The organism is Microbulbifer aggregans, assembly GCF_020524005.1.
Taxonomy (GTDB): domain Bacteria; phylum Pseudomonadota; class Gammaproteobacteria; order Pseudomonadales; family Cellvibrionaceae; genus Microbulbifer; species Microbulbifer aggregans_A.
Genome location: NZ_JAIVKK010000005.1, coordinates 288,358 through 345,165, shown reverse-complemented (window position 1 = coordinate 345,165; position 56,808 = coordinate 288,358). Strand labels below are relative to the sequence as shown.

Annotated in this window: 53 protein-coding genes (2 of these 53 cut by a window edge); 28 read left to right on the top strand and 25 right to left on the bottom strand. The window is 55.9% G+C overall.

Features of this window, described 5'->3' with window-relative positions; translation table 11 throughout:
- A protein-coding gene (locus LC093_RS12140; RefSeq protein ID WP_226665061.1) for a hypothetical protein crosses the window boundary here: on the bottom strand, positions 1-466 show its 5' portion. The gene continues 227 nt to the left of window position 1, outside the view; only the first 466 of its 693 coding nucleotides appear in the window; the start codon lies at positions 464-466; the stop codon falls past the left edge of the window.
- Between the two features lie 219 nt (positions 467-685).
- Complete coding sequence (locus LC093_RS12135; RefSeq protein WP_226665060.1) at positions 686-1,045, bottom strand: hypothetical protein; 360 nt, start codon at positions 1,043-1,045, stop codon at positions 686-688.
- A gap of 280 nt (positions 1,046-1,325) precedes the next feature.
- Here LC093_RS12135 and LC093_RS12130 point away from each other — a divergent pair, with 280 nt between their 5' ends.
- Positions 1,326-2,510, top strand: coding sequence for a PilT/PilU family type 4a pilus ATPase (locus LC093_RS12130; protein WP_226665059.1), 1,185 nt, complete (start codon positions 1,326-1,328; stop codon positions 2,508-2,510).
- On the opposite strand, the gene LC093_RS12125 is transcribed toward LC093_RS12130, so the two are convergent.
- The 3 genes from LC093_RS12125 to LC093_RS12115 all read right to left on the bottom strand — a co-directional run bounded on the left by LC093_RS12125 (position 2,504) and on the right by LC093_RS12115 (position 4,688).
- The gene (locus LC093_RS12125; RefSeq protein WP_226665058.1) at positions 2,504-3,070 is read right to left on the bottom strand and encodes an SOUL family heme-binding protein; all 567 of its coding nucleotides are present in this window, start codon (positions 3,068-3,070) and stop codon (positions 2,504-2,506) included. The genes LC093_RS12130 and LC093_RS12125 overlap by 7 nt on opposite strands.
- Before the next feature lie 103 nt (positions 3,071-3,173).
- Entirely contained in the window at positions 3,174-4,133 is a 960-nt protein-coding gene (locus tag LC093_RS12120; protein WP_226665057.1) for a glutathione S-transferase family protein, read from the bottom strand.
- A 63-nt stretch (positions 4,134-4,196) separates the two neighbouring features.
- Entirely contained in the window at positions 4,197-4,688 is a 492-nt protein-coding gene (locus LC093_RS12115) for a DoxX family protein (protein ID WP_226665056.1), read from the bottom strand.
- Positions 4,689-4,834: 146 nt separating this feature from the next.
- Between LC093_RS12115 and LC093_RS12110 the strand changes: the two genes are divergently transcribed.
- Positions 4,835-5,746: a LysR family transcriptional regulator gene (locus tag LC093_RS12110; protein WP_226665055.1), complete on the top strand. Its 912-nt coding sequence runs from the start codon at positions 4,835-4,837 to the stop codon at positions 5,744-5,746.
- 6 nt (positions 5,747-5,752) lie between these two features.
- Here the strand turns inward: LC093_RS12110 and LC093_RS12105 are convergent, their stop codons facing one another.
- Positions 5,753-6,433: a zinc metallopeptidase gene (locus LC093_RS12105; RefSeq protein WP_226665054.1), complete on the bottom strand. Its 681-nt coding sequence runs from the start codon at positions 6,431-6,433 to the stop codon at positions 5,753-5,755.
- 203 nt (positions 6,434-6,636) lie between these two features.
- On the opposite strand from LC093_RS12105, the gene LC093_RS12100 reads away from it, so the two are divergent.
- The 3 genes from LC093_RS12100 (at position 6,637) to LC093_RS12090 (ending at position 7,804) form a co-directional block, all read left to right on the top strand.
- Positions 6,637-7,077 (top strand): SRPBCC domain-containing protein, encoded by a 441-nt coding sequence (locus LC093_RS12100; protein ID WP_226665053.1) that lies wholly within the window; start codon positions 6,637-6,639, stop codon positions 7,075-7,077.
- Entirely contained in the window at positions 7,078-7,398 is a 321-nt protein-coding gene (locus LC093_RS12095) for an ArsR/SmtB family transcription factor (protein WP_226665052.1), read from the top strand.
- A gap of 259 nt (positions 7,399-7,657) precedes the next feature.
- Complete coding sequence (locus LC093_RS12090; protein WP_226665051.1) at positions 7,658-7,804, top strand: hypothetical protein; 147 nt, start codon at positions 7,658-7,660, stop codon at positions 7,802-7,804.
- A 255-nt stretch (positions 7,805-8,059) separates the two neighbouring features.
- On the opposite strand, the gene LC093_RS12085 is transcribed toward LC093_RS12090, so the two are convergent.
- From LC093_RS12085 to LC093_RS12030, 12 genes are all read right to left on the bottom strand, one after another.
- Positions 8,060-8,599, bottom strand: coding sequence for a YcxB family protein (locus LC093_RS12085; protein ID WP_226665050.1), 540 nt, complete (start codon positions 8,597-8,599; stop codon positions 8,060-8,062).
- Positions 8,600-8,805: 206 nt separating this feature from the next.
- Entirely contained in the window at positions 8,806-9,294 is a 489-nt protein-coding gene (locus tag LC093_RS12080) for an erythromycin esterase family protein (RefSeq protein WP_226665049.1), read from the bottom strand.
- A gap of 134 nt (positions 9,295-9,428) precedes the next feature.
- The gene (locus tag LC093_RS12075) at positions 9,429-10,490 is read right to left on the bottom strand and encodes an oxidoreductase (protein ID WP_226665048.1); all 1,062 of its coding nucleotides are present in this window, start codon (positions 10,488-10,490) and stop codon (positions 9,429-9,431) included.
- 266 nt (positions 10,491-10,756) lie between these two features.
- Positions 10,757-11,320 carry an NlpC/P60 family protein gene (locus LC093_RS12070; protein WP_226665047.1) on the bottom strand — a complete coding sequence of 188 codons (564 nt, stop codon included), beginning with the start codon at positions 11,318-11,320 and terminating at the stop codon, positions 10,757-10,759.
- Positions 11,321-11,557: 237 nt separating this feature from the next.
- A complete protein-coding gene (locus LC093_RS12065; RefSeq protein WP_226665046.1) occupies positions 11,558-12,016 on the bottom strand; it encodes a hypothetical protein in 459 nt (152 codons plus the stop codon).
- Between the two features lie 136 nt (positions 12,017-12,152).
- Complete coding sequence (locus LC093_RS12060) at positions 12,153-12,518, bottom strand: hypothetical protein (RefSeq protein ID WP_226665045.1); 366 nt, start codon at positions 12,516-12,518, stop codon at positions 12,153-12,155.
- The gene (locus LC093_RS12055) at positions 12,511-13,326 is read right to left on the bottom strand and encodes an NYN domain-containing protein (protein ID WP_226665044.1); all 816 of its coding nucleotides are present in this window, start codon (positions 13,324-13,326) and stop codon (positions 12,511-12,513) included. Before LC093_RS12055 ends, LC093_RS12060 begins: the two co-directional genes overlap by 8 nt.
- A gap of 382 nt (positions 13,327-13,708) precedes the next feature.
- The gene (locus LC093_RS12050) at positions 13,709-16,765 is read right to left on the bottom strand and encodes a metallophosphoesterase family protein (RefSeq protein ID WP_226665043.1); all 3,057 of its coding nucleotides are present in this window, start codon (positions 16,763-16,765) and stop codon (positions 13,709-13,711) included.
- Positions 16,766-16,927: 162 nt separating this feature from the next.
- Positions 16,928-18,193 (bottom strand): ribonucleotide-diphosphate reductase subunit beta, encoded by a 1,266-nt coding sequence (locus tag LC093_RS12045; RefSeq protein WP_226665042.1) that lies wholly within the window; start codon positions 18,191-18,193, stop codon positions 16,928-16,930.
- 302 nt (positions 18,194-18,495) lie between these two features.
- Complete coding sequence (locus LC093_RS12040; protein ID WP_226665041.1) at positions 18,496-21,426, bottom strand: ribonucleoside-diphosphate reductase subunit alpha; 2,931 nt, start codon at positions 21,424-21,426, stop codon at positions 18,496-18,498.
- A gap of 777 nt (positions 21,427-22,203) precedes the next feature.
- Positions 22,204-23,118, bottom strand: a complete 915-nt coding sequence (gene argF / locus LC093_RS12035) for an ornithine carbamoyltransferase (protein ID WP_226665040.1) — start codon at positions 23,116-23,118, stop codon at positions 22,204-22,206.
- An 18-nt stretch (positions 23,119-23,136) separates the two neighbouring features.
- Complete coding sequence (locus LC093_RS12030) at positions 23,137-24,324, bottom strand: aspartate aminotransferase family protein (RefSeq protein WP_226665039.1); 1,188 nt, start codon at positions 24,322-24,324, stop codon at positions 23,137-23,139.
- A 286-nt stretch (positions 24,325-24,610) separates the two neighbouring features.
- On the opposite strand from LC093_RS12030, the gene LC093_RS12025 reads away from it, so the two are divergent.
- Together LC093_RS12025 and grxD are read left to right on the top strand one after the other, a co-directional pair.
- Complete coding sequence (locus tag LC093_RS12025; protein ID WP_226665038.1) at positions 24,611-25,618, top strand: alpha/beta hydrolase; 1,008 nt, start codon at positions 24,611-24,613, stop codon at positions 25,616-25,618.
- Positions 25,619-25,928: 310 nt separating this feature from the next.
- The gene (gene grxD, locus LC093_RS12020; protein ID WP_226665037.1) at positions 25,929-26,261 is read left to right on the top strand and encodes a Grx4 family monothiol glutaredoxin; all 333 of its coding nucleotides are present in this window, start codon (positions 25,929-25,931) and stop codon (positions 26,259-26,261) included.
- A gap of 160 nt (positions 26,262-26,421) precedes the next feature.
- Here grxD and bfr read toward each other — a convergent pair whose 3' ends face one another.
- From bfr to LC093_RS12005, 3 genes are all read right to left on the bottom strand, one after another.
- Positions 26,422-26,904, bottom strand: a complete 483-nt coding sequence (bfr, locus tag LC093_RS12015) for a bacterioferritin (protein WP_226665036.1) — start codon at positions 26,902-26,904, stop codon at positions 26,422-26,424.
- Positions 26,905-27,205: 301 nt separating this feature from the next.
- The gene (locus tag LC093_RS12010; protein ID WP_226665035.1) at positions 27,206-28,525 is read right to left on the bottom strand and encodes a DUF2254 domain-containing protein; all 1,320 of its coding nucleotides are present in this window, start codon (positions 28,523-28,525) and stop codon (positions 27,206-27,208) included.
- Between the two features lie 175 nt (positions 28,526-28,700).
- Complete coding sequence (locus tag LC093_RS12005) at positions 28,701-28,913, bottom strand: bacterioferritin-associated ferredoxin (protein WP_226665034.1); 213 nt, start codon at positions 28,911-28,913, stop codon at positions 28,701-28,703.
- Between the two features lie 347 nt (positions 28,914-29,260).
- Here LC093_RS12005 and LC093_RS12000 point away from each other — a divergent pair, with 347 nt between their 5' ends.
- The 8 genes from LC093_RS12000 to LC093_RS11965 all read left to right on the top strand — a co-directional run bounded on the left by LC093_RS12000 (position 29,261) and on the right by LC093_RS11965 (position 37,522).
- Positions 29,261-29,863 carry a peroxiredoxin gene (locus LC093_RS12000; protein ID WP_226665033.1) on the top strand — a complete coding sequence of 201 codons (603 nt, stop codon included), beginning with the start codon at positions 29,261-29,263 and terminating at the stop codon, positions 29,861-29,863.
- A 337-nt stretch (positions 29,864-30,200) separates the two neighbouring features.
- Positions 30,201-31,424 carry a serine hydrolase domain-containing protein gene (locus LC093_RS11995; RefSeq protein ID WP_226665032.1) on the top strand — a complete coding sequence of 408 codons (1,224 nt, stop codon included), beginning with the start codon at positions 30,201-30,203 and terminating at the stop codon, positions 31,422-31,424.
- A gap of 217 nt (positions 31,425-31,641) precedes the next feature.
- Entirely contained in the window at positions 31,642-33,558 is a 1,917-nt protein-coding gene (gene htpG / locus LC093_RS11990; protein WP_226665031.1) for a molecular chaperone HtpG, read from the top strand.
- Positions 33,559-33,874: 316 nt separating this feature from the next.
- Complete coding sequence (locus LC093_RS11985) at positions 33,875-34,924, top strand: NAD(P)H-dependent glycerol-3-phosphate dehydrogenase (RefSeq protein ID WP_226665030.1); 1,050 nt, start codon at positions 33,875-33,877, stop codon at positions 34,922-34,924.
- Between the two features lie 48 nt (positions 34,925-34,972).
- The gene (locus LC093_RS11980; protein ID WP_226665029.1) at positions 34,973-35,251 is read left to right on the top strand and encodes a DUF4389 domain-containing protein; all 279 of its coding nucleotides are present in this window, start codon (positions 34,973-34,975) and stop codon (positions 35,249-35,251) included.
- Positions 35,252-35,342: 91 nt separating this feature from the next.
- Positions 35,343-36,008, top strand: a complete 666-nt coding sequence (locus LC093_RS11975) for a DUF4389 domain-containing protein (protein ID WP_226665028.1) — start codon at positions 35,343-35,345, stop codon at positions 36,006-36,008.
- 45 nt (positions 36,009-36,053) lie between these two features.
- The gene (sixA, locus tag LC093_RS11970) at positions 36,054-36,524 is read left to right on the top strand and encodes a phosphohistidine phosphatase SixA (RefSeq protein ID WP_226665027.1); all 471 of its coding nucleotides are present in this window, start codon (positions 36,054-36,056) and stop codon (positions 36,522-36,524) included.
- A gap of 128 nt (positions 36,525-36,652) precedes the next feature.
- Entirely contained in the window at positions 36,653-37,522 is an 870-nt protein-coding gene (locus tag LC093_RS11965; protein ID WP_226665026.1) for an alpha/beta fold hydrolase, read from the top strand.
- 28 nt (positions 37,523-37,550) lie between these two features.
- Here LC093_RS11965 and LC093_RS11960 read toward each other — a convergent pair whose 3' ends face one another.
- Positions 37,551-37,907, bottom strand: a complete 357-nt coding sequence (locus tag LC093_RS11960; RefSeq protein ID WP_226665025.1) for a 5-carboxymethyl-2-hydroxymuconate Delta-isomerase — start codon at positions 37,905-37,907, stop codon at positions 37,551-37,553.
- Between the two features lie 35 nt (positions 37,908-37,942).
- Positions 37,943-38,482 carry a GTP cyclohydrolase I FolE gene (gene folE, locus LC093_RS11955; RefSeq protein WP_226665024.1) on the bottom strand — a complete coding sequence of 180 codons (540 nt, stop codon included), beginning with the start codon at positions 38,480-38,482 and terminating at the stop codon, positions 37,943-37,945.
- 210 nt (positions 38,483-38,692) lie between these two features.
- Between folE and prmB the strand changes: the two genes are divergently transcribed.
- Positions 38,693-39,625 carry a 50S ribosomal protein L3 N(5)-glutamine methyltransferase gene (gene prmB, locus LC093_RS11950; protein ID WP_226665023.1) on the top strand — a complete coding sequence of 311 codons (933 nt, stop codon included), beginning with the start codon at positions 38,693-38,695 and terminating at the stop codon, positions 39,623-39,625.
- A gap of 274 nt (positions 39,626-39,899) precedes the next feature.
- On the top strand, positions 39,900-41,000 hold the full coding sequence (gene aroC / locus LC093_RS11945; RefSeq protein ID WP_226665022.1) for a chorismate synthase: 1,101 nt from the start codon (positions 39,900-39,902) through the stop codon (positions 40,998-41,000).
- A gap of 89 nt (positions 41,001-41,089) precedes the next feature.
- Here the strand turns inward: aroC and LC093_RS11940 are convergent, their stop codons facing one another.
- A complete protein-coding gene (locus tag LC093_RS11940; RefSeq protein ID WP_226665021.1) occupies positions 41,090-41,767 on the bottom strand; it encodes a TIGR04219 family outer membrane beta-barrel protein in 678 nt (225 codons plus the stop codon).
- A gap of 124 nt (positions 41,768-41,891) precedes the next feature.
- A complete protein-coding gene (locus tag LC093_RS11935; protein ID WP_226665020.1) occupies positions 41,892-42,770 on the bottom strand; it encodes a LysR family transcriptional regulator in 879 nt (292 codons plus the stop codon).
- Between the two features lie 167 nt (positions 42,771-42,937).
- Here LC093_RS11935 and leuC point away from each other — a divergent pair, with 167 nt between their 5' ends.
- From leuC to accD, 11 genes are all read left to right on the top strand, one after another.
- A complete protein-coding gene (leuC, locus tag LC093_RS11930; RefSeq protein ID WP_226665019.1) occupies positions 42,938-44,386 on the top strand; it encodes a 3-isopropylmalate dehydratase large subunit in 1,449 nt (482 codons plus the stop codon).
- Positions 44,386-45,033, top strand: a complete 648-nt coding sequence (gene leuD, locus LC093_RS11925; protein WP_226665018.1) for a 3-isopropylmalate dehydratase small subunit — start codon at positions 44,386-44,388, stop codon at positions 45,031-45,033. The genes leuC and leuD overlap by 1 nt, the downstream gene beginning before the upstream one ends.
- 445 nt (positions 45,034-45,478) lie before the next feature.
- Complete coding sequence (leuB, locus tag LC093_RS11920) at positions 45,479-46,552, top strand: 3-isopropylmalate dehydrogenase (RefSeq protein ID WP_226665017.1); 1,074 nt, start codon at positions 45,479-45,481, stop codon at positions 46,550-46,552.
- A 77-nt stretch (positions 46,553-46,629) separates the two neighbouring features.
- Positions 46,630-47,745 (top strand): aspartate-semialdehyde dehydrogenase, encoded by a 1,116-nt coding sequence (asd, locus tag LC093_RS11915; RefSeq protein WP_226665016.1) that lies wholly within the window; start codon positions 46,630-46,632, stop codon positions 47,743-47,745.
- 154 nt (positions 47,746-47,899) lie between these two features.
- The gene (locus LC093_RS11910) at positions 47,900-48,895 is read left to right on the top strand and encodes an Asd/ArgC dimerization domain-containing protein (protein ID WP_226665015.1); all 996 of its coding nucleotides are present in this window, start codon (positions 47,900-47,902) and stop codon (positions 48,893-48,895) included.
- A gap of 264 nt (positions 48,896-49,159) precedes the next feature.
- A complete protein-coding gene (locus tag LC093_RS11905) occupies positions 49,160-52,165 on the top strand; it encodes a FimV/HubP family polar landmark protein (RefSeq protein WP_226665014.1) in 3,006 nt (1,001 codons plus the stop codon).
- A 126-nt stretch (positions 52,166-52,291) separates the two neighbouring features.
- Positions 52,292-53,173, top strand: coding sequence for a tRNA pseudouridine(38-40) synthase TruA (gene truA, locus LC093_RS11900; RefSeq protein WP_226665013.1), 882 nt, complete (start codon positions 52,292-52,294; stop codon positions 53,171-53,173).
- A gap of 164 nt (positions 53,174-53,337) precedes the next feature.
- Complete coding sequence (locus tag LC093_RS11895) at positions 53,338-53,994, top strand: phosphoribosylanthranilate isomerase (RefSeq protein WP_226665012.1); 657 nt, start codon at positions 53,338-53,340, stop codon at positions 53,992-53,994.
- Positions 53,991-55,211 (top strand): tryptophan synthase subunit beta, encoded by a 1,221-nt coding sequence (trpB, locus tag LC093_RS11890; protein WP_226665011.1) that lies wholly within the window; start codon positions 53,991-53,993, stop codon positions 55,209-55,211. The genes LC093_RS11895 and trpB overlap by 4 nt, the downstream gene beginning before the upstream one ends.
- Positions 55,212-55,221: 10 nt before the next feature.
- The gene (gene trpA / locus LC093_RS11885) at positions 55,222-56,043 is read left to right on the top strand and encodes a tryptophan synthase subunit alpha (RefSeq protein WP_226665010.1); all 822 of its coding nucleotides are present in this window, start codon (positions 55,222-55,224) and stop codon (positions 56,041-56,043) included.
- A 202-nt stretch (positions 56,044-56,245) separates the two neighbouring features.
- On the top strand, positions 56,246-56,808 hold the 5' portion of the coding sequence (gene accD, locus LC093_RS11880) for an acetyl-CoA carboxylase, carboxyltransferase subunit beta (protein ID WP_226665009.1). 292 nt of this gene lie beyond the right edge of the window; 563 of the gene's 855 nt are visible here — the first part of the coding sequence; it begins with the start codon at positions 56,246-56,248; its stop codon lies beyond the right edge, outside the window.

The window sequence follows — 56,808 nt, the reverse complement described above, 5'->3', positions numbered from 1 at the left end:
TCACGATGGAGTTGGCGTAATGGATCTGCTCATAGGACTGGTTGATGCTGGCGAGCATCGCCGCGTGCTGATCCTGTATAGGTTTCAATTTCAGCTTCCTGTAGCTTTCAACTTCTTCCTGGGTAATCTGGAGGAAAGCCTCGATTTTTGCCAGCGAATCCCTCTGCGTTACGCCGCTTGTGTCGGGTTTGCTTGCTGAATCAATAGCCGTAAGCAACTCGGATTTCCAAAAGTCATCCGCCAGAGTCTGCTGGATTTGATATGGCAGGTAAACCGTATCAATGAATTTGTTAATGTCGCTGATGAGTTCCGAATAATAAAGGTCTACCAGTGCAACGTGAGACTTCTTCATTTCCGCAATATCTCTGCCAACGGTAGCAGAGAGCTCTACAGCTTCTTTAGGTACCTGGGCGCAGCCCCCAAGTATGGCAGCCAGGAAAAGTGGCGCTATGACTCTAAAACCCATTGGGATCCCCTTATTAAATTTTTATGTAGATCTATTCACATCATAAGTGATTTGAAATGGCTGGACCTGTACTTATTATATTGTTCACTCAGAACGCGGCTACAAATCCACCCGGGAGCGAGGTGAGGGCAATGGTCAGCAGGTCGAGCTCTTCAGTGATTCCGGGAGTCCTTCCGCCGAAGCTGACGCTGCGGAATTTGCGGATGAAACCGCCAGAGTTTAGGTAAATGAGCGGACCGCCAGCACCGGATACCACACAATCGCTGCGTAGAAAACGGGGGCTCCAATAGCGATCACGGCGAGGGAGAGGCTGGCATGTGAAAGGTAGTGTCCTTCCCTGAAGGCAAAGTGCTCACTCAGAATTTCTGCGACTTCACCACAGAATCGCAGAAACCCAGCGACTTTTTCTCTAACGATGATGATTGACTGCTTCAAGTAGAGCAGCAAGAACCCGACGGCAAACTCTGCACCGGCCAGCTCCGCGAGCATTAGCGTCTCAAGTGCGAACGGCGCAATCGCTATGAGAATGGCCCAGAAAATGATCAGTTTTATCTGGGTTTTGGTGAGCGTTATTTTCATAATCTTCCAATGACTACTTATTTACTGTCCGTACACAAGAAGGCTGAGGCTCAGTGTAACAGGCGGATTGCAGGCATCGTTAGCGCCAGAATGACCAATAAGCTGAGAGTCGGCATTGCCGTCATGTCATTAGTGTCATTACTGCAGCGTCAACTCCCCTTGTGTAAGTGATCGTTTTTTGAACTTTCAAATAGCCGGTGAACCCCTTTTCTTTGCTGCCCGTCACAGTTTTCGATAAGCTCTCAGCTCGATGAATTTTGCGCCAACAGGAACTGTATCGATGGACTTCACCGGCTATCTCCGAGTACTCGCCAAGAATGATGGCTCAGACCTCTACCTGAGTACCGGTGCGCCTCCCTGCGCCAAATTCCAGGGTGTGTTGAAGCCCCTGAGTAAGGAACCTTTGGCCCCTGGCGAGATTGAGAAAATCGCCACGGAGATCATGGATGAGGAGCAGCAGGAGGAATTCAAGCGCGAGCTGGAGATGAACCTGGCGATGACCATCCCCAATGTGGGCCGCTTCCGTATCAATATCTTCTGGCAGCGCAATCAGGTTTCCATCGTTGCACGAAATATCGTCACCGAGATCCCCAAGTTTGACGACCTGAAGTTGCCGCCGATCCTCAAGGATGTGGTCATGGCCAAGCGCGGCCTGGTCCTGTTTGTGGGGGGTACTGGTTCCGGTAAATCCACTTCGCTGGCGGCACTGATAGACCATCGCAACACCAACAGTGGTGGCCATATCATCACCATCGAGGACCCGGTGGAGTATGTGCATCGCCACAAGAAAAGCGTAATCAACCAGCGTGAGGTGGGGGTGGATACCCGCAGCTTCCACGCCGCACTGAAAAACACTCTGCGCCAGGCGCCGGATGTAATTCTGATCGGCGAGATCCGTGATCGCGAGACCATGGAGCACGCCATCGCCTTTGCTGAAACCGGTCACCTGGCAATCTCCACCCTGCATGCCAACAACGCCAACCAGGCCCTCGACCGTATCGTGAACTTCTTCCCTGAAGAGCGCCGCCCTCAGCTGTTGATGTCACTGTCGCAGAATATCCGCGCGTTCGTTTCGCAGCGTCTGGTGCCCACGGTGGATGGCAAGCGTTGTGCGGCAGTGGAGATCCTGCTGGGTACCCAGACCATCAACGAGCTGATCCTCAAGGGGGAATTCCACTCCATCAAGGAAATGATGGAGAAGTCGGAAAATATCGGCATGCAGACGTTTGACGGGGCGCTGTTCAAGCTCTACGTGGAAGGCCGTATCAGCCACGACGAAGCGATCAAGAATGCAGACTCTGCCAACAACCTGCGCCTGCGTATCAAACTGTATGAAGAGGGCAACAAGCCCAAGGTGGTAGCGGCGGAGACCGATAATAAGGACAGCAGTGTTGCGAAAGCAGCGGCTGGTTTTGAATTGTCCCTGGAGTCCATCGAGGACGAAGAGGAAGAGTTGATTTACTGATACTCCAGCATGATCTCGTTCCTGCGCAGAAAGGGCAGGGTCCAGGGTGGGTTGTAGCGCGCCAGCTCCGGCGCGCCGATGGCCTTCAGGCCTTTTTCCCCGAGCCATGCCTGTAGCGCCGCGGTCTTTTGTGCGACCTTATTGGCGCCCGCAAGCCCGGAAAATCGGATGACCGCATAGCGGGTTACTGGGATCTGGTGAAGAGTCACCGCGGCGTTATTGGGGCGGGGTAGGGTTTCCATGGTGTAGCTACTGGGCATAGCGAAAGTAACACGCCAGTGACCGTCGCTCTCCTGCATACTGACCGGGGCCGTCATGCGGATTGTTTCCGAGTGGGGCGCCATGCCCACCGGCGCGGTCATCTGGATCTTCTGGCTGCCGCCGGTGCCCGTGGTGTTGTTGCCGAAGATGTAATTAGCCAGCAGGCGAAAGCCCCTGCTCGAGGCTTCGTCCATGGAACCGCTCACCACCACTTCCGCGACAATCCTGGGCTGATAGATACGCAGCTCAAAGGGGGCTTCCTGTTCCGTCACGATGTACGCAGGTTCTTCAATTGCCATCGCATATCCCGCCATTATTACCAGAAAAAGTGCCAGAAAAAGTGCCAGAAAACATCTCAGAATACATCTCAGAATACATCGAGCCATTCGGTCATTTAACCTGTTAGATACTGCGCGGTCCCTCCGGGACAATACCCGTGGGATTGAGCGCTTTAATCGAATAGTAGCCCGCTTTGATATGGTCCAGCTCTACCGTTTCTCTCACGCCTTTAAGACCGAGGATTCGCTGTAAATAACGGTGCAGGTTCGGCATTTCCCTCAGAGTATTGCGATTGCATTTGAACAGGCTGTAATAAGCCGCATCAAACCGCACCAGGGTGACGAACAGGCGAATGTCTGATTCGGTCAGCGTATCCCCGAACAGAAATGCTCGGCCATCACCGAACCGGGATTCCATCTCGTCCAGTGCTGCAAATACACGGGCATAGGCCTCGGCGTAGGCGAATTGTGAGGTGGCGAAGCCGGCCTGGTACACCCCATTGTTCAGGTTGTCGTACAGGTAGCTGTTTAGTGCATCGATGTCCGCTGCCAGTTCTGCTGGATACAGGTCGGGTCTGTCGATGTCCTGACCAGCGACAAGGTGCGTGAAGGCGCTGTTGAACATCCGCACAATATCGGCAGACTCGTTGTTGACGATGGTTGCTGTCTGCTTGTCCCAAAGCACCGGAACCGTTGCGCGGCCGGTGAAATCAGGGGCCGCCCGAGTGTAGAGTTCGTGCATATAACGTGCGCCGTTTACTGCATCGTCGTCACTGCCGCTAAAACCGCCGAATGCCCAGCCCTGCTCGGTGAGCACCGGATTTACTACCGAGACACTGACTACATCCGTCAGCCCCTTCAGTTGACGCGCCATCAATGCACGGCTGGCCCAGGGACAGATATACGCGACGTACAGATGGTAGCGGCCGGCTTCCGCCCTGAATCCACCCCGCCCGCTCACACCGGCTGATCCGTCCACGGTCACCCAGTTGCGGAAGGAGGACGTCTGCCGGATAAAACGGCCGTCGTCATCCGCCTGCTGTACCGGTTGCCAGTGTTCTTTCCAGATGCCATTTACCAACATGCGTTCACCACTTCTCGATGTGAATTCGCCCCCAACAAGGGGGCGAAAGACGAATTGCTGTCGTTAGACCGCCCGGCCCGTAGAGAGCAGGGCATTGCGGTCATTACCATCTGCGACCATGCCGCTCAGGGCATTGTCAGCGGCGAAGGTTCCGCCACCCTGGATGGTCAGCGCCAGTGTCGCGCCGAACAGCGCCAGCGCGTATTCATAACCGTTGTTGGTGAGGAAGAACCCATTGCTGATATGGGCGCTGAAGATGGCCACCAGCATGGTAGTGGCGCTCACCGCGGCGGCGGGGCGAGTCAGCAAGCCCAGCACCAGCGCGAGCCCACTAAAGAACTCCGCGCTTCCCGCCAGCAGGGCCATCTGGTATCCGGGGGTAAGGCCAATGCTCGCCATCCACTGACCGGTACCTTCCAGCCCGTAGCCGCCAAACCAGCCAAACAGCTTCTGGGCGCCGTGGGCCGCGAGGATGATGCCCACCGGCACACGCAGTGCCAGTGCGCCCAGGCCAGCGTTAGAGTTCAAAACCTTGTTGATCAATTGTGTATTCATAACCGTTCTCCGAGTTGTTGGGGGGGGCGTGGTGTAACAACCTCACCAGCTTGGGATGCAGTCTAATAACAACGTTAACACCTATAAATGGCCATATTGTTGGTCTACTATCAACAAAATATTGGGAATAGAGGTGGGAGCAACCCATGGATCGGATAACCGCTTTGAACGCCTTTGTGACGGTCGCCGACGAAGGCGGCTTTAAGAAGGCTGCAGACAAGCTGGAGTTATCGAACCAGCTGGTGAGCAAATACGTGGCGCAACTGGAGGAGCACCTCAAGGTGCGCCTGTTCAATCGCACCACGCGGCGTGTGCACCTGACGCAAGAGGGCGAACAGTGCTACCAGTTTGCCCGTCAGATTCTGGAGAGCCTGACGGACATGGAGAGCCAGCTGGGACAGATGCAGAGCGAAGCCCAGGGGCTGCTGCGCATCACCGCTCCGGTCACTTTTGCCACGCGGCACCTGGCACCGCTGATCAGCGACTTTAAAAAAAACCACCCGGCAGTGGGCATTGAACTGCAACTCAATGACCGCAAAGTGGATGTGGTGGAAGAAGGCTTTGATGTGGCGCTGCGTATCGGCAATCTGAAAAGCTCCTCACTAATTGCCAGACGGTTGGCACCGATACGGCTGGTCGTGTGTGCATCGCCGGAGTACCTGAAGCGGGAGGGTGTACCCGGAACACCGGAGGATCTGAAACCCGAACACTACCTGCGCTACAGCTATATGGAGTCAAACCCGGGCGAGTCCCGTCTGATGCGCGCGCTGAAAAGAAGCAAGCCGGCAGGTGCGGCAGGCATCGCATGTAATAACGGCGAAATCCTGATGCAGGCTGCCATTAACGGGCAGGGGTATGTATTGCAGCCGACCTTCATTGCCGGCGAAGCCATCAAGGCGGGCAAGCTGAAAGTCATTCTGTCCGAGTTTGAGCCAGAACAGCTGGCGCTCTACGCCGTGTACCCGCACAGAAAGTTATTGGCCACCAAGCTCAGGGTGTTTATTGATTTTATCGGCAGCTATTTTGGTGATCCGCCTTACTGGGATGCGTTTGACTGATCGTGTTTATCGCAAAAATCTTATCCAACGCCACAACCTGAGCACATCCAGTAACGCGCCGGCGACATAGGTCAATGCGCACGCCTTTAACACGCTGTGTGCTGAACCCAAAAGATGTTCCGGAAGGTAGCCCTCCCGGAGGATCGGCAGGGCCTTATTGAAGCTGGCGTCATACTCTTCCGGCAGTATCGCCACGTACATCAGCGTGGAAGCGAGCATGGTAACGACCGCGATTACGCCTACCCACAACAGAATCACCGGTGTCTTTACCGCTAGGGTGAGAATGGAGGCGAACGCGAGTATCCCCGCGCCAATGCGCCTGATCCGATGGGCCCGTGTCAGGTACTTGTCTCTCAGCCTGGAGATAGGTTCCTCCCTGCAGAACTGTATCGCATGGCCGACTTCGTGCGCGGCCACGGCCACCGCCGTTACCGACTTGCCGTGGTAGATCTCCGGGCTCAGGGCCACGATTTTCTCGGACGGTGAGTAGTAGTTTTCCCCCCGGTTTGCCTTGATGACCTTAACCCCCTCAAGTTTGTGCCTGTCGATCAGGTGCTCGGCGAGTTCCGCGCCAGAGCCGGGCATGTCGTCGATTTCGGTGGAGTGTCGCCAGAGTACAAACCGTACCCACAATTGGGGGCCAATAACGAGTGCGGCTACCGCCAGTGTGATTAGTAAATAAGGCATTTTGCGGTGTCGAGGTTGGCGATTGGATGGTCGGTTTAGTCTAACGGCTATCGGGGAATGGGGCGACTTTCCCCGGATTCCAGGCGGCATTTTGCGTGTTGGAGAACGGAGTTCTGGATAAACGTGCAACTTTTTGGTTGCATGTTTGGTTGCAGAGTGATTCACTGGAATCGTCCTCAATTCAATAAGACAGGGAGAGCACAATGCAGGATGTCATAAGGCGCGAGATCACGATCAGTGCGCCAATAGAGCGGGTCTATGAAGCGATCGCCAATCCGGAGTTGGTGGTCAAATGGTTTCCGGAAACCCTCGAAGGCCTCTATGAGGTGGGGCAGCAGCCGGTGTTCGGGTTTGGCGAGGACTGCACCAGTCAGGTGTATATCGTCGCGGCACAGCCCCACACTTACTTTGCGTATCGCTGGGTGCCCGGCAGCAAACACTTTATGGGCGACGTGCTGAGCGTAGCCAATACCCTGGTGGAGTTTACCCTCGAAGAGGCTGGCGACGGGCGTTGCAAGGTCACGCTGACCGAATCCGGATTTGCCGCATTGCCGGTAGACGTGATGGAAACCTCCTTTCAGGAAAACGGCCTAGGCTGGGATTTTATGCTGGGCCGATTCGGCAACTATTTTGAAGGGCAGTAAATGGTCGAAGCAGAAATCTACCGCGCACTGGGCGACCCCACACGCCTGACCATTGTCAGGAGACTGGCTGCGGGTGCGCCCGCCACTATCGGTGAGCTGTCGAAAAACCTGGGTATTTCACGGCAGGGGGCGCGCAAGCAATTGCAGGTACTGGTATCCGCCAATGTGGTGCACCTGGTGCCGAAGGGGCGGGAAACACAAGTGGTGCTGGACCCGGCCACGCTACAGCAGGCGCGGGAGTTTATTTCCGGTCTGGAATTCCAGTGGGATCAGCGCCTGGAGGCGTTGAAGGCGTTTGTCGAGGGTGACAGTGAGGCTTGACTCCCAATCTATACCGGGACGAATGGAATAATTGCCGTATCTTAAATTGGTTGTGCAGCCTGACCTTGATTGTATCTCTCTAAAAAGCCACATTCCGAACGAACTCAATTGATAATATCTTTCGCGGAATCAGAAACGATTCTCACCGCTTCATTTTCCTCAAGCCCGAACCCGCACAGTATGAGAGCAAATGCTCGGGTTGCCAGGTCGATAGCCTCGTTCGCGGATAGTTTTTTTCGATGATTCTGATGATGGTGCAATGAGTCAGGAGGAGGCAGATCGTGCGATGTCGCTACTGCAAAACGGCACTTATGTGAAAGTAGCCGCAGATCATGTGGTGAATCTGGATGATCCCGAGGAGTTTCTTCGGATTTTGTTGGGCTTTTTCCTGCCCGCCGAAGGGTGATTTCCTGATATCTGGATATTGGCTGAAGCGGGATAAGCCGGGCCTTGGATGTTGAGCAAGGCCTCGGTGAACACTCGTCGATCAGCTACTTCAGGGACTGGCGCTGTTGCCGCTGGCCCCATTAATCCGATTACTTATTGCTGGCCTGGATGATCAGCAATTCAATATAACCGGAGCGCATGCAGCAGGGCACCGGTAACGTAGGTCAGGGCGCAGGCGTTGGTGCGTTTCTTTCCTGCTCTGCCTGGAGAATATTCAGGCTTCCCCATTCGCTTTAACAATAATTTCGCTCACCAGATCCGCAGTAAACAGCGATTTGGACAAGTACTGCCGGCTGCCGGATTTGGCCACCAGAATCAGCCCCAAATCGGTTTCAATCACGCGCTCGATATCCGACCACAACAACGTTGTTTGCGTATCGGCGTTCTGGGTCTGGATACCATCTTCATCAATGGTTAATGTCACTTCGGTACCGGCACCTTTCCCCCACAACTGCCGGGTTAACCACCAGGCGCGCCGGAATCGGATATGCAGCAGTTCCAGAATCGCCAGAGCGATCAACGTGAAACTGGCGAGTTTAGGTTGCGCGGTGAACAGCAGTAACCCTGTACCCGAGGCAAAAAGTACAATCGGGAACAGATAATTAGGCTTGGCACTTTTCCCATAAGGTAAGGACTGGTCGAAACACTCGGAAAGATATTCTCGGGATAATGTAAATTGGGTAGTAAACGGTTGCACGGGAGCCACTTGCTGTTTTTGATTGTTTGTCGGGCCTGAGGTTATACCTTCTCCCATTGATTATCGATAGAGCCTATTGGGACCGCTCAAACTCTGACGGGCTGCCCGTCCGGGTTCGGCCGCTCAAATGCCGAACGGCCAGGTTTCCGGCGGCTCCTGCTTGTCCCAGCCTTCAGTGCGATCGAGGGGTTCCAGTGCGGTGGTCTCATCGAGGTGAAGTGCCACATCGAATTGGTCGCGGATATCTACGTAAAAGTAGTGACTCAGGCGGGGTCGACCTTGTCGAGATAGGTCACCACGGCATCGGCGGAGCGGTACATGCTGTACAGATCCATGCCGTAGATACCGGTCTGCTGCGCTCTGGCCCTTTGGGTATTCCAGTTCTGTAACCATTTGATAAATGATTCCATCACCGTGTTGCGCCACATCCACAGTGGAAAGCGCTCGAAATCCCCGAGTGCTTCGCGCGCGCTGGCGTCTCCATCGAGCCCGCGCACAAAGCGGTTGATGCGATAGACATCGGGCCAGTCGCCTTCGATGATTACGGCATCGATCCCCTGTTCCTGAATCAGGCGCCGGGTAATCTCGGCGCGGGCCGCATAAAAGTCATGGGTGCCGTGGCTCGCCTCACCCAGCAGGATGAACTGGCGATTGGCGGCCTTGGCCAGCAGCGCATCGTAGTCGCCGGAATGCCCGTTCAACGGCAGGGCGTGGCGCTGCACAGAGGCCAGCGATGAGCGGGCGTCGGCCATAAGCGTTCCCCTTTCCTGTCGGGCAAAACCGTCTTGGTCGCACTTTGCGCGCAACCGCCTGAGCCGAAGTGTAGGGTGGCCGCCGCCTCATGATGAGGGGAAGGGTGAGTGGAGGAGGGAGAGTGGGGCAGCCGTTACCTGGCAGGCCAACCGCTACTGTCTACCGCGACCGTTTGCCCGCTCGCACTGCTCTGCAGCGCGAGTTGGATCAGCCGGATATTGCAGAGGGCCTGCTCCGCACTCACCGGGATTTCGCCGCCCGCGAGAATGGCCTGTGCCAGCTGCTGGAAGTAGTGCTGATAGCCACCGGTTTCGGTTTTGATGGGCATAGCACCGTCGGCCGTGTACAGCTGGCCATATTGCTCCGGATTCTCCTGTGCCCAGTCTGCGGCTACCGTTAGCGCTCCTGCTTTGAGGCGATCTTCCTGCGGATCCAGGCCGTGCTTCATATAGCTGCCGGCCTCGCCCTGAACCTCGAAGCGCAGGGTTGGTGCCGCGCAGAAGGGGCTGCTGCGCAGTACTGCCTGGTGCTCGGGGTAGTGCAGTGTGATGTGGAAGAAGTCATCCACTTTCGCCTGTGGTCGCAGTGCCTTTACCTGTGCGGTGATCGCCGTCGGTGGGCCAAATAGCTGTAGTGCCTGGTCGAGCATATGCGGCCCCAGATCGAACAGGATGCCGCCGCCCTCCACATCGGATTCGCGCCAGCGCTTGCGTACCTCGGGGCGGAAGCGGTCGAAATGGCTTTCAAAATAGCGCACCGCACCCAGTCGGCCATCGGCAATAAGTTTCTTTACAGTGAGGAAGTCACCGTCCCAGCGGCGGTTTTGGTACACGCTCAGCACCCGCTGCTGTTGCTTGGCCAGTGCGATCAGTTCCTCGCCCTGTTCGACGCGGGTCACGAACGGCTTTTCCAGCACTACATGTTTACCCTGCTGCAGGGCGCGTTTGGCCAGTGCATAGTGCGCTTCGTTGGGGGCGGTGATGATCACCAGATCGGCGTCGGAATCCGTGAGCAGGGTATCCGCATCGGCATACACGGCCACCTCGGGGTGCTGCTGCCGTACCTGTTCGCCCTGCGAAGTGCTTACTGCCATGAAGCGGAAGGGCGGCAGGTTCAGGATAAACGGCAGGTGGAAGGTGGTGGCGGAAAAGCCATAGCCGATGATGGCGGTTTTGATTTCGGACGTTGTCGTCATGGCAAAAAGGGCTCCGCTGTCCTTGAGCTTCCTGTCATTTCTGTTGGTTGTGCTGAATCTTATCGATTATTGCGCGGATCAAACAGACTCCGCAAAGCGGCGCCGGTAAGCCGCGGGCGAGGTTTTCAGCTGCTCGCGAAAATGATGGCGTAATAGGACCCGTCCGGTTGCACGCAGATGTCGGGATGGGGCTCGGCCAACGCTGCGGTTAGCACCGATGGGTGATGGCGCCGCGTTCGCTCAAAAGGCACTGGCGCACTGGAGAGTCAGGACTCACTACTGGATTCGAGTTCGAGTCTGCGCGCCCGCCAGTAGCGGCTTTTCCAGTAGTCGTCTGTCATGTGTGAGATGGTGACGCCTCTGGACACGGAGGCGTGCAGAAACTTGCCATCCTCGATGTAGATCCCCACGTGCCGGCCCCGGCGGCCGGTCCTGAAAAACACCAGGTCGCCCGGGCGCAACTGGCCCTGTTTGATCGCCTTGCCGGCCACGGCCTGGTAGCGGGTAGTGCGGGGCAGCTGAACCCCCATATGGTCGCGGTAGATGAGGTAGACCAGTGCCGAGCAATCGATACCGCGCCTGCTCATGCCCCCCAGCCGATACGGGATACCCTTCCACTCCTGATGCCGCTGGTACAGGCTTGCCTTGAGCAATTCAGAGGGGGAGCGGGTCGGCTCGGGTTTGGCTGGTTTCGCCGCCTGCGGGCGTTCTTTGGCGGGGCTGTCTGCGGCTTTGGTCGTGTCTTCCGGCGAATGCTGATACGGGGCCATGCTGCAACCGGCCGTGGTGAGCATCGCTAAGCAATAGGGCAGCAGCAGTCGTCTTTTCATGGGGGTACATCGGTGCCATCACAGCAAACCGCGTCCGCGAGGCGACGGCCGGGTTTGGTTTTGAGGATGGAACTATCGTACCTTCTCTAACTGAATATGCGCTGAACCGAATAGAGTGATGAAAATCTGTGCGTGTGCCGTTCCGTGCGGATTACCTGTATTTTTGTTCTTATTTCATCTGTCGAATGGCTGGATGGCGGACACGGTTGCACATCGGTACATTAGTGCTATCAATCCTTAATCCGATTCTTGCTGTAAGAAACTGTTAAGGCCGCTCTCTGGGTTCATAACCTTGTTCACTGCGCCTAGCAGGACTATGTCACTAAACTGGCTTGAAACGCTCAGCCACCTTTGCCCAAGCTCTGTGCCGTAAAACCTGAACAATTCTGTTTCTTTCTCGCTGTCTGATAGTGCCGACGAAATAGTCTTGAGTTCCGCGTTATTGAAGTTTTCGTTTAGCAGGCTAACTAATTCGTGCTTGAAATTAGAAATGGCAACGTTTTCGGAAAAGAAGCGATCTACAGTATCGCTTCTCATCAATAAATCCGGATAGATTTTGTAGGTGTCCTGAATAAAATTTTGATTAGCTTCATTTAATACTTTTTCTATCCCAGAGTGCTTGATGATGGTGTCCAGGTCATCAGCCAATACGGACAAGGGGGCGAGAAGAAGGGTTATCAGCAGCAGTGCTTTCATGAGGTTATCTATAAACTCTGGGGTGGTGGTAGGGAAGCCTTACTTGGTGGCCAAATTTACTAGTTGATTGGAATCTGTGCTATTGACAGGGTATTGATTTTTTACCAGATTGCCTCTTTTTGGAAAATTAGTAGCTCTAGGCGTTCTTGCAGTGGGTAAAGTAAAAGGCTGTGATGCTTCCAATCAGTGTGCCAGAAAAGGCTAAAAACTCGGGGAAGTGTACGTTGCCGGTAAGGGCGAGCGCGAAGATAAATGTCAATAGGAGAAATACTGTCCCGATGGCCAGAATCGGCTTGATTCTCTTGTTGATACGCTCTGTTTTTGGTTCAGCCTGTCCTATGCCGTTGCACGCGGCGCATGAAAGGCCAAAGTATTCCTGATTCTTACCAAGTTCATGGATTTTGGCGCAGGCATGGCAGCTGGATCCGTCCTTCCCGGTGGTGCAGGTTCCCGTTTCATTGCAGTGCTTACACGGGTAAAGATTGGCCTTGATCTCATGCATGTTCTTCAACTCTCTGAGAAGCAGACTGGTTTTGGCTCTGGAGTTTGTTTTTCACCTTGGCTTTTTTTGGCTTTACCCGGTATGAAATCTGGTTGCCTTCTTTCTTATCAATATCCAGCTTCCCTTTCAGGCTTTCCAGTAGCTGCGAAAACTTGGAGGCTCCATAGGAACGGGGGTCGAAGTCGGGCATGGATCGCTTCAGGAAGCTGCCGGCGGCTGATGCGTTGGCCCAGCCGTCTTCATCCTGATATTGGTCCCATGCTTTAGTCAGGAGGGGGATCAATTCCGCAGGGTCACTCAGGGTTTTCTTTGTTTCCGGCTCTTTCGGTTTCCCTGCATCCTTGTTTGGGGTGGGTTCATCGTCAATGCCCAGATTCTCGGTGAAGATGAAGTCATCGCAGGAATTACGGAAGGAAATGGGCGTTTTTCGCTCGCCTACACCGAACACAAACAGCTCGTCTTCGCGCAGGCGGGAGGCCAGCTTGGTGAAGTCACTGTCACTGGAGACTAGGGCGAAGGCGTCAAAGCGCTTGGTGTAGAGCAGGTCCATGGCATCAATAATCATTGCGGCATCGGTGGCGTTCTTGCCCGTGGTATAGGCAATCTGATGCACCGGCTGGATCGCGAGCTCGTTCAGAGACTTCTTCCAGTTCTTAAGGTTGTCACTGGACCAGTCGCCGTAGGCGCGTTTAATCACAATATGACCATGTGCTGAGATCTCGTCGAGGATAGCCTTCACCTTGGAATACTGGGCGTTGTCCGCATCGATCAGAACAGCGATTTTCTTATGATTGTCGAGATCTTTCATTGAGTTCCTTGCTCTTGTTGTTTCCTGTGCTCAATTAGCATCGTGCCGTGAAGGATATTTCATATGTCAAAATTTTACTCTGACCCCAATATTACGAGAATATTTTAGGGTTGTAAGCCATGCTAAATCCATTCCCAAGCAACAAGTGGAATTGTCGCTTCCCTGAATTTTTCTCTATGGATTTTAAAACATCATCGAAAGTTTCCAACCTTTCAGTCCTTCCATTGGCTTATATGATTTGGGGGCAGAGTAAAATTTTTACGGATAATAATTTGGTGCCTTTATGCGCAAAAATTTTACTCTGACCCCGATATTTGGAGTTGGGGGGGCTTTGTACGTCGAAATTTTGATGTGACCCTATTTTTTTATTTTCTAATTTTTGCTAGCTAATTCGGGTTAGTTTGTTGGCCTTGGTATACCCGATTGAATGCTGTTGGTTTATGTCATATTTGAGTTCACTCTGTAGCCACTGCATATCTCTCTCAGAAGTCTTAAACATGTAAAGCCTGTGCATAATAATAATGTCTAGTATTTTTTTTGCCACGATATTGCTTTTGGATTTTTTGTAAACCGCGCTAATTTTTCCTCTGTTAAGTTGCTTGTGGTTGTCCAAAGATATCGCCAGGTCTATTAGTTCAAATGCGATATTTTCATTGTTTTTGATTGCATCTGGTATGTCCGGCATTAATGATTCTGAATTGATCGTTTGCGCGATTTTGATTATGAAAGAGCTTGATACACCCTGAATTATGTTGGCGACAGCTAGTCTCGAAACTTTATTGATGGTTTCCTCTGGCAGGTTTTCTGATCTGCTAGATAGCTCTCTATTTATCGCATTCAGTAATGTTTTTGGGTGGGACTCTAAGAAATCATAAAAGCTTTGCAGTGCACGAAGAGGTGCTGAAAAAATTGATTTTATTATCTCAACCTTTTTAAGACGCTCAAATTTAGTGGGGTTTGATTTTACTATTTGGCTGAGAATTTCTACTGTTTTAAAAAGAATTGTGAGTTTGTCTGAAAGATCAATGTGCTGAGGTTCTTTTTCCTCATGTATTTCCATGTTTTGGCTTGGGTTGTTTTCTTCGGCTATGTCTCGTCTCTCACTTATATTTAATTGTGTTTCTTGGGGTGATGTTTTTCTGTACTTGAGTTCAGGTGCGTGCTTGATAAGCTCGTGAGCTGCGCTGCAGCTTTCGCTAAAGTCCGCCACAGAGCTTTCATTGAAGACTTTATCTGTGGCACTTTTCATCATGAAAAGTATGTTGTCTGAGGAAGAGTGGTGCGCCAGAAAAAGAATAGTGTTCGCATTTTTTCTCACATATAGGTGTTCTATGCAGTTTTTGATTATTTTTTTAACTTCATCGTCAAGAATATTTTCGCTTAAATATTTGCCGAGAAGGTAGTAGTAATTATGTGAGTATCTAAATTCGTATTCGTCATTTTGTTTTTTTAGAACTTTAGATTTTATAAAGATTTGTTCCTTCTTTTCGAAGTTTGATTTTTGCCACTTTCTTGAAAATTCATCATTGAAATTTTCGAATTCTTCTCGGTTTATTACAAAGCTAGATTTTGTATAAAAGAAAAATGCCAAGTGCATGGCATAATCTTCTTCTTGACTGAGTTTCTCTGGCCCTATTCCTGCATCGAGAAAGCTTTGCGTTAGTAGGTATTTGTAATAGTGCCCGAGGGCGCTATCGATGAGTTGGTTTGAGTTCCCGGTCTCGATGCTTTGCAGAAAAGTTAGCAGGAATATAGGGTTTGGGGAAATGAGGCTTTTATCCATCACAGTGTCCATAAGTTTTTCTGCGATGTTGCACTTTCCTATGACTTCAGCATCGGATTCATGATCCATTTGTCCCGCTGAATACCATTTCTGTATTAGTTCTGTTCTTTTTCTATAGCCGAACTGCTCAATCTTAAAATGATCAAGTTCTTCAGTTGTGTCATTTGTTTCTATCGAAGTGAGTTGGTTAACTTCAAAAATGTCGTCAACGGTAATTATTATCTTTTTGAATCGAGTGAGGAAAAATGATAATGACTCGTTTATGGCTCGGTCGGATTTAAGCTTCGATTCGTTAAAGTTGTCAATAAGAAGTATTTTCTTTTCTCTGGACTTTTGGTCGAAGATTGATACCGCATTGTCATTTTTATATTGTCGAAATATTGCACGTTCTAGTTGGGCTTTTAGATTGGACTCCGAGTTTTTCTTTATATCTTTTCCGTAAATAATAATTGGCAAGTAGCCTTGGTCATAGTATTCATTTGTGAGAGTGTTTAATAGGCTGGTTCTTCCGGAGTTGTCCTCGCCACTAATTACGATGCCCTGAGAAAATTTTTCAATATCCAATAGGTCTTTTGATGGGATGGTTTTTGGCTTTGAACTTTGATCACTTTGGTCTTTTAGGTTTGGGTATACGTATATGTCGCTAAGTTTAAGATTTGCAATGTTGTGATGCCTGAACTGGGCGCCACAATCTTGTATTTTTTCTATGTGAGATTCCGAAAATGTTAGTTCTTTTGGATGCAATGTAGGCGATATAAAATTTTTTATAGTTTTTGGGAGGTAAGATTCTTGGTTTTTGCAATATTCGTATTGTTGATATGAGCTTTTTTTACTGTTTAAGCATATGGTCATCACTCCAAATGTAGAGTTTTTCAGTGTTTTTTCCTGGAGTGCGCCCCCTTCAATCAGAATGGTGTGACCCGATTCAATGTCGTCGTAGTTTGCGGCATTTCCGTTATGTTCGTGGCCGGTAAATATAAAACTGGATGTAGATCTTAAATGCGATCTGAGTTGTCTATAGGATGGTTGATCCAGCCAGTTAAGGGGGTGGTGCATTAATGCTATACGGTAATCCGCGGCTCGTTGCGCTTTTGCTTCGTAGGATGCGAATGGGAATGAAAGCTTCCCTTGTTGCTCTCTGAGTCGTGATGACCAAGACAAATTTATTGACTCAAAGATGATTTTTTCGTTGCCAATCTCTATTTCTTGCGTCCACCAAAGCCTGTCTTCTTCAATTATCTTTTGATCTGTATGGTCTTTAAACGAAAAATACGAGGCTTGATGCGATGTGCAATTTTCGAATACCGAAGAATCTATTGTTGATAAGTCTTCGTTTCCTAAACTCTTAAGGATGATATCTCTAGTTGGGTTGGGCGTGAAATCGCAATCGTGATTTCCTGGGCAGGTTACAAAGTCTACTTTGATATCTCGCTCATCCGTGACTTCTTTTTTAATTTTTTCAAGAAATAGTATTGCTTCTGCATACTGCTGACTTTGGCCGGAATGTGCGATATCTCCTGTAATGACAATGACCAAGTGCGAGGAGTCATTAATATGTTGGTATAGAGTGCGAGAAATTTCGTTGTGCTTGTTTAAGATGGGGTCGGCTGCAGATTTAATATGAATGTCGCTTAAGTGGAGGATTACTAACTTCATTTTTCTTAATTCCTGATCAAAAGCCGATTCTTTATTAGCTTTTCAATATATTATTTTTTTTGAGACAAAAAAAGCGGGCTTTCGCCCGCTTCAATACCTCTCTTCCTGTGAGCGACTCTTTCTTGTAGTAAATCCTTTCCTACAGTCGATGTGTCTAGTGGTTTACCACTGCAGTGCACCACCGGTCTGGTATTCGATTACCCGTGTTTCGAAGAAGTTCTTCTCCTTGCGCAGGTCCATGATTTCGGACATCCACGGGAAGGGGTTCTGGGCGCCCGGGAACTGTTCTTTCAGGCCCAGCTGGCTCAGGCGGCGGTTGGCGATGAAGTGGAGGTATTCTTCCATCATCGCTGCGTTCATGCCGAGTACGCCGCGGGGCATGGTGTCGCGGGCATAGGCCACTTCCAGTTCCATACCTTCCAGGATCATCTGGGTTACTTCCTGCTTGAACTCTTCGGTCCACAGGTGCGGGTTTTCCAGTTTGATCTGGTTGATCACGTCGATGCCGAAGTTCAGGTGCATGGACTCGTCGCGCAGGATGTACTGGAACTGCTCGGCAACGCCGGTCATCTTGTTGCGGCGGCCCATGGACAGGATCTGGGTGAAGCCACAGTAGAAGAAGATGCCTTCGGTTACCGCGTAGAACGCGATCAGGTTGCGCAGCAGTTCCTGGTCGGATTCGGTGGTGCCGGTCTTGAAGCCGGAATCACCGATGGACTGGGTGTGCGACAGGCTCCACGCGGCTTTCTTGGCGACGGCCGGTACTTCGCGGTACATGTTGAAGACTTCGCCTTCGTCCATGCCCAGGGACTCTACACAGTACTGGTAGGCGTGGGTGTGGATGGCTTCTTCAAATGCCTGGCGCAGCAGGTACTGGCGGCACTCCGGGTTGGTGATGTGCTTGTAGATGGCCAGCACCAGGTTGTTGGCTACCAGGGAGTCGGCGGTGGAGAAGTAACCCAGGGAGTATTCCACGATGCGACGCTCGTCCTCGGTCAGACCGTTGGGGTCTTTCCACATGGACACGTCTTTGTTCATGTTTACTTCCTGCGGCATCCAGTGGTTGGCACAGCCGTCGAGGTATTTCTGCCAGGCCCAGTCGTACTTGAACGGTACCAGCTGGTTGAGGTCGGCGCGGCAGTTGATGATGCGCTTTTCGTCTACCTGGATACGGGCGGCGCCCATTTCCAGTTCTTCGAGGCCCGGTGCTACGTCCAGGTCGGCAATGGCTGCGCGAGCGGCTTCTACTGCCGAGGAGGATTGGGCCGCGGTCGGTGCCGAGGCACTGCTGGCGCTACCTGCTTCATAGGTCGCGCTGGGTTCAGTGACTGCCTGCTGCTCGGTTTGCAGCGCACCCGGCACCGGTTGCGGTTCCTGCTTTTTGGGTTCTGGCTTGGCTTTTGTTTCGAAATCGTCCCAGCTGAGCATGAGTTCCCCTTGTCTTCTTAGGTGCGATTCCCCGTGCCGGTAAGGCGGGCAGGGCAATCAAAAATGTGTGTTGTGCAGCCTGCACCCGGCCCGGGCTTTTTCTCCTGTTACGGAGCCAGCGTTGTGTGCTGGTGCCCGGTGCCGGGGCGGCGCTTATGGTCTTGGTTGCGCTGACCGTGCCGGGCACGGTGTTGCGCGGTTGCTCTCCCCCGAGAGACTTTTAATCGATCCAATCAATCGATTCAGTCCAAGAGCTTCGTTTTACGAAGCTCTTGGTTCGCCTGCGAGCAGGCTCCTACCTTTTACTGGCAGGCTTCGCAGTCCGGGTCGTCCAGGGAGCAGGCTTTGGGCACTGCGGCTGGGGCGGGCTCGGCTTGCGGCGCTGCGGCAGCAGGTGCGCTGCCACCGGCGCTTACGGCGTTCAGGGTGCCGGTGGTCACGGTGGATTTTTCCGTGGAGGTGGCAGCCAGTGCGCGCAAGTAGTAGGTGGTCTTCAGACCGCGGTACCACGCCATGCGGTAGGTCAGGTCCAGCTTCTTGCCGTCGGCGCCGGCGATGTACAGGTTCAGGGACTGGGCCTGGTCGATCCACTTCTGGCGACGGCTGGCCGCGTCCACGATCCAGCGCGGCTCCACTTCAAACGCGGTGGCGTACTTGGCTTTCAGGTCTTCCGGAATACGGTCGATCTTCTGCACAGAACCTTCGTAGTACTTGAGGTCGTTGACCATCACCTTGTCCCACAGGCCGCGGGCTTTCAGGTCGTGTACCAGGTACGGGTTCACCACGGTGAATTCGCCAGACAGGTTCGATTTCACGTACAGGTTCTGGTACGTGGGCTCGATGGACTGGGAAACGCCGGTAATGTTGGCGATGGTCGCGGTCGGGGCGATCGCCATTACGTTGGAGTTGCGCATGCCGTGGCTGGCCACTTTCTCGCGTACCACGCTCCAGTCCATGCTGGTGCTGGTGTCCTGGTCGATGAACTGCTCGCCGCGGTTTTTGCTCAGGATCTCGATGGAGTCGATCGGCAGGATGCCCTGGCTCCACAGTGAACCTTCGTAGCTGGAGTAGCTGCCGCGCTCGGCCGCCAGGTCGCTGGAGGCGGAGATGGCGTAGTAGCTGATCGCTTCCATGGTGGTGTCGGCGAAGGCTACGGCTTCATCGCTGGAGTAGGAGATGCCGGCTTTGTACAGCGCGTCCTGGAAGCCCATCAGGCCCAGGCCCACCGGACGGTGGCGCATGTTGGACTGACGCGCGGATTCCACTGCGTAGTAATTGATGTCGATGACGTTATCGAGCATGCGCACGGCGGTGTTCACGGTGCGGGCCAGTTTTTCCTGGTCCAGCTTGCCGTCTTCGCCGATGTGCTGGGACAGGTTTACGGAGCCCAGGTTACATACCGCGATTTCGTCGTTCGCCTTGGTGTTCAGGGTGATCTCGGTGCACAGGTTGGAGCTGTGTACCACACCGGCGTGCTGCTGCGGGCTGCGCAGGTTACAGGCGTCCTTGAAGGTGATCCAGGGGTGGCCGGTTTCAAACAGCATGCCCAGCATCTTGCGCCACAGGTCCAGCGCGCGCACTTTTTTGTGCAGGCGCAGCTTGCCTTCGGCGGCCAGTTTTTCGTAGTGGGTGAAACGCTCTTCAAACGCATCGCCGAACAGGTCGTGCAGGTCCGGGCAGTCTGCCGGGGAGAAGAGGGTCCACTCCTTGTCTTCGAATACACGCTTCATGAACAGGTCCGGCACCCAGTTGGCGGTGTTCATGTCGTGGGTACGGCGACGGTCGTCACCGGTGTTCTTGCGCAGCTCGAGGAATTCTTCGATGTCCAGGTGCCAGGTTTCCAGGTACGCACATACGGCGCCCTTGCGCTTGCCGCCCTGGTTCACCGCTACAGCAGTGTCGTTGGCCACTTTCAGGAAAGGAACCACACCCTGGGATTTGCCGTTGGTGCCCTTGATGTAAGAACCCAGGCTACGTACCGGTGTCCAGTCGTTACCCAGGCCGCCAGCCCACTTGGAGAGCATGGCGTTGTCCTGGATAGCGCCGTAGATGCCGTGCAGGTCGTCCGGCACAGTGGTCAGGTAGCAGGAAGACAGCTGCGGACGCAGGGTACCGGCGTTGAACAGGGTCGGGGTGGAGCTCATGTAGTCGAAGGAGCTCAACAGGCTGTAGAACTCGACCGCGCGCTCATTCGGGTTTTCTTCATTGATGGCGAGGCCCATGGCAACGCGCATGAAGAACAGCTGCGGCAGTTCAAAACGGATTTCGTCGGAGTGCAGGAAGTAGCGATCGTACAGGGTCTGCAGGCCGAGGTAGGTGAACTGGTGATCGCACTCGGGCTTGATCGCGTCGCCCAGCATGTCCAGGTCGAAGTTGGCCAGGGCCGGGTCCAGCAGTTCCAGCTCGATACCTTTGGCCACGTACGCGGACAGTGCCGGCTTGTACAGGGTTTTCATTTCCTGCTGGGTGGCGGACTCGGCAACGTCCAGGAAGCGCAGGGCTTCGGCGCGCAGTTTGTCCAGCAGCAGGAAAGCGGTGGCGTAGGTGTAGTTGGGCTCCTGCTCAACCAGGGTACGCGCGGTGATCACCAGTGCGGTGTTGATGTCGGTCTCGGAAACGCCGTCGTACAGGTTCTTCAGCGCTTCAGCCAGGATCAGTTCGCCGTCTACGTCGGTCAGGCCTTCGCAGGCTTCGCGAACGATGGTGCGCAGGCGCTCCATGTCCAGCGGTACCAGGGTGCCGTCTTCCAGTTTTACGCGGATGCTGGGGTGCTCGTCGGCGCTCTGTGCGGCGGCGGCTTTCTCTTTGTCTTTCTCGGCGCGCAGGCGGGCGTGCTCTTCGCGGTAGAGAACGTAGTCGCGGGCAATCTTGTGTTCGCCGGCGCGCATCAGTTCCAGTTCTACCTGGTCCTGGATTTCTTCAATATGAATGGTGCCGCCGGAAGGCATACGGCGCTTGAAGGTGGCGCTGATGTGAGACACCAGGTCGGCCACGCGCTCGTGGATACGGCTGGAAGCCGCTGCAGTACCGCCTTCAACGGCGAGGAATGCTTTGGTAACGGCCACGGAGATTTTGCTGTCGTCGTAAGGAACCACAGTACCGTTACGCTTGATCACGCGGATCTGACCGGGGGCAGTGGCAGCCAGGGTGGTATTGCTGCTGGCCTGGTCTGCCGCCGAATCCTTGGTGGTGCCGTTAGGCACAGACTGGGAGCGCCCTGTCTCTGTGTGCATGAAAATCTCCGTAGTTTTTGTCTGGTCGAGATCGACTTGTCTTTGGTTGTTTAATTCGGCTTGTGGCCTGAAATCTGTTTTTTCTTCGGCAGCCATACAGCAGCAGGCACAAGGAACGGTGGCGGAGCCGTGGCTTCGCTTGAGTAACGCTTGCGGGGTACTTCTGTTTGGTGCTTCGCTTGAGTCTGCGAGCGGCTCCGTGCCTGCCGGTGAACCTTGTCCCTGTGCTGTGCACAAGTGCGAGTCGGTGCGCTGGGGGCCGGCGACCACAATATGTTGTGGTCAGCTGCTCGGGTGTCGCCGCGGGTTTTCTAGGCTAACGCAGTCCTGAAACCCAATATGTTGGGGTGCGGCTCCGGATGACCAACAAGATAATGCGATTGGGGGGGTAATTCAAGGCGGATAAGTATGGGGTTAGCTGTGGATAAATTGTGGGTAGGCGTTGCGCCAAAGCTATTTCCCCGCCGCTAAAGCCCGTCGTTACTGGTGGGGTATAAAAAGTAACCAGTGGATAGCGTTGTGAGCAGATTTTAAGAATATTTTTTAATAGTAATCAGGTCTCAAATTAAGCTCAGCAATAACCCCGCCGGGTCGCTCAATGACTGATCAACCTGGTACTTTCGGCATGGCCATTAAGGGCTAAAAGGTGCCGGTTGTTCGTAAAATAACCTGTGAATGAATCGTCGCCATACTGCTGATCAGGCGGTCGTCAGTTTGTCTGAAAATTGTCCCGTCAAACCAAAAAAAGGCGCCGGGTGACCCGGCGCCTTTGCGACATCAGCTGCCGCTTTCCAGCAGGAACTCCATCAATGCCTTCTGGGCGTGCAGGCGGTTTTCCGCTTCATCCCAGACCACAGAGATTTTGTCGTCTTCCAGCAGTTCGCCGCTGACTTCCTCACCGCGGTGTGCCGGCAGGCAGTGCATGAAGATGGCATCGTTGTTAGCGTGGCTCATCAGCTCGTGATCCACCAGGAAGCCGTCAAACGCTTTCATGCGGATCTGTTGCTCGGTCTCCTGGCCCATGGAGGCCCACACATCGGTGGCCACCCAGTCGGCACCGCGCACGGCATCCTGCGGCTTGCGCACAACCTGCACGCGGTCTTTGGCGGTGGCGAGGATGCTCTCGTCCGGGTCGTAGCCTTCAGGGCAGGCGATGCGCAGTTCAAAGTCGTACTGCAGGGCGGCGTTGATGTAGGAGTGGCACATGTTGTTGCCATCGCCTACCCAGGCCACCACTTTGCCTTCGGGGCTGCCGCGGTGTTCTACATAGGTTTGCAGGTCGGCCAGCAGCTGGCAGGGGTGGTAGCTGTCGGACAGGGCGTTGATCACCGGTACCTGGCTGTACTCGGCAAAGCGCTCGAGCACGTTGTGGCCGAAGGTGCGGATCATCACCATATCGACCATGCGCGAGATGACGCGCGCGCTGTCTTCAATCGGTTCGCCGCGGCCCAGCTGGGTGTCGCGCGGGGACAGGAACAGGGCGCTGCCGCCCATCTGTGCCATGCCCGCCTCAAAGGAAACCCGGGTGCGGGTAGAGGACTTCTCGAAAATCATCCCCAGCACTTTGTTGCGGAACGGCTCGCTGGCGATGCCCTGCTTGCGCAGGGCCTTGAGTTCGATGGCGCGTTCGATGATGCCGCGCAGCTCGTCCTTGCTCAGGTCGAGGAGGGTGAGAAAGTGTCTGACTGCCATGGGTAATTCCTCCGTAAATCAGGCGGCCTGTTGGGCAAAGTCGCGTACCAGTGCGGCCACGGTAAGCGCGAGATGGCTGCACTCCGAATCGCTCAGGGTCAGCGGCGGCAGCAAACGCACTACATTGCCTGCAGTGACATTAATCAGCAAGCCCTGGGTGCGGGCCTGGTCGACGAGTTCGGCACAGGGGCGATCCAGTTCGATGCCGATCAGCAGGCCGAGGCCGCGGATATCGGTCACGTGGGCGCAGTGCGCCAGCTCGCTTTTGAGCTGATCCAGTAGCTGGATGCCGAGCTGCTCGGCGCGCTCGACCAGTGCTTCACGTTCCAGGGTGTCCAGTACCGCGGAACCGGCACGACACGCCAGCGGGTTGCCGCCAAAGGTGGAGCCGTGGCTGCCAGCAGTGAACAGTTCCGCGGCTTTACCGCGGGCCAGGCAGGCGCCGATGGGTACACCATTACCCAGGCCCTTGGCGGTGGTTACGACGTCGGGCAGCAGGCCGTCGGTGTGCTGATAGGCGAACATCTTGCCGCTGCGGCCGTTGGCGGTCTGGATTTCGTCCAGCATCAGCAGCCAGTCCTGCTGGTCACACAGTGCGCGCAGGCGCGCCAGGTAGTCGGCGTCGGGGACGCGGATACCGCCTTCGCCCTGTACCGGCTCCAGCATGATAGCGACGATTTCATCGTGTTCGGCGGCGAGCTTTTCGATGGCGGCCACGTCGTTGTAAGGCACCCGCAGGAAGCCTTCCGGCAGCGGCGCAAAGCCCTGCTGGACTTTCGCATTGCCGGTGGCGGTTAGGGTGGCCAGGGTGCGACCGTGGAATGCACCTTCGGTCACGATAATTTTCGGGCAGGCGTAACCGCGCTCGTTGCCGAGCTTGCGCGCCAGCTTGATCGCCGCCTCGTTGGCTTCGGCGCCGGAGTTGGAAAAGAACACATTGTCCATGCCCGACAGGCCAACCAGTTTTTCCGCCAGTTGCTCCTGGGGGGGAATGTTATAGAGGTTGGACACGTGCAGCAGGGTCTGCGCCTGATCCTGGATGGCTTCGGTGACGGCCGGATGGCAGTGGCCGAGGCCGCACACGGCGATACCGGAGATAGCGTCGAGGTATCGTCGGCCAGCGTCGTCCCACACATAGTTACCTTCGCCCCGGACCAGGGTCAGGGTTCTGTTGCCATAATTCTGCATCAGTGCGGGTGTGGCCACTTGCTATCTCCTCTATAGGTGGGCCAAAGAAAGGGAAAACCGCAGAAAATACGCCTGAAGTGACGCTTGACCGCAATTTCCCCGGGAAGCCGGCAATATTAGCACAGAGACGATGACGCGCCACAGACTGGGGATCGCCAAATAGTAACTGGCGCGTATTGCCTGTAACGGTATGAAATCGACTGCTTGTTCCATTCGGTCTTAAGATAGGTACGCCCGTGCATATCGTGGTGCAAGGATGCGCTGTCGGGTCAATTATTCGACCAGCACGAACAAGGAGGACTTCATGTACTTCATTACCAACCGCACTCCGGACCAGGGACCGGAATCCAAAGCAGGCCGCGCGCTTACCTTCAGTACCCAGAATACGGTACCGCTCCCGAATATCTATTTTTGTGAGCGCCCGAGCGAGGGGGAATATCTCGAGCTTGGGGCAACCGAGTTTTTCAGCCGGCTCAAAACCGATAACCCTCGGGCCGAGCAGGTGCTGTTTTACATCCACGGTTTCAACAATACGCCGGAGCGGGAGATTTTCCCGAATGCCAAAATCCTGCAGGAGTTGATGGGCGAGACCAGCATTGTCATCCCGTTTATCTGGCCCTGTGACGATGATTCTGTGTTGCACCTTCTGGATGATTATTGGGACGATCAGGAGGCCGCTTCAGATTCGGCAAAAGCACTCGCGCGAGCGCTGGGCAAATTTATGCAATGGCGCGATACCAATATTTCCCTCAGCGACCCCTGTTTCCGCCGTATGAATATCCTGGCCCACTCTATGGGTGGCCGCGTGCTGACGGAAGGGGTGGCCCACTGGGTGAAAAGCTTTGGTGGCGGATCCATGCCGAGGCTCTTCAGCAATATCTTTATGGTGGCGGCGGATGTCACCAACGATATTTTCGAGGCGGGCGAAGATGGACGTCACCTTGCCGATGCCGCCAACCGGGTCCTGACATTCCACGCCAGCGATGACTGGGCGATGCCGGCCAGCAAACTGGCGAATATTCGCCGCCTCACTATCTCCCGGCGCCTGGGCCTGACGGGGCCGGAAGATATCGAGAAAACCCCGAAAAATGTCTTCGCGTTCGACTGCAGCCGCTTCAACAATGAGTTTGACCCGAAGGGGCATACGTATTTCCTGAAGGATGAGCGCGGCAATGGCAGCCCGGTTGCGTACCTTGTCCGTCAGTGTATCGAGTCAAAAATCGTCGACCTGCGCGGGCCATTGGGCCGGGAATCTGAATTGCCGCGCCGTGAGCCCGGCGTTTGGGCGGGGACGCCGGAACCCGTTGACTGATCCTGGCCTATAGTCGCCGATATAGGGTGGAGGCTATAGAGAGTACTTATAGAAAGTGCCTATAGAGTAGTGGCGGCCGTCCCTCTGTGGGCGGTTCGCCCGCCGCCCGTCCGACAAGTAACCCGGCCCGAGCCGGGTGGAGGAGGGCATTTGCAGTCTCTGTTATCGGGGGGCTTTTCTGGTAGGGGGCTTACTGGGGTACAATGCCGCCCCGCGCGCATCTGTGTCAGTGCCGGTACCAGCGCCGCTCGTGCGCTTATCGCGACCAGACAGGTCAACAAGGTCATACAACCCGAGGTTAGTCATCCCTATGGATACTCTGGAGAACATCAAGCAGCAGATCTCTGATAACGACATCCTGCTCTATATGAAAGGCAGCCCCAACGCGCCCCAGTGTGGATTTTCCATGCGCGCGTCCCAGGCGCTGATGGCCTGTGGCCAGCGCTTTGCCTACGTGGACATTCTGGCTAACCCGGATATTCGTGCAGAGCTTCCCAAGTATGCCAACTGGCCGACTTTCCCACAGCTGTGGGTGAAGCAGGAGCTGATCGGTGGCTGTGACATCATCATGGAGATGTATGAGAACGGCGAGCTGAAGACCCTGGTCGATGAAGCTGCCGGCAGTGCTGCTGAAGGCGAGTGATCGATCCCGGTTTGTTCCGGACATAAAAAAACCGCGGCGATGACCGCGGTTTTTTTATGTCTCGATTTTGTGTAGGAGCCGGCTTGCCGGCGAATGGTGGGCCAGGCACCAGTTGGTTCACTTGCAAGCAAGCTCCTACAGGCTCCTGCAGGAATAGCGGTTATTCCTCGGAAGCTTTTTCCATCTGTGTCTGCAGATAGTTCTGCAGGCCCACTTTGTCGATCAGGCTGATCTGGGTTTCCAGCCAGTCTACGTGTTCTTCTTCAGAGTCGAGGATTCGTTGCAGCAGTTCGCGGCTGCCGTAATCGCGTACCGATTCACAGTAGGCGATGCCGTCACGCAGGTCCGGAATGGCTTTCTGCTCCAGCTTCAGGTCGCACTTGAGCATTTCTTCGGTGTTTTCACCGATCAGCAGTTTGCCCAGGTGCTGCAGGTTGGGGATACCTTCCAGGAACAGGATGCGTTCGATGAGCCAGTCGGCGTGCTTCATCTCGTCGATGGACTCGTGGTATTCCTTGTCGGCCAGTTCTTTCAGGCCCCAGTCTTTGAACATCCGCGAGTGCAGGAAATACTGGTTGATGGCAATGAGCTCGTTGCCCAGTGCCTTGTTCAGATGTTCGATGACCTTGGGATCGCCTTTCATTGCTTTCTCCTTTCGCCCTGGAGGGACATTTTATTAATTACTGAATTCGGTTCGCGCGTCGGGCGTCTCGAACAAAATCCTGTCGAATTTCAGACGTCCCTTTTAATAGCCCTAATTGTAGGGTCGCAGCGGATGAGCGAGGTGAGTTTGCGGCGCTGGAAATCGCAAGTCAAGAAAGGATTTTCGGGAAACATGCGGGCAAAAAGCACGAAAATTAACGGGAAAGCAGCAGAAAAATGCAATGAGAACAATTGCTGTTTCGATTGTTTGCGTGTGCTCTCGTCCGGGCGGTTTGTGGAAACTATGCGAGCCGGTTGTGGACCTCGGCAATTTTTCTCTGGATGGCCGCGGTATCGAATTTGTCTTTGATCAGGTTTTCGCAGTCTTCTGCCAGCCGTTCGAGGCTGTGTTTCAGGGCGCGCTTGTCTTCGTCGCGGGAGCAGATGCTGGCGAGCTCGTTGAGTGCGCCCAGTAAATGCAGCATGACCACGGCACTCTGGCTGCCGTATTCGCGAATTTCATCCAGCGCGGCGGCGAGTACGTCGGCAAAGTCCAGCTCGCTGGTGACCAGCCGCAATTGCTGTTCGTCATCGTGGAAACAATTGGGCAGGGGCGGGCGCTGCAGTACTACGCCGATGCCATCAATGAGTCGGTCGATACAGGCATAGGCGGTGTAGGGATCGTTGACGCCCGGGGACAGCGCACGCACGGCAATTTGCGCCAGCTGGCGGATGGAGAAAATGATGTCCTGTTCGGAGGTTGGTTGTGAGCCAATCGTGATTGCACTGCGGATTGCTGCGCCAATCTCCCCGGTATCCTTATTCCGCGGCGGATCAAAAATGCTCGCCATGCAGCTCCAGTGGTTGAGGTAGGTTCCGGGGTGGCACTCGAGCTGCACCCGGCAACGGTTGACCGTAGCCCACTTCTGCAGCTTTTCCCGGTCGATCAGTTGTACGTAGCCGCCGTACTCGGCAGGTATGCGAAGGCAGTCGTCTCCCAGATTCAGATCGCGCAGGGGGATACGGCGGTTGCGCGGGTCGCGGCTTTCCTCCGTCGGATAAATCTGCTCGATGGCGTGGCGAAATTCGCGATTGATATGGAACGTGATGTTGTCCACCTGGATGGATTGCGCCACGTTGTGAATGAAGTAAATCAGGTAGGCGATACAAAACAGGGCGAGCAGGATGGCGGTGCTGACCGCCAGGCTCTGGCTTTTGCCGTTGCTGTTTCCTGCATCGATGCCGCGCATAACCATTAACGCGTATACAAAGGTGGCAAGAAAAATCCCCAGGGAAATCTGCGTGCCGCGGTCGCGGATAAAGTTCTGCACCAGATGCGGCCCAAACTGGTTGGCGGCAAGGGTGAGGGCAACGGTGGTAATGGAAAATACGGTACCGGCGACGGTAATGGTGCTGCCGGCAATTGTGGAGAGTAGTGAGCGGGCGCTGTCGTGATCACGCAGTTCCAGCCAGCGGAATCCGGGCAGGTGATCGATCTGTAGTTGCTGGTCCAGTGCCAGCAGGCCGTGCGCCAGCAGTATTGCGGCGGCCATCATTACTGCGGGTATCAGCCAGAAGCTGGCGCGCAGGCGTTCCGTCAGGTGCAGCAACTGCTGTTTCATGGGGCTCTTTATGGGGCTCGGGTCACAGGACTCCGGCGCGATATTGGGGCGACGCCATTAAAGATAGAACAGTGGCAGGTGCTTGCTGGTGGAACTGGGGTGCTGAAAGAGAGGCTGGGGGGGATAGCGGGTGCCGGGAGAGAAGGTCGGTACCCGCAGGGAAATCTGGGTTCGATCAGGAGGCTGAGTAAAACAGCCCGCTGTTGGCTGTGGCCATCACGCCGCCGGCCATGGTTTCGTCGATGATCTCCTGGGTCAGCTCGGCACAGCGACCGCACTGGGAGGAAACGCCGAGGTGGCGACGCAGCGATTTCACGGACGTAGAACCGTCGTAAACGGCTTCTTTGATCTGGCTGTCGGTAATGCCTTTACAGATACATACGTACATCGCAGATAACCTGGCGCAAAAATGATTAGTAAGAGTAAGTTGGCTTGGATCTTATTGGTAATGAGAATGAGTGTCAATAAGTTTCATTGACTGCCTGGTAATTAGTCTAGTTGGCCCCGGAGTGACCGGATGGGAAATACCTGACTTGCGAGTTTTCGGAGTGCGCAGATTTGAGCGGCTGGTCGGTGGCGCCTGCTATTGCCTTTATATAAAAAATTAATGGGACTGGTATGAGGCGCTGTGTATCATAGCCGGCCACTATCGATCTTTAATAAATTTATAGCCGTCGGTTATAAATTGATCAATCCAACTCTCACAGCAATTCATATCTCATTGAGGAGGTTCTCATGGCTGTATTGGTAGGCAAGCCCGCTCCGGACTTCACTGCTGCGGCTGTACTGGGCAACGGCGAAATCGTTGACACTTACAACCTGGCAGAAGCCATCAAAGGCAAGAAAGCTGTAGTTTTCTTCTACCCGCTGGACTTCACCTTCGTATGTCCTTCTGAGCTGATCGCCTTCGACCACCGTTTCGAAGAATTCCAGAAGCGTGGTGTTGAGGTTATCGGTGTTTCCATCGACTCCCAGTTCTCCCACAACGCATGGCGTAACACCCCGGTGAACGACGGCGGCATCGGCCCGGTTAAGTACACCCTGGTTGCTGACGTTAAGCACGAAATCTGCCAGGCCTACGACGTTGAGTCTGAAGGCGGCGTTGCTTTCCGTGGTTCTTTCCTGATCGACGAAGAAGGCGTTGTACGTCACCAGGTAGTTAACGATCTGCCGCTGGGCCGTAACGTTGACGAAATGATCCGCATGGTTGACGCGCTGGCGTTCCACCAGGAGCACGGCGAAGTTTGCCCGGCTGGCTGGCAGGAAGGTGACAAGGGCATGAACGCTTCTCCGGAAGGCGTTGCAGCTTACCTGAGCGAGAACTCCGACAAGCTGTAAGCCTGTCGCGATTTCAGGTCGCACTACACGCAGTGCGACTCTCGCCTAAAAAACCGCCGAAAGGCGGTTTTTTTGTGCCAAAAAATGCCAGAATAATACAGTTTGTGCACAGTTTCAGGTCGAAAGTGCGTGATGGTTCCGGTTTGATTACAATGCCGGCGCAACTGAAAAAATTTCCGGCCCTCAGAATTTTTACCGGGGCTGCTAGTCTTAATACAAGTTTCAACAAGCGCTGCCGCGGCAGTCTGTAGTACGGCACAAGTAGTACGGCACAATGGAAATTAGCAAAGCAATTCAAAGCTCACTGGCGCGTCCGCATTCGAGTGGCTGCCGGTCTTTGAGTCAGCGACTGGCTCGTTCCTTCGCATGTGGCCTGGCGCTCGTCGTAGCTGCCGGCGCGGCGGCCGCGTGGGCGGATGGCAGCCGTGGGGACAAGAGTGCCCGTGAGGGCGCCAAAGCGGTAGCGAAGAGCGTTGATGTAAGCGCAAAAGAGTTTGACCGCTATTTTCGCCAGCTGCTGAAACAGCAGGATATCCCGGGGGCGGCCTATGTGATCGTCGACCGGGATAAGGTGGTTGCCATGGACACCTACGGTGTCCGTATGCAGGGCAAAACGGAGCAGGTGACGCGGCATACGGTGTTCCGCCTGGCCTCGGTCTCCAAAACTTTCGCTGCAAGTACCGCCACAGTGCTCGAGCACGAGCAGAAGTTCAGCTGGGCTGACAAAGTGGTGCGCTACGTGCCCGAACTCAGCTTCAAAACGCCTGCGCTGTCCATGCAGTTGCAGGTGCAGCACCTGCTGAGTCACTCCTCGGGGTTGACCCCGAATGCCTACGATAACTACCTCGAAGATAACCGGCCGGTGTCAAAAATCCTGCCGATGTTTTCCTCCATTGATCCCCACTGTAAGCCCGGCAAGTGCTACGGCTACCAGAATGTACTCTTCAGCCTGATTGAAGACGTGATCCAGAAGGCGACCGGCGTGCCGTACAGCCGTCAGTTGAAGGATCGCTTCTTTACGCCGCTGGCCATGGAAGATGCCTCGCTGGGGTGGGAAAGCTTTATGGCGGCCAGTAATCGGGCGGCACCACATGTGCAGACCGGCCGCGGCTGGCGACCGGTCAAGGTGGAAAAGGAATACTATCTGGCGGCCCCCGCCGCCGGCGTAAATGCCAGCATCAGCGATATGGCCCAGTGGCTGAAGGCGCAGATGGGCGCTTACCCGGAAGTGCTGTCGCCGGAGGTTATCCGCGATATGACCACCGAGCGGGTCGAAACCCAGCGCCATATGCGCCACCGTATCTGGCGCGATTACATTGATCACGCGGGCTACGGCCTGGGCTGGCGGCTGTATACCGTGGGCGACGACCGCGTTATCTTTCACGGCGGCTGGGTGGCTGGTTTCCGCGCTGCAGTGGCCTACTCGGAGAAGCGCAAGGTGGGGATTGTGATCCTGATGAATGCAGAATCCCGCGTGATCTCGGATCTTACCGCCAACTTTATTGCCGATATCGTCGGCAAGGGCGCCCTGGTTCAGGCTATGGCGGCGGCCAAGAAGTAGCTTTTGCTGACTGTGGCGCCGGCCCGGTGGCCGGTGCCGCGGCGATTTTCCTTTCTTTTCCCTCCCTTTTCCTTTCCTGCCTGTTGTCAGCGCTACCGGTGCCCTTGCTGACTCAAGGGTTTTTTACTTCCCAAATTTGCGTCTATCGCTTGAATTGATTTCGGACGGCCCAATATTGGCTGACTGATCGACGTTTTAAGTAGGGGAGAACTGATCCATGACTGTTGAGGCGCATAAAGAAAGCCACGGGTTCCAGACCGAAGCCAAGCAGCTGCTGCACCTGATGATCCACTCGCTGTACTCCAATAAGGAGATCTTCCTGCGCGAGCTGGTTTCCAACGCATCCGACGCCGCAGACAAGCTGCGCTTTGAAGCGCTGTCCAAGCCGGAACTGCTGGCGGAAGACCCGGACCTGCGTATCCGTATCGAGTTCGACAAGGACGCGGGTACCCTCAGCATTACCGATAACGGTATCGGTATGAGCCGCGATGAAGTGATCGAGAACCTGGGCACCATCGCCCGTTCCGGCACCGCGAACTTTATGCAGAACCTGACCGGGGATCAGAAGAAAGATGCGCACCTGATCGGCCAGTTCGGTGTCGGTTTCTACTCCGCATTCATCATTGCCGACAAGGTAGACGTGTTCACCCGTCGCGCCGGTGTCGACGCCAGCCAGGGCGTGCACTGGGAGTGCAGTGGCGAAGCGGAATACTCCGTGGAAAACGTCGAGTGGCCGAACCGCGGAACCCGCGTCGTGCTGCACCTGAAAGACGATGCCAAAGAATACGCTGACGGCTGGCGTTTGCGCTCGATCATCAAGAAGTACTCCGATCACATCGCCATTCCGGTGGAAATGCTGAAGGAAGAAATGCCTTCTGCGGAAGAGGGTGAAGAGAAAGCCGACAAGGCGCCGGAATTCGAGGCAGTGAACGCTGCCCAGGCCCTGTGGACCCGCCCGCGCTCCGAGGTGAAATCCGAGGAGTACAAAGAGTTCTACAAGCACATCTCCCACGACTTTGATGAGCCGCTGACCTGGAGCCACAACAAGGTGGAAGGCAAGCTGGATTACACCAGCCTGCTGTACATTCCTGCCCGTGCGCCGTTCGACCTGTATCAGCGCGATGCCGCCCGTGGCCTGAAACTGTACGTACAGCGCACCTTTATCATGGACGACGCCGAGCAGTTCCTGCCGCTGTACCTGCGTTTCGTGAAAGGCGTGCTCGACTCCAACGATCTGCCGCTGAACGTGTCCCGCGAGATCCTGCAGAAGGATCAGAATACCGACGCGATCAAAAGTGCGCTGACCAAGCGTGTGCTGGACATGCTCGACAAGCTGGCGAAGAAAGACGCTGACGAGTACCAGAAGTTCTGGGACCTGTTCGGTTCCGTGATGAAAGAAGGTCCGGCTGAAGATTTCTCGAACAAAGAGAAAGTGGCCAAGCTGCTGCGCTTCTCGACGACCCACACCGATGCCGACAAGCAGGATCAGTCTCTGGAAGACTACGTTTCCCGCATGAAGGACGGCCAGAAGCACATCTACTACGTGTGTGCCGACAACTTCGCCACGGCCAAGTCTTCCCCGTACCTGGAAGTTTTCCGCAAGAAAGGCATCGAAGTGCTGCTGCTCACCGACCAGGTGGACGAGTGGTTCGTTGGCCATATGCAGGAATTTGATGGCAAGCAGTTCCAGGACGTTGCCAAGGGCGCGCTGGACCTGGGTGAAGCTGAAAACGACGACGACAAGGCCGAGCGCGAAAAGGTTGAGAAGGAGTCCGGTGCGCTGGTTGAGCGCGTGAAGGACGTCCTGAGCGAGCGCGTGGAAGATGTACGCGCGACAACCCGCCTGGTGGATTCACCCGCGTGTCTGGTGGCGAGCGACAACGATATGGGCATGCAGATGCGCCGTATCCTGGAGCAGGCCGGCCAGGCTCTGCCGGAGGCCAAGCCAATCTTCGAGTTGAACCCGAGCCACCCGCTGGTGCAGCGCCTGGATCAGGAGCAGGATGAGGATCGCTTTGCCGACCTGACCAACATCCTGATGGATCAGGCCAACCTGGCGGCTGGTAACCAGCTGGCGGATCCGGCGGATTATGTGCGTCGACTCAACACCTTGCTGCTGGAGTTGAACCGCTAATCGGTTCGTTCTTGGCTGCCGGGCAATGGATGCCCGGCGATCGGGCCCCGGTTTTGATCGGGGCCCGGATTTTGCTCTCCCCGGCCCGGTTTGCGGCCGGAATGTATTTCCTCCACGAATCGTGCGCCCGGCTTTTTTCGCCGCGTGAATCGAGCAGCCTGCACTATAGTTTGTTGGTTCTTTATTGCGCGATTTGCTGGTTATTTCACGTATTTGCCGGTGATCTTGGCAAAAACGGTACAGAACCCTCTGGTGCCATTGGGCTGGCTGCTGCAGCCCCGTATAATCGGCCCAACTTCTCAGACAAAGATGTTTTATGACCCAGAGTGACGCTACCTCTAGCAAACCTGATTCTTTGAAATCCATTGCGATTCTCGGCGGCGGCAGCTTCGGCACCGCGATTGCCAATATCGTTGCGGGCAATAATCACGATACCCGGCAGTGGATGCGCGACCCCGAGCGCGCTGCGGCCTGCATGGCCAACCGGGAAAATGCCTATTACCTGCCCGGCGTTGAACTGGACCCGAAATTGCAGGTGACCAGTGATCTGGAAGCCGCGGTTGCGGGCTGCCAGATTGTGTTTGTTGCCATACCCAGCAAGTCTTTCCGGGAAGTCGTGCGCCGCGCGGCGCCGGCACTGGCACCGGGGACCATCCTGATTTCGCTGACCAAAGGTATCGAGCACGACTGCTTCCACCTGATGAGCGACATCCTGCGGGAAGAAACCGAAGGCATGCGCGTGGGGGTGCTGAGCGGACCCAACTTTGCCAAGGAAATCGTGGCGGGCCATTACACCGCGACGGTGGTTGCCAGTGAAGATGCGGACCTGTGTGAAACCATCCAGAAAGTACTGCATTCCGAGACGTTCCGCGTTTATTCGAGCAATGACGTGTTTGGCGTGGAGCTGGCGGGAGCGCTGAAGAATATTTACGCGATTGTTACCGGTATGGCAGTGGCGCTGGGGCGTGGTCAGAACACCACCAGCCTGTTGATTACCCGAGCACTGGCGGAAATGATGCGCTTTGCCGAGGCCATGGGGGCAGACCCGATGACCTTTATCGGCCTCGCCGGGGTAGGCGACCTGATTCTCACCTGCTCTTCGGACCTCAGCCGGAATTACCGGGTGGGTTACCTCGTAGGCAAGGGCAAGAAGCTCGATGAGGCAATTACGGAAATCGGCCAGGTAGCGGAGGGTGTGAACACCGTGCGCCTGATCAAGGCCAAGGCCGATGAGCTGGAGGTCTACATGCCCTTGGTTTCTGCGATTCACGCCATATTATTTGAAGGAACGGCGATCCCGACAGTCATCCGCGAGTTGATGTCTGGGGAGCAGACGTTTGATGTTGCTTATTCCGCCAGGCCGTAACGGGTTCGTTCCGGCCCAAAACCCGCTTAACTTGTTTGGATCTACACAATGAATAATGAAGCCATCAAGCACAACCTGACCTCTCCGGATCACTGGCTGCGCCTGCTGTTTATGGTGCTGTTTGTATTTCTTCTGGAAGTGGCTGGTGTGGTCATGCTCGCTACTGTTGTGCTGCAGTTCCTGTTTGCAATCATTACCGGTAGCCCGAATGAAAACCTGCGCCAGCTTGGCAGCCAGATTGCTTCCTATATCTACCAGGTACTGCAGTTCCTGATTTACAACACGGAAGAGAAGCCATTCCCGTTCGCCGAATGGCCGAAAGATTGAAAAAACTGAGTGCTATAGTTCAAGACCATACGCCAGCCGGAAAGCTGGCGTTGCCTCTCCTGTCCGCTGCCAAATAACTAGGGATAAGTCCATGAGCAACGAAGAACTGAAACAGAACCTCACTTCCGCCAATCACTGGATTCGGCTGGTGTATATGGTGCTGTTTGCTGTACTGCTGGAGATCGCCGGCTTTGTCATGCTGGCGGTAGTGATTGCCCAATTCCTGTTCAATATCATTACCGGCTCCGCCAACGATAATCTTCGTCGTTTGGGCGACCAACTGGCTTCCTATATTTACCAGACCCTGCAATTCCTCATCTACAACACTGAGGACAAGCCGTTTCCCTTTTCCGAGTGGCCGGAGTCCGAAGTTGACGATCTTTCCAGCTATGAAAGTGCCGAGGAAGTGGATGGTGAGGTCATCAGTGAGTATGACGAGGTGGAGTCTGACATTGAAATAGACGATGAAATCACTGATGAAGTGGTGGAAGAGGTTGCGGACAGCGACGTAATTGAGTTGGGCGCCGAAGACGTTGCAGAAGAGCCCGCGGCAAAACCACAGGCTGAGTCGAAAGCAGACGTGAAACCCGATGCTGCAGTGGCAGGTTCTTCTGAAGACCCTGCTGAAGAGGCACCGGCAACGCAAGCGCCTGCAGCCAAAAAAGCCAAGAGCACAAAGGCCGCATCCTCCAGTAAGGAAAAGGCCGGTGAGGCAGATACGGACGACACTCCGGAAAAAAGTGGCAACGACAAATAAAATACCCGGCCTTTAAACTCATCCAGGTAGAAAGCGGAGTAGTGCGTGCTGTTATTTGTTCTGCGTCACGGCAAAGCCGAACCCTTCAGTAAAAGTGATGAAACCCGGGCGCTGACGGACCGGGGCCGGCAGGATGTGGCGGCTGTCTGCAAGGAGCGCGCTTCCGAACTGGCCCAGGTTAAAACCCTTTGGGCAAGCCCTTATGTCCGTACCCGGCAGACCGCAAAGATTGTTGCTGAAATCTTCGGACTGGAAGTGCAAATCAACGAACATCTGACTTGCGATACGCCGTTGCAGGTACTGCTGGACACGCTGGGTGAAGTGGGGGAGGAGCAATTTCCCCTGCTGCTGGTCAGCCACCAACCGTTGGTCGGCAGTCTGGTGAACGGGCTTTGTGGTACTGGCAGCGAGCACCCGATGGGAACCTCGTCGCTTGCGTGTCTGCAGGCGGATGTCTGGGCGACTGACTGTGCCGAGTTACAGTGGCTACAGCACAAGCCCCAACCATTGTCCTAGTGTTGCCCCGCTTTGCCGCTGGGCGGCCGCTAACGAATTGATCAGCTTCTCTGGCGCCTGTGGCCATTGGCCTGGATGGTGGGCGCTGTCAGCATTGTGTGTTCATCCACTACTCTTTCGCCGTTTCCATGCCCGTGAATAACCTGCCCTCTCCCCGCGAAATTTCCCTCGATCTCTCCGGTAACCGGATTGCCGCCCGCCAATGGGGGAATACGGACGGAACACCGGTATTGGCACTGCACGGCTGGCTCGACAACTGCGCGAGCTTTGACCGGCTGGCGCCACTGCTTCCTGAGCTGAATCTGGTGGCTGTGGATCTCGCCGGGCACGGCCAGAGCTACCACCGGCACGCAGAGGCCAACTACAACATCTGGGGTGAGATTGAAGATGTGTTTGGGATGGCGGATGCGCTGGGCTGGGAAAGCTTTTCCATGCTGTCGCACTCCCGTGGTGCGGTAATCTCCATGATCGCGGCAGCGACCTTTCCTGAGCGGGTCAAGCGGTTGGCATTGATTGATGGGCTGGTGCCACCACCGGCCGAGGACGTCGAAGCGCCGGAGATATTGCGCAACGGCATTGAGCAGCGTGCTCGCTACAGGAATCGCGCGCCCAAGGTGTTTGCGTCACTGGAGATCGCCGTGGCAGCGCGCAAAAACGGCTTATTCAAACTGTCTGACGATGCCGCGCAGCGTCTGGTCGAGCGTGGAGTGCGCAGTTGTGAGGGGGGGTATACCTGGAGCAATGATCCGCAGCTGTTGGCCAGCTCTCTGGCCAAGTTGAATGCTGCTCAGGTAGAGGCTTTTCTGGGGCGGGCGGGTATGCCGATCCGGCTGGCGCTGGGCAAGTCTGGTATTCAGGATATGATCAAGCGGGTGCGCCCGGTTGCGGAAAAGTACACAAATATCGAGATTCAGGAATTTCCCGGTGGGCACCACCTGCATATGGATGAAAGTGCCGATGTGATCGCGGACTGGTTCCGGCCTTTCCTTACCGCCTGAACCGGCGCGTCGACTGAGTCAGCTGGGACTAAAATGGCAGCCGTTTGGAGTAGCTTGCCTTGTCCATATCTCGCACTTCCACTGAAACCTCCGCTACCTCGGGTGCCGCTTCACACAGGCTGGTGAAGATGGCTGCACTGAGGGCTTCCTTCTGTTCGGTGGTACGCCCTTCGAGGATTCTGACTTCGGCGTGGATAAAACCACCGGCGCCGCTTTCCCGGCTATCGCCGAGCACGAAGTCCCGGTAGGGCAGGGCGCGGGTCTTGATCGCGCTGGGGGTGAAGAGCCCGGTGTCGCACATTGCCTGCTGGCCGTTGGTGACCAGGTTGGCAATGGAAAGTGTGTCTTCCAGTTGTTGCGAGTATTCGATAACCAGATGTGGCATCTGCGGGCTCTCCTTGTTGTTTTGGAAACAGTGGATCAGCGGATCAGGGACAGGAACTCGTTGCGCGTCGCCTGCTGGCTGCGGAAAGAGCCGAGCATCGCGGACGTTTTCATCACGGAGTTCTGCTTCTCAACACCACGCATCATCATGCACATATGTTTCGCTTCGATGATGACGCCAACACCGGCGGCGCCGGTTACCTGCTGGATGGTTTGAGCAATTTCTACCGTCAGCTGTTCCTGGATCTGCAAACGGCGGGCAAACATGTCTACAATGCGCGCCACTTTCGACAGGCCCAACACTTTGCCATCGGGAATGTACGCCACGTGTGCTTTACCGATAAACGGCAGCATGTGGTGTTCGCACAGAGAGTAAAGCTCGATGTCTTTGACCAGCACCATTTCGCTGCAGTCGGAGGGAAACAGCGCATCGTTGACCACGTCTTCCACGGTTTGCTGGTAGCCGCGGGTCAGGTATTGCATGGCCTTGGCGGCGCGCAGGGGAGTGTCTTTCAGGCCCGGGCGCTCTAGGTCTTCGCCGATGGCCTCAAGGATGTGTGCGTAATGTTCTTTCATCAGTATGCTTCCAACGTCTCGCCCGAGCGACTGCGCGTGGCTTGAAAAGCCTTGTACGCAGAAATAGGGGCGTTCGATCACCACACCTTATCGCCGAGGATGGCGGTGGGGCTGCCATATCAAGGAACCCGATCCGGGGATCCAGAGGGTGCGCTACCCTAAGCCTTTGTGGAACGCTAGTAAAGCGCCAAAATTTAAGGAATATCGCCAATGATAGAGAAACGGGAGTCCAGTTTGCACGAATTGTGCTCAGTGCTGGATTACGTCCGCTGGGGCGCCAGTCGCTTCAATGAAGCAGAGCTGTGGTTTGGTCACGGTACTGACAATGCCTGGGACGAGGCCGTCTTGCTGGTCACTCACGCGCTGCACCTGCCGGTAGACAGCAAACCGGAAATTCTCGGCGCCCGCCTGACGATGGAGGAGCGTCGGGAGGTGATGACTATTCTGGAGCGGCGCGTCGACGAGCGCCTTCCGTCTCCGTACTTCACCAATGAGGCCTGGTTTTGCGATCTGCCGTTTTATGTGGATGAGCGGGTGCTGGTGCCGCGCTCGCCTATTGGTGAACTGATCCGTCAGGGGTTTGAGCCGTGGCTGGCGCAGGAGCCGCTGGCGGTTCTGGATCTCTGTTGTGGTAGTGGTTGTATCGGGATTGCCTGTGCTGAGACGTTTGCTGGTGCGCGGGTGGATGTCAGCGATATTTCCGCGGATGCGATCGAGGTGGCGCAGATCAATATCAATCGGCATCACCTGAACGAGCAGGTACGTGCGGTGCAGTCGGATCTGTTTGAGGAGCTCAAGGGCTGCAGCTACGATCTGATTGTGAGTAATCCGCCCTATGTGGACGCGCGCGATCTGGCCGAGATGCCGCCGGAGTACCATGCGGAGCCGGGGCTTGCACTGGGTTCTGGTGATGACGGTCTCGATTTTACCCGCCGCCTGTTGCTGCAGGCTGCGGACCACCTGCAGCCGGAAGGTATCCTGGTGTGCGAAGTGGGCAACAGCTGGGAGGCGCTTGAAGAGGCCTTTCCGCAGGTACCGTTTATGTGGCCGGAGCTGGAAGACGGTGGCCACGGTGTCTTTATTCTCACCCGCGAAGACCTGCTTGCTTGCCGCAGTTTTTTTGAGGCGGGTGCAGAAGAGTAATTCTTGCCAGTTGGTGTGATCCTGCTGTGAAGGTGTCGATACCGGGTGCAGCCTTGCGAGACCGTCTGCGGCCAGGACGGTCGCAGCCGAGCCCCCAGGGATGGGTTTACGGCGTGTCTCGCAAGGCTGCACCCGGTAGCGGCACCGCCACCGGAGAGGTTGAGAGCGATGCTGTCAAAGCTTCAAAGAATAATTGCACGCGCCGCCGGCGACGGATTCCTCTATAATGCGCGGCTTTCCACGAATAATTGACTAGAGGTAGGGATTACCGGATATGTCAGGCAATACATTTGGCAAGCTGTTCTGCGTAACCACTTTTGGCGAGAGCCACGGTCCGGCACTGGGGTGCATTGTTGATGGTTGCCCTCCGGGACTGGAAATTTCTGCGGAAGAAATCCAGCTGGAGCTGGATCGCCGCAAGCCCGGTACTTCCCGCTATACCACCCAGCGCCGCGAGGCGGATGAAGTCAAAATTCTCTCCGGTGTTTTTGAAGGTAAAACCACCGGAACCCCTATCGGTCTGCTGATCGAGAACACCGATCAGCGCTCCAAAGATTACGCCAATATCTCCGAGCAGATCCGCCCGGCCCATGCCGACTACACCTACTGGGCCAAATACGGCCTCCGCGACTATCGCGGTGGTGGCCGTTCGTCTGCCCGGGAAACGGCCATGCGTGTTGCTGCCGGTGCGATCGCCAAGAAATGGTTGAAGCAGCAGTTCGGTATTGAAGTGCGCGGTTACCTGTCGCAGTTGGGGCCGATCAAGGTTGAGAAACTGGATTGGTCCCAGGTGGATCAGAACCCGTTCTTCTGTCCCGATGCCGCCAAAGTGCCGGAGATGGAAGAATACATGCAGGCGCTGATCAAGGAGGGCGACTCCATCGGTGCGCGTATTTCTGTGCACGCTTCCGGCGTGCCTGCAGGTCTGGGTGAGCCGATCTTCGATCGTCTTGATGCGGATCTGGCCCATGCCCTGATGAGCATCAATGCGGTGAAGGGGGTGGAGATCGGGGCCGGTTTTGCTTCGGTGGAGCAGAAGGGTACCGAGCACCGGGATGAGATTACCGTGGATGGTTTCCAGTCGAATAACGCCGGCGGTGTGCTGGGCGGTATTTCCAGCGGGCAGGAGCTGATCGCGCATATCGCACTCAAGCCTACCTCCAGCCTGCGTATTCCCGGCAAGAGCCTGGATACCAATGGCAATCCCATCGAGGTCGTCACCAAGGGGCGTCACGACCCCTGTGTAGGTATTCGCGCTACGCCGATTGCCGAGGCGATGATGGCGCTGGTGTTGATTGACCATGTGCTGCGTCAGCGCGCTCAGAATGGCGATGTGGATTTCGGGCTAAAAATTCCCGCCGGTGAATCTGAGTAATTCGCTTCAGATATCAGAAATATTTACCGCAAACAAAAAAGGCGGAGCGCCGAAAGCGCTCCGCCTTTTTTGCGTCTGCCCGCCCTGAGTTACAGGTGCAGGTTCAGGCCCAGGTAGGGGCCCTTGATTTCCAGGTCTGGTTCCAGGTCGTCCAGCTCTTGCACGTCCAGGCTCATGACGCGGTAGCCGGCCTCGATGGCAAAGTCGGCGGCAGGTACAAAGTCCCAGCGTACTTTGGCGGTCAGGTCGGTGTGGGTGTCACCTTTGTAGCCGGTGCCGTTGCCCTGGGCAATGATGGACCAGCCGGTAAACGGAAGGTCGAAGCGCGCCATGGCGTAGGCCATGGGCAGTACGCCGGAGAAGTCGACGGTTTCGTAGTTGTTCATGATGTCCAGGCCCAGGGAGCCGTCGTACTGACGTGCAGTCAGGCCGATGTCCAGGTTTACCCAGTTATCCAGGATTTCGTAGTAGAGCGTCGCATCGGTATGCGTCAGATCCAGTGTGCTGCCACTGGTGAGGTTGGTGTCTGACTCAATCGCGCTGTGTGCCAGCATGATATTTGGGATGAGAGGGATCGGGTGCTCTAGAGCGGCCTGAAGGAAGGTGTGGTTGCTTTCTTCGAAGTCGCTGCTGTCAATAACACTATTCAGCTCACCACTGTACGAGGGTTTCCAAACGCCAGCAGTCGCGTCAAAGCCGAGAATGGTATCAGCGCTGGCACTGACTGAAGCCAGGGCGGCGCAGATCGCCAGGGTAATTTTTTTCATTAGAGGTTCTCCCGTTGAATTCTGCGGCGAAGTGTACAGCTTTTTGATGCCGTTTCGCCTACCAGTTAGCGATTTTGGGATGTCTTTAAAATAGTTGGCTACTTTTCCCCCCCATTTGGAGGCTCTAAAGCCCGCGAGCCTCCTTGACCAGTAGCTGTTGCAGGGCATTGGCGGCGTTGCTGAGGGTGCGGTTGCGGTGATAGATGATGCCCAGGTTGCGCACGATACTGAGTTGCGGCATGGGCAGTTCGGCGAGGGTTTCATCCACGAGAGTCTTGGGGAGTACGCTCCATCCGAGGCCGACACCGGCCATCATTTTGATTGTTTCCAGGAAGTTGGTGGCGAGTTTTGCTGTCAGTTTGAGACCGTGGGCGTCGAATTCGCGCTTGATCAGTCGCCCGGTGTAGGTATTCAGGTCCGGCAGAATAGCCGGGTACTGCGCCAGTGCCGGCAGGTCCAGTTCTGGCATCTGCGCCAGCGGGTGATCCGGGGCGGCGACCACTACGCAGGGGTCGGGCCAGATGATCTGAGCGTTGAGGTTGGGGTAGTCCTTGAGCGCGAGCGTGACCACGGCGAGTTCGTATTCGCCGGCCACGAGTGCTTCGTAGGCCTGCTCGGAATCGACAAAGTCGATATCGAGTGCCACATCGGGGTAGCGGTTACTGAATTCACGCAGTAGCGGCGGCAGGTGGTGGAGGCCGACGTGGTGGCTGGTGGCGATGCGCAGGCTGCCGCCGATGGTTTCGCCGAGGCTCCTGAGTTCGCGCTCGGCATCACTCACCTCGTTGAGTATGTGGCGGGCGCGGGGGAGCAGCGCTTTGCCGGCATTGGTGAGTTGCAGGCGACGGCCGATGCGGTCAAACAGGGGAGTGCCGAGCTGCTGCTCAAGGGAGGCTAGACGCTTGCTGACCGCAGGCTGAGTGAGGTGCAGCTCTTCAGCCGCTTCGGATACGGAGCCCTGCTCTGATATGGCAAGGAAGGCTCTGAGCCACTGGATTTCCATGGTTTGATTGTGCCTCGGTGGCGGGGCTTGAGTGCCCGGAGTGGTTATCTAGGAAGCTCAGGAATTTCACATTCCAAAACCGAATGCGCCATATAATAAATATAAATTGATGTTATTCAATGCCCCCCCTAGACTCCGGCATGTTATCCATAGAGGAGATGGGACAAATGGGCCAGCAAGATAATAAAAAGCAGACGCTTTACGACAAGCTCTGGGAAGACCATTTGGTCAAAAGCCGCGATGACGGCACTGCACTGATTTACATCGATCGTCACCTGATTCACGAAGTCACTTCGCCCCAGGCCTTTGAGGGCCTACGTCTGGCTGGCCGCAAACCCTGGCGTACCGATTCTGTCGTCGCCACACCGGATCACAATGTGCCGTCTGACGCTGCTGAGCGCGCGGGTGGTATTGCTGGTATTCAGGACGAGGTTTCCCGTATTCAGGTGCAGACCCTGGACGAGAACTGTAAGGATTTCGGAATCGTCGAGTTCGGCATCAATGATCCTGGTCAGGGCATTGTGCATGTGATCGGCCCGGAAACCGGTGCAACCCTGCCGGGGATGACGGTGGTGTGTGGTGACTCTCATACCTCTACCCATGGCGCGCTGGGCGCACTGGCTCACGGTATCGGCACTTCCGAGGTGGAGCATGTGATGGCCACCCAGTGTCTGATCCAGAAAAAAATGAAGAACATGCTGGTACGCGTGGACGGTGAACTCGGTCCAGGCGTGACGGCGAAAGATGTGGTGCTGGCAATTATCGGCAAGATTGGCACCGCGGGTGGTACCGGTTACGCGATCGAGTTTGGTGGCGAAGTGATTCGCGGCCTGTCGATGGAAGGCCGTATGACCGTCTGCAATATGGCCATTGAAGGCGGTGCTCGTGCGGGCATGGTGGCGGTGGATCAGGTCACTCTGGACTACGTAAAAGACAAGCCTTACGCACCCAAAGGTGATCAGTGGGACATGGCGGTAGCGAACTGGAGCCGTCTGCACTCTGACGACGGTGCACATTTCGATGCGATCGTTGAGTTGCGCGGTGAAGAGATCGAGCCGCAGGTCAGCTGGGGTACGTCTCCGGAAATGGTGGCTCCGATTAGCGCGCTGGTGCCGGATCCTGCCGCAGAGAATGATGCTACCCGGAAGGCGGGCATCGAGCGCGCGCTGGAATATATGGGTCTGACCGCTGGCCAGAAAATTACCGATATCAACCTGGATCGCGTGTTTATCGGCTCCTGTACCAATTCCCGTATTGAAGACCTGCGTGCGGCGGCGGCTGTGGCCAAGGGCCACAAGAAAGCCGAAAGCGTTAAGCAGGTGTTGGTGGTGCCGGGCTCTCAGTCGGTGAAAGCCCAGGCGGAAAAAGAAGGGTTGGACCAGGTGTTTCTGGAAGCTGGTTTTGAGTGGCGTGAGCCGTCCTGCTCCATGTGTCTGGCGATGAACGCGGACAAGCTGGGCCCGGGTGAGCACTGTGCTTCTACGTCCAACCGGAATTTCGAGGGGCGCCAGGGCTATGGTGGTCGCACGCATCTGGTGAGTCCGAGTATGGCGGCTGCTGCGGCGATTGCGGGTCACTTTGTGGATGTGCGTGAAATGCAGAAGGAGGCGGTTTGATGAAGGCTTTTACCCAGCATAAAGGCGTGGCCGCTCCGATGGATCGCGCCAATGTGGATACGGATCTGATTATCCCGAAGCAGTTTTTGAAGTCGATCAAGCGCACCGGTTTTGGTCCGAACCTGTTTGATGAGCTGCGTTATCTCGATGAGGGGCAGCCGGGGCAGGATTGCAGCAATCGTCCGATCAATCCGGACTTCCCGCTGAACCATCCGCGTTACCAGGGCGCTTCAGTTCTGTTGGCGCGCAAGAATTTTGGTTGTGGTTCCAGCCGTGAACACGCGCCCTGGGCGCTGGACGATCACGGGTTCCGTGCCGTCATTGCGCCGAGTTTTGCGGATATTTTCTTCAATAACTGCTTCAAGAACGGTCTGTTGCCGATCGTTCTGGAAGAGGAAATTGTTGAGCAGTTGTTCCAGGAAATGTACGCCGAGGAAGGCTACGAGCTGGTAATCGACCTGGAACAGCAGTTGGTTGTGAAGCCGAATGGCGAAACCATCGCGTTCGAGGTGGATACGTTCCGCAAGCACTGTTTGTTGAACGGCCTCGATGATATCGGCCTGACGCTGGAAGATGCGGACGATATTCGTGCGTATGAAGCGAAGCGTCGCGATGAGGCGCCCTGGTTGTTTGACGCGGTCAAGTAACACTTTTCTGAGCTGAGTTGTTTATGAGCGGGTGCAGTGGAACCGGTAGGTGGTTTGTAGCGGCTCCGCCAGCGAGGGTCTTTTACCAGACACGCCGTGAACCCATCCATGGGGGCTCTTCCGCGAGGTCCCTCTCGCGGAAGGTCTGGTAAAAGACCCTCGCAGTCGAAGCCTTCGCTTCAAGCGTTGCGCTTTGACAAGGACAGCTTGGTTATTTATGAGCGTGCTTTGATCGCATTACATTGATCAGCGTACGAGAGCGAAATGCGAAGGCTTCGGTACCGGGGAGCGTTCGCGAGACCGTACGCGGCCAGGACGGCCGCGTCCGAGCCCCCATGGATGGGTTTACGGCGTGTCTCGCGGACGCTCCCCGGTAGCGGAGCCGCCACAGGACTCCGCTATTCGGTACCACGGGCTCCGGGTGGCAGAAAGAAGGAATGAAAAAATGAGCAAAAAAATCATGATCCTCCCGGGCGACGGTATTGGCCCGGAGATTGTTGAGCAGGCAGTAGCAGTACTGAAAGTTGTCGATGAAAAATTCGATCTGAATCTGGAATTTACCGAAGGGCTGATCGGTGGGGCATCCATTGATGCGCACGGTGAGCCGCTGACGGATGCTGAACTGGAAAAAGCCGGCCAGTGCGATGCGGTATTGCTCGGCGCAGTCGGTGGCCCGAAGTGGGATACCCTGGATCGCGCCATTCGACCGGAAAAAGGTCTGCTGAAAATTCGCAGCGGGCTTGGCCTTTACGCCAACCTGCGCCCGGCGATCCTGTATCCGCAGCTGGCTGATGCCTCTTCCCTGAAGCCGGAAGTCGTATCCGGTCTGGATATCCTGATCGTACGTGAGCTCACCGGCGGTATTTATTTCGGTGAGCCGCGCGGTATCCGCACGCTGGAAAACGGAGAAAAACAGGGCTACAACACCTACGTTTACAAAGAATCGGAAATTGAGAGGATTGCCCGCACTGCTTTTGAAGCAGCGCAAAAACGTGGCGGCAAGCTCTGCTCAGTCGACAAAGCCAATGTGCTGGAAGTAACCGTGCTCTGGCGCGAAGTGCTGGATCGTCTGGCGCCGGAGTATCCGGATGTTGAGCTTTCCCATATGTATGTCGACAACGCCGCAATGCAGCTGGTGCGAGCGCCCAAACAGTTCGACGTCATGGTGACCGGCAATATGTTCGGCGACATTCTCTCTGATGCCGCGGCCATGCTCACCGGATCCATCGGCATGTTGCCTTCTGCTTCAATGAATGAGTCCGGCTTTGGCCTGTACGAGCCCTGTCACGGCAGCGCGCCGGATATCGCGGGGCAGGGGATTGCCAACCCGCTCGCTACAATTTTGTCTGCTGCCATGATGTTGCGTTATTCCCTGAATATGGGCGAAGCGGCGGATGCCATTGAGGCGGCGGTAAGTAAAGTACTCGACCAGGGACTGCGTACCGCAGACATTTATACAGACGGATGTAAAAAGGTCTCAACTGCGGAAATCGGCGCAGCAGTGGTGGCCGCTTTCTAGTAGCACCGCATGCCAATCGCTCGTCGTCCCGGCAAACGCCGGGATCCAGAAATTTACAGATTTATCAAGGTATAGAAATGAACAAGGTAGGATTCGTAGGCTGGCGCGGTATGGTCGGCTCTGTGCTCATGGGCCGTATGCTGGAAGAAAACGACTTCGCGCATATCGCGGAGCCGGTATTTTTCTCCACCTCCAACGCGGGCGGCAAAGCCCCGGAGATCGGCAAAGAAGTAGCGCCGCTGAAAGATGCATACGATCTGGACGCACTGGCAGAGCTCGACGCGATTGTCAGCTGTCAGGGTGGCGACTACACCAAGGAAGTGTTCGGCAAGCTGCGCGAAAAAGGTTGGGATGGGTACTGGATTGATGCCGCCTCCAGCCTGCGCATGAACGATGACGCCATCATTGTGCTGGACCCGGTAAACCGCGACGTGATTGATCGCGGCATCGATTCTGGTGTGAAAAATTATATCGGCGGCAACTGCACCGTGAGCCTTATGTTGATGGGCCTCGGTGGCCTGTTTAAGGCTGGCCTGGTGGAGTGGGTAACCGCGATGACCTATCAGGCGGCCAGTGGTGCCGGTGCCAAGAATATGCGCGAGCTGATCTCCCAGATGGGCAGCATTCGCGATGGTGTGGCCGCGGAACTGGCGGATCCAGCCAGCGCGATCCTGGATATCGACCGCAAGGTGGTCGAGAACATGCGCAGCAGCGATTTCCCGACTTCCGAGTTCGGCGCGCCGCTGGCCGGTAGCCTGCTGCCGTGGATCGATACCCAGCTGGAGTCTGGCCAGAGCCGCGAAGAGTGGAAAGCCCAGGTGGAAGCGAACAAGATTCTCGGCACCAGCGCGACCGTCCCGGTGGATGGCACCTGTGTACGCATCGGCGCGATGCGCTGCCACAGCCAGGCGTTTACCGTGAAGCTGAAGAAAGATCTTCCGCTGGAAGAGATCGAGAAGCTGATCGGCTCAGCCAACGATTGGGTGAAGGTAGTACCAAACGACCGCGAGGTTACGCTTAAAGAACTGACCCCGACAGCGGTTACCGGCAAGCTGGACATTCCGGTGGGTCGTCTGCGCAAGCTGAGCATGGGCGGTGAATACCTCAACGCCTTCACCGTGGGCGATCAGCTGCTGTGGGGTGCCGCAGAACCCCTGCGTCGTGTGCTGCTGATTCTGCTGGGTAAACTGTAACCAGTATTACCTTTCAGGTTCCTCTTTCCGCCGCCCTTCTCCGGGGCGGCTTCCCCCCGCCTCTCTCGTGAGTATAATCCCCCGCGTTTTTAGCTTGCTGCTTAAATGGCCTAAGTGGCCGTTAAGCACTCAAAATTGGTCGTGAGTACAAAATATGACAGAGCCCACTCGTGAGCTGGTGATTGTCGGCGTTAACAGTACGCCATTTGCCACCCTGCTGGAGATCCTTGAAGAGCGCAAAACCATCGGCGCCGAGCAGCTCAAATTACTGGCGGAAGACGAGGCAGATGCGGACCCGCAGGTATTTGCCAACCGCTCGATCCCGGTACAGTCCGTAAAGGATTTTGCATTCACGCCCGATCAGGTGGTGCTGCTGTTGAGCAGTGGTGACACGGCCACAGAGGCACTGGCGCAGGGTGAAAGTGCCGGTGCATGGGTGGTGGATGCGGCGGGGCTTTCCCGCGGTGACGACAGTGTGCCGTTGATCCATCCGCTGCTGAATAGTGCCGAGGTCCAGCAGCTGGAGCGCCGGGTACTGGCGCTGCCGGGCGCTGGTGCGGCAATGATCGCCGAAGCGCTTTTTCCTCTGGCGGCCCAGCTGAAATCAGTGGAAGTCGTATTGAACCAGCCGCTGTCGGCACTGGGCAAGCACGGTGTAGATGCGGCAGCGGCACAGACTGCGCGTATGTTTAATGGCCAGGAGCCGGAAGTGGATGAGGTGACCGGGCAGCGCCTGGCCTTCAATCAGCTCAGTTCGGCGGAAGCGCTGCTTGAGAGTGGACACAATCTTTCTGAGCTGGCTCTGGTGCATGAGTTGCGTCGTTTGCTTGGTGACGAGATTGCGCTCGATGCGACAATCAACACCACCTCTGTATTCCACGGGCAGTTGGCAAACGTCAGCGTGACCTTGAAAGAGGCGGCAGACCTTGAGCAGGTTCGCGGGCTGTTGTCGAATGGCGCTCGTCTCGAAATGCAGGAGCGGCCGTCGTCACAGGATGCCGTAGGCAGTGAAAATACCTTGCTCGGACGTTTGCGTCGTGGCCTGATCAGTCCGCAGCAGGTTAAATTTTGTGCGGTTTCCGACAATCTGCGTAAAGACGTGGCAATTAACTGTGTACAGATTGTCCACTTGTTGCTAAAAACCCATTGATATTTAATACTTAGCGACCATTCTGAAGGTGCCTTCTTAACTTCGTAGCTTTCGCAGGATGTTGAAATGTACGAAGGGATGAGGCCAGTAGGAATGTTTTTGGGGGGCGATCAATCGCCATTAAGCGGAGTCCGTTGCCAGCGCGCGGACTCTTTTGGGTAAATTTCGTGCAGCTTTGCTGCACACAGCTGGTATCTGCAAAGTGCATGTTGTTTGCTTTTTGTTCAGGTAGCAGGGTGATTCTAACAATAAAGGGAATCGGATATGCGCGTGCAAAAGCTGGCACTTGCGGTTGGACTGGTCAGCGCACTGGGTGGCAATGGGGCTCTGGCACTTGGTCTTGGCGAGATCAAGCTGAACTCAACATTGAATCAACCACTCAACGCTGAAATCAAGCTGCTGCAAACCCGCGGTCTGGGTGACAGTGAGATCAAAGTGCGTCTCGCCAGTGAGGAAGATTTTGATCGCGCCGGTGTGGATCGCGCCTATCTTCTGAGCGAGCTCCGCTTTGAGGTGGACTACTCCGGAAACGCACCGGTTATCCGTATCTCCAGTCGTGCCCCCATCCGCGAACCTTTCCTGAATTTCCTGGTTGAGACCCGCTGGCCGAGCGGCCGTCTGTTGCGGGAATACACCCTGCTGATGGACCTGCCGGCATTCTCCACCAATACGGCTTCCCAGCCCGTACGTGCGGCTGAGCGCGAACGCCAGCAAGTGCGCAGGGATCCAACAGTGCAGCAGCCGCTGAAACCGACCGTGCAGCGCGCGCCTGAGCCCGTTCAGGCTCCAGCTGAAGAAGCGGCGCCCGCACCGGTTGAGCAAACTCCGGTTCAGCCTGAGCCTCAGGTGCAGGACCCGGCGGAGATTTTCAACGAGTCAGAATTTGAAACGCCTGCCGATACTGGCAGCCGGGTATATGGCCCAGTTGAGGCCAACAAGACCCTGTGGGAAATCGCCCGTGACAGCCGCGAGAGCCGCGAAGTGTCCGTTCAGCAGACTATGCTGGCGATTCAGCGTCTGAACCCGGAAGCGTTCATCAATAACAATATCAATCTGTTGAAGAAGGGCGCGGTACTGCGCCTGCCTACCACAGATGAAGTGCGCACGCTCAGCCGCACTGACGCGGTTTCCGAAGTGGCAACCCAGAACGACGCCTGGCGCGAGCGCGTTGGCGACAGCGCTCTGGGTGCACCGCTGGACGGCCGTGCAGCAGCAGAAGAGACTGTCGAATCAGAGTCTGTCGAAGGTCGCGTTTCCCTGGCCGCGCCGGGAGATAACGAGTCTGTGATCTCCGGCAGCGGCAGTGGCGCAAGTGACAGTGAAGCGCTGGAAGGCGAGCTGGCTGTCACCGAAGAAGAACTGGATAAATCCCAGCTGGAGAACGCTGAGCTGCAGGAGCGTATTGGTGAGCTCAACGAGCAGATCGATACCATGGAGCAGCTGGTAGACGTTTCCAATGAGGAGCTGCGGGCGGTTCAGGATGCGGCGGCACAAGCCGACGAAATGTCCGAAACCAGTGCGCTCAATGATTCTGCTGAATTCTCCGAAGAAGAGGTTTCAGACGAGTCGCCTCTCGAAACCGAAGAAGTAGCGCCTGTCGGCGAAGCCGAGCAGGTTGAAGAGCCTGAAGTTACTGCAGAAGAGCAGGCCGAGGCGGACGACGCGCGCAACCGTGTCGTTGTGGTGCAAACCAAGTCTGAACCGACACTGGTCGAGCGTCTGATGGATAACATCCAGCTGATTGGCGCTGGCGCGGGTGTACTGCTGGTAGGTATTTTCGGATTCATTACCTGGCGTCGTCGCAAGGAAGAAGAGGAGGCCATTCGCCAGGTTGAGGCTGAAATGGCGGCTGCGCGCGCTGCAGCAGATTCCGACGAAAATACGGATGAGCTGGATCACCTGTCTGCCGTGGAAGAGCTGGAAGCGGACAGCAGCTTCGATCTGGACCAGCTTGGCGAAGTGGAAACTGGCGACCCGGTGGCAGAAGCGGAAATCCACCTGTCTCTGGGGCAATACCCTGAAGCGGAAAGCAAACTGCTGGCCGGCCTTGGCACTGCACCCGGCAATATTGACGCGCGCCTGATGCTCCTTGAGGTTTACGCCCAGCAGCAGAACGCAGCCAGCTTTGATGATCACTACCGCCAGCTGCTGAGTTACAGCGACGGGCCTGCGGCTGACCGCGCCGCGCGTCTGCGTGAAACCATCGCTGATGCCGGGCCGTTTGAAGCGCCCGAGAATGATTTTTCCAGCGAATCCCTGGAAGCTGCCCAGTTGGATGACATGGGTGCGGACCTGGATGGCGGTCTTGATGATGATTTTGATGTCTCAGCCTCTTTTGATGATCTCGAAGAGTTTTCCGGTGCCGACAAAACGGTAGTGGCCGGTGAAGGGTCGCAGGGTGATGAGGATCTCGCACTGCTGGACGACCTGAATCTGGAGCTGGGCTCTGACGATGCGGTGTCTGCCGGTTCGGCAGAAGCGGAAAGCGATGAGTTTTCGCTGGATCTGGACCTCGGTGATGACCTGGATCTGGGCGGCGAACTGGATCTTGATTCGGCACCGGAGTCAGCCGGGCAGGGCGCGGATGCCGGTGATGGCGATGACTTTAACCTCGACGACCTGATGGCTGGCGGCGAGCTGGATCTGGATGGTCTGGATCTCGACAGCGATTTCAGCGCCGAGTCTGGCGAGCCCATCGCCAATGCAGAAGCGAACGAAGAGGAGCAGGGCGGCCTTGAATTTGATCTCGACCTGTCGCCGATGGATGATGCCGACGAGTTGAGCCTGGATTCCGGCGACACTGATACCGGAATCGACGCCGAGCCGTCAGTGGATGCTGGTCAGTCTGCGGAATTGTCGTTTGACGATGACGAACTTGATAGTTTCGGTGGTGATTTTGATGGCCTGGATCTGGATTCCATCGATCTTGGTGATCTGGACCTTGGTGAAGATCTCGAGCCTCAGACCGATGTGGCTGTTGAGGCAGCGCCGGCAAGGGATGTCGCTCAGGTAACTGCCCCCGCCCAGCCTGCGGCGCAGCAGGACGGAGAGAGCTTTGAGGACCTGGGGTTTGACCTGGAAGGCGATCTGGATTCCGAGCTCAACCTGCTGGAAGGCGGTGATGAAGTCAGCACCAAGCTCGAGCTGGCCCAGGCCTACCTTGAAATGGGTGATAAAGATGGCGCTCGTGAAATCCTCGGCGAAGTCGTCGAGGAAGCCGCTGGTGAGCAACAGCAGCGGGCAAAAGAGCTTCTTGAGCGCATGAGTTAAGTTTCCAGTCGTTTACGACAACACTATTGACCCCGCACATGTGCGGGGTCTTTTCTTTTTGGCGAATGGTGCTTCTAAGCTTGGATGCAGAGCAGTAGTGACAGGCCTGACGATTCAGCGATATCGATGAAAACACGCTACGAATATAAACCCAATGGTGAAGTTCCGGCCGGGGAGGCGCTGCCCGAAGGTGTGCGGCGAATAGCCTTGGGAGTCGAGTATTGCGGTACCCGCATGCGCGGTTTCCAAAAGCAAAAGCACGACCGGCAGACAGTGCAGGAGACCCTTGAGCAGGCGTTGTCCAAAGTCGCGGCGGAGCCGGTAACACTGGTGTGCGCCGGGCGGACCGATGCTGGTGTCCACGCCACCGGGCAGGTGATTCACTTCGATACCCGGGCGATTCGGCCGGCCAAGGCCTGGATTCAGGGCGTTAATACGCAGATGCCGTTTGATGTCAGGGTGCATTGGGCGCAGGAGATGCCGCCCCAGTTTCACGCTCGTTTTTCGGCGAAGCGTCGAACATACCGCTACCTGATCCACAGCGCCCCGACCCGCTCCGCGCAGGCGGCGACGGAAGTAACCTGGACTGAGCGCCACCTGGATATGGATGCGATGCGCGCTGGCGCTGCCCATCTGGTCGGTGAGCACGATTTCAGTAGCTTTCGTGCCGCCCAGTGTCAGGCGAAGTCGCCGGTGCGTCGGCTGATTCAGTTGGATATTGGGCGCGTTGGCCAATTGATTGTTTTGGAAGTGAGTGCCACTGCATTTCTGCACCATATGGTGCGGAACATCGCCGGGGTGTTGATGGCGGTAGGGCGGGGTGACCAGTCGCCGGATTGGGTGCGCACGGTACTCGCGGCTCGTGATCGCAGTGCGGCCGGAGTGACGGCGCCACCCCATGGGCTGTATCTGGTTGATGTGGAGTATCCGCCTGAGTTTACGTTGCCCGACCGCGAGCCTGGACCGCTGCTGGTACCATTGCCCCTGGGTGGTCTGCCACAGCCGTAAGCGCGAATTCGTGTGGTGGGACAGCAGTTAGCTGACTCATGCGTTCCACCAACTCCGGTGATCTGCTAGTATCCCGAGCTCCCTGATTATGTCTGCTGTCAGGCCATTGGCGTTGCGGTTTTTGTGACTGATGTCGGTCTGGCGGTATCTGCGGTTGACGGACTATGCGCGTAAAAATCTGCGGAATCACTTCTATTGAAGATGCATTATTGGCGGTTGATGCCGGTGCGGATGCGCTCGGCCTCGTGTTTTATCCGCCTAGCCCCCGCAATGTAACACTGGAGCAGGCGGCAGAGATTGCACGCGCAGTTTCCCCATTTGCGGTGCTTACCGGGCTGTTTGTGGATGCACACCCCGAGCAGGTGGAGCGGGTGCTGGGTCAGGTGCCCCTGAATTTGCTGCAATTTCACGGCAGCGAGACAGCTCCCTACTGCCGTCAATTCCATCGCCCCTATATCAAAGCGATCCGTATGAAGCCCGAATTGAATCCGGTGGAAGCTATAGCTGCGTATCCGGATGCCCGGGGGATCCTGCTTGATGCGTACCGCAAAGGGGTGCCCGGCGGTACAGGTGACACTTTTGACTGGCAGCGAGTGCCTCGGGATGCCGCTCGCAATGGTCGGCATGTGATCCTTGCCGGAGGCTTGACGCCGGGCAATGTGGCTGAAGCCATCGAGGCTGCGAGGCCGCAGGCCGTGGATGTAAGCGGTGGCGTGGAATCTGCGCCGGGGCGCAAGGACCCACAAAAAGTTCGCGCGTTTATTCGTGCCGCGCGTTCGGCTGTTGTCGAACAGAATTTACACAAGGAGTTTGAGCAGTGAGTAAACCCAATTCGCCAATCGACTATGGCGCTTACCCGGATGCCCGCGGGCATTTTGGGGAATTCGGCGGTCGCTTCGTATCCGAGACGCTTATCAGCGCGCTCGACGAGCTGCAGGAAATGTATCAGCGGCTCAAAACGGATCCCGAGTTCATCGCGGCCTTTGATTACGACCTGGCCCACTATGTCGGTCGTCCGTCGCCATTGTATTTGGCGGAGCGCCTCACCGCGTCGGCCGGCGGTGCGCGTATTTGGCTGAAGCGGGAAGATCTCAATCACACTGGTGCGCACAAGGTTAACAACACGGTTGGCCAGGCCCTGCTGGCCAAACACAGCGGTAAAAGTCGTGTAATCGCTGAGACCGGTGCCGGTCAGCATGGTGTGGCGACCGCGACCGTGGCTGCGCGCCTGGGGCTGAAGTGTGCCGTTTACATGGGGGCTGAAGACGTCAAACGCCAGTCGCCGAATGTGTACCGCATGAAGCTGTTGGGTGCCGAGGTGATCCCGGTGGAGTCCGGCTCCAAGACCCTGAAAGACGCGATGAACGAAGCCATGCGGGACTGGGTCACCAATGTGGACGACACCTTTTACATTATCGGTACCGTTGCTGGTCCCCATCCTTACCCGCAGCTGGTGCGCGATTTCAATTCCGTGATTGGCCGCGAGGCCCGGCGCCAGAGCCTGGAGCAGTTCGGCCAGTTGCCGGATGCGCTGGTGGCCTGCGTTGGTGGTGGCTCTAATGCGATTGGCCTGTTCCACCCGTTCCTCGCTGACGAATCCGTGAAAATGTACGGCGTCGAGGCTGGTGGAGAAGGCATTGAAACCGGGCATCACGCGGCGCCCCTGAACGTGGGTGTGCCGGGTGTCCTGCACGGTAATCGTACCTATCTGATGGAAGATGAGGACGGCCAGATTATCGAAACCCACTCGGTGTCTGCCGGTCTCGATTATCCGGGTGTCGGTCCGGAGCACGCCTGGTTGAAAGATATTGGCCGTGTGGAATATGTGGCGGCCAATGACGACGAAGCGCTGGCCGCTTTCCGTCAGCTCACCCGCACAGAAGGTATTTTGCCGGCACTGGAGTCCAGTCACGCGGTGGCCTACGGTCTCAAGTTGGCTGCGACTATGTCGCCTGAGCAGAATATTGTGGTCAACCTGTCCGGTCGTGGCGACAAGGATATCTTTACCGTAGCCGCCATCGATGGCATCGAAGTCTAGGAGTGACGCCATGAGCCTGGAAAGCAAACAGGAAAACAGAATTGACCGCCGCTTTGCCCAGTTGCGCGGTGAGGGCCGCAAGGCGTTGGTCACCTATATCGTGGCCGGAGATGGGGGGCTCGAAAATACCGTTGCCCTGATGCATCAGCTGGTGGCGAGTGGTTCGGACCTGATCGAGTTAGGTGTGCCTTTCTCTGACCCGATGGCGGAAGGGCCGGTGATCCAGAAAGGCCATGAGCGCGCGCTGGAAAACAAGGCATCTCTGCGCAAATGTCTGGAGCTGGTAAAAGAGTTCCGCAATCGTGACGCCGATACCCCGGTCATTCTGATGGGGTATGCCAACCCGATCGTGAAGATGGGGTTGGAAGCTTTTGCGGACGGGCTGCAGGAGGCTGGGGCCGACGGCGCTCTGACGGTGGACCTGCCGGCAGAAGAGGCGGGCCCGCTAAACGCACTGCTGCAGGCCCGCGATTTGCGCAATATTTTCCTGCTGACGCCCACCAGCAGTGATGCGCGTATCGAACAGATTACGCGCCTGGCCAGTGGCTTTGTCTACTATGTCTCCCTGAAAGGTGTGACCGGAGCCGGGCACCTGGATCTGGACTCTGTACGGGAAAACCTGGGCCGAATTCGTCGCCACACAGATTTGCCGGTGTGCGTTGGTTTTGGTATCAAAGACGGCGCTTCTGCCAAAGCGGTGAGCGCCGAAGGTGATGGTGCGGTCGTGGGCAGTGTGCTGGTATCGGCGATTGGCGAATCCGTTGATGGGGCTGCCGCCAAAGACCGTATCGGTGCCATGGTGGGAGAAATGCGCGCAGCACTTGATAGCTGAGCGCTGAGACCCGGCTGGTGAGTCTGTGGCCAGAAAGGCCATGGTTGCGGCTTAACTGGCCAGCAGCGAAACCTGTTAAAGTGGTTTAATTCGCGGTTTCAGAATTATTGGTCACTTACTATTTGTCTGGCCGCAGGGTAGGCGCCTCTGATGGGGCGTCCACCAAGCATAAGACGGCCAAGCATTGGATATTGGAAACAGAATGAGCTGGTTAGAAAAGATTGTTCCCGCGGTGATTCGCACCGAGCGCCGTACTGGCGCGAGCAAGGTTCCTGAAGGTGTCTGGAAAAAGTGCGTCAAGTGTGATGCCACGCTTTACCGTCCTGAGCTGGAGCGCAACCTGGACGTTTGTCCGAAGTGTGAGCACCACTTCCGTATTGGTGCGCGCAAGCGCCTGGATATTTTCCTCGATCCGGATCACCGGGAAGAGCTGGCCACGGATGTGGAGCCAGTTGACCGTCTCAAGTTTAAAGACGTGAAGAAGTACAAGGATCGTCTGACCCAAGCGCAAAAAGCGACCGGTGAAAAAGATGCCCTGATCGCCATGCAGGGCCTGCTTGAAGGCAAACCGCTGGTGGCGGTAGCTTTCGAGTTTGCTTTCCACGGTGGCTCTATGGGTTATGTGGTGGGTGAGAAATTTACCCGCGCTGCCCAGCGTGCACTGGATGAAAACATTCCCCTGGTTTGCTTCTCTGCGACCGGTGGCGCGCGCATGCAGGAAGCGTTGATCTCCCTGATGCAGATGGCAAAAACATCGGCAGTGCT

Coding starts and splice junctions, on each gene's coding strand:
- htpG (WP_226665031.1), top strand. CDS start 31,642: ATGACTGTTGAGGCGCATAAAGAAAGCCACGGGTTCCAGACCGAAGCC.
- LC093_RS12130 (WP_226665059.1), top strand. CDS start 1,326: ATGGACTTCACCGGCTATCTCCGAGTACTCGCCAAGAATGATGGCTCA.
- LC093_RS12045 (WP_226665042.1), bottom strand. CDS start 18,193: ATGCTCAGCTGGGACGATTTCGAAACAAAAGCCAAGCCAGAACCCAAA.
- LC093_RS12120 (WP_226665057.1), bottom strand. CDS start 4,133: ATGTTGGTAAATGGCATCTGGAAAGAACACTGGCAACCGGTACAGCAG.
- LC093_RS11905 (WP_226665014.1), top strand. CDS start 49,160: ATGCGCGTGCAAAAGCTGGCACTTGCGGTTGGACTGGTCAGCGCACTG.
- LC093_RS12135 (WP_226665060.1), bottom strand. CDS start 1,045: ATGAAAATAACGCTCACCAAAACCCAGATAAAACTGATCATTTTCTGG.
- bfr (WP_226665036.1), bottom strand. CDS start 26,904: ATGAAAGGCGATCCCAAGGTCATCGAACATCTGAACAAGGCACTGGGC.
- LC093_RS12055 (WP_226665044.1), bottom strand. CDS start 13,326: ATGAAAGATCTCGACAATCATAAGAAAATCGCTGTTCTGATCGATGCG.
- LC093_RS12085 (WP_226665050.1), bottom strand. CDS start 8,599: ATGGGAGAAGGTATAACCTCAGGCCCGACAAACAATCAAAAACAGCAA.
- leuD (WP_226665018.1), top strand. CDS start 44,386: ATGAAGGCTTTTACCCAGCATAAAGGCGTGGCCGCTCCGATGGATCGC.
- LC093_RS12010 (WP_226665035.1), bottom strand. CDS start 28,525: ATGAAACAGCAGTTGCTGCACCTGACGGAACGCCTGCGCGCCAGCTTC.
- LC093_RS11940 (WP_226665021.1), bottom strand. CDS start 41,767: ATGAAAAAAATTACCCTGGCGATCTGCGCCGCCCTGGCTTCAGTCAGT.
- LC093_RS12100 (WP_226665053.1), top strand. CDS start 6,637: ATGCAGGATGTCATAAGGCGCGAGATCACGATCAGTGCGCCAATAGAG.
- aroC (WP_226665022.1), top strand. CDS start 39,900: ATGTCAGGCAATACATTTGGCAAGCTGTTCTGCGTAACCACTTTTGGC.
- LC093_RS12075 (WP_226665048.1), bottom strand. CDS start 10,490: ATGACGACAACGTCCGAAATCAAAACCGCCATCATCGGCTATGGCTTT.
- LC093_RS11910 (WP_226665015.1), top strand. CDS start 47,900: ATGACAGAGCCCACTCGTGAGCTGGTGATTGTCGGCGTTAACAGTACG.
- LC093_RS12110 (WP_226665055.1), top strand. CDS start 4,835: ATGGATCGGATAACCGCTTTGAACGCCTTTGTGACGGTCGCCGACGAA.
- LC093_RS12125 (WP_226665058.1), bottom strand. CDS start 3,070: ATGGCAATTGAAGAACCTGCGTACATCGTGACGGAACAGGAAGCCCCC.
- LC093_RS12025 (WP_226665038.1), top strand. CDS start 24,611: ATGTACTTCATTACCAACCGCACTCCGGACCAGGGACCGGAATCCAAA.
- folE (WP_226665024.1), bottom strand. CDS start 38,482: ATGAAAGAACATTACGCACACATCCTTGAGGCCATCGGCGAAGACCTA.
- truA (WP_226665013.1), top strand. CDS start 52,292: ATGAAAACACGCTACGAATATAAACCCAATGGTGAAGTTCCGGCCGGG.
- leuB (WP_226665017.1), top strand. CDS start 45,479: ATGAGCAAAAAAATCATGATCCTCCCGGGCGACGGTATTGGCCCGGAG.
- LC093_RS11895 (WP_226665012.1), top strand. CDS start 53,338: ATGCGCGTAAAAATCTGCGGAATCACTTCTATTGAAGATGCATTATTG.
- LC093_RS11960 (WP_226665025.1), bottom strand. CDS start 37,907: ATGCCACATCTGGTTATCGAATACTCGCAACAACTGGAAGACACACTT.
- LC093_RS12040 (WP_226665041.1), bottom strand. CDS start 21,426: ATGCACACAGAGACAGGGCGCTCCCAGTCTGTGCCTAACGGCACCACC.
- asd (WP_226665016.1), top strand. CDS start 46,630: ATGAACAAGGTAGGATTCGTAGGCTGGCGCGGTATGGTCGGCTCTGTG.
- LC093_RS12065 (WP_226665046.1), bottom strand. CDS start 12,016: ATGAAAGCACTGCTGCTGATAACCCTTCTTCTCGCCCCCTTGTCCGTA.
- LC093_RS12090 (WP_226665051.1), top strand. CDS start 7,658: ATGAGTCAGGAGGAGGCAGATCGTGCGATGTCGCTACTGCAAAACGGC.
- LC093_RS12115 (WP_226665056.1), bottom strand. CDS start 4,688: ATGAATACACAATTGATCAACAAGGTTTTGAACTCTAACGCTGGCCTG.
- LC093_RS12050 (WP_226665043.1), bottom strand. CDS start 16,765: ATGAAGTTAGTAATCCTCCACTTAAGCGACATTCATATTAAATCTGCA.
- LC093_RS12095 (WP_226665052.1), top strand. CDS start 7,078: ATGGTCGAAGCAGAAATCTACCGCGCACTGGGCGACCCCACACGCCTG.
- LC093_RS12105 (WP_226665054.1), bottom strand. CDS start 6,433: ATGCCTTATTTACTAATCACACTGGCGGTAGCCGCACTCGTTATTGGC.
- LC093_RS11980 (WP_226665029.1), top strand. CDS start 34,973: ATGAATAATGAAGCCATCAAGCACAACCTGACCTCTCCGGATCACTGG.
- grxD (WP_226665037.1), top strand. CDS start 25,929: ATGGATACTCTGGAGAACATCAAGCAGCAGATCTCTGATAACGACATC.
- leuC (WP_226665019.1), top strand. CDS start 42,938: ATGGGCCAGCAAGATAATAAAAAGCAGACGCTTTACGACAAGCTCTGG.
- trpA (WP_226665010.1), top strand. CDS start 55,222: ATGAGCCTGGAAAGCAAACAGGAAAACAGAATTGACCGCCGCTTTGCC.
- LC093_RS12080 (WP_226665049.1), bottom strand. CDS start 9,294: ATGGCCGACGCCCGCTCATCGCTGGCCTCTGTGCAGCGCCACGCCCTG.
- argF (WP_226665040.1), bottom strand. CDS start 23,118: ATGGCAGTCAGACACTTTCTCACCCTCCTCGACCTGAGCAAGGACGAG.
- prmB (WP_226665023.1), top strand. CDS start 38,693: ATGATAGAGAAACGGGAGTCCAGTTTGCACGAATTGTGCTCAGTGCTG.
- LC093_RS12000 (WP_226665033.1), top strand. CDS start 29,261: ATGGCTGTATTGGTAGGCAAGCCCGCTCCGGACTTCACTGCTGCGGCT.
- LC093_RS11965 (WP_226665026.1), top strand. CDS start 36,653: ATGCCCGTGAATAACCTGCCCTCTCCCCGCGAAATTTCCCTCGATCTC.
- LC093_RS12060 (WP_226665045.1), bottom strand. CDS start 12,518: ATGCATGAGATCAAGGCCAATCTTTACCCGTGTAAGCACTGCAATGAA.
- LC093_RS11975 (WP_226665028.1), top strand. CDS start 35,343: ATGAGCAACGAAGAACTGAAACAGAACCTCACTTCCGCCAATCACTGG.
- LC093_RS11935 (WP_226665020.1), bottom strand. CDS start 42,770: ATGGAAATCCAGTGGCTCAGAGCCTTCCTTGCCATATCAGAGCAGGGC.
- LC093_RS12005 (WP_226665034.1), bottom strand. CDS start 28,913: ATGTACGTATGTATCTGTAAAGGCATTACCGACAGCCAGATCAAAGAA.
- LC093_RS12070 (WP_226665047.1), bottom strand. CDS start 11,320: ATGAAAAGACGACTGCTGCTGCCCTATTGCTTAGCGATGCTCACCACG.
- LC093_RS11985 (WP_226665030.1), top strand. CDS start 33,875: ATGACCCAGAGTGACGCTACCTCTAGCAAACCTGATTCTTTGAAATCC.